42 protein-coding genes and 2 pseudogenes (1 of these 44 only partly in view) are annotated in these 45,434 nt (G+C 69.3%); 25 read left to right on the forward strand and 19 right to left on the reverse strand.

The features are described from left to right. Window positions 1-305: the beginning of a PLP-dependent aminotransferase family protein gene (locus AB0B82_RS12125; RefSeq protein WP_360165647.1), read on the reverse strand. It extends 1,006 nt beyond the left edge of the window; the window shows 305 of its 1,311 coding nt (coding positions 1-305); it begins with the start codon at window positions 303-305; the stop codon falls past the left edge of the window. A 191-nt stretch (window positions 306-496) separates the two neighbouring features. On the opposite strand from AB0B82_RS12125, the gene AB0B82_RS12130 reads away from it, so the two are divergent. From AB0B82_RS12130 to AB0B82_RS12145, 4 genes are read left to right on the forward strand one after another with little or no spacing between them, the layout of a single operon-like run. Then, window positions 497-754: a hypothetical protein gene (locus AB0B82_RS12130; RefSeq protein ID WP_360165650.1), complete on the forward strand. Its 258-nt coding sequence runs from the start codon at window positions 497-499 to the stop codon at window positions 752-754. A 44-nt stretch (window positions 755-798) separates the two neighbouring features. Next, the gene (locus AB0B82_RS12135; protein WP_360165653.1) at window positions 799-1,449 is read left to right on the forward strand and encodes a GNAT family N-acetyltransferase; all 651 of its coding nucleotides are present in this window, start codon (window positions 799-801) and stop codon (window positions 1,447-1,449) included. Between the two features lie 2 nt (window positions 1,450-1,451). Then, window positions 1,452-1,844, forward strand: a complete 393-nt coding sequence (locus tag AB0B82_RS12140; RefSeq protein ID WP_360165655.1) for a DUF2784 domain-containing protein — start codon at window positions 1,452-1,454, stop codon at window positions 1,842-1,844. Window positions 1,845-1,873: 29 nt separating this feature from the next. Further along, window positions 1,874-2,512, forward strand: a complete 639-nt coding sequence (locus tag AB0B82_RS12145) for a permease prefix domain 1-containing protein (RefSeq protein ID WP_360165658.1) — start codon at window positions 1,874-1,876, stop codon at window positions 2,510-2,512. Here the strand turns inward: AB0B82_RS12145 and AB0B82_RS12150 are convergent. After that, window positions 2,492-2,818, reverse strand: a complete 327-nt coding sequence (locus tag AB0B82_RS12150) for a helix-turn-helix transcriptional regulator (protein ID WP_360165660.1) — start codon at window positions 2,816-2,818, stop codon at window positions 2,492-2,494. The genes AB0B82_RS12145 and AB0B82_RS12150 overlap by 21 nt on opposite strands. Window positions 2,819-2,891: 73 nt before the next feature. On the opposite strand from AB0B82_RS12150, the gene AB0B82_RS12155 reads away from it, so the two are divergent. Further along, window positions 2,892-5,021 (forward strand): MMPL family transporter, encoded by a 2,130-nt coding sequence (locus tag AB0B82_RS12155; protein ID WP_360165663.1) that lies wholly within the window; start codon window positions 2,892-2,894, stop codon window positions 5,019-5,021. Here the strand turns inward: AB0B82_RS12155 and AB0B82_RS12160 are convergent. From AB0B82_RS12160 to AB0B82_RS12200, 9 genes are all read right to left on the reverse strand, one after another. Then, on the reverse strand, window positions 5,012-5,983 hold the full coding sequence (locus tag AB0B82_RS12160; protein WP_360165666.1) for a DUF6528 family protein: 972 nt from the start codon (window positions 5,981-5,983) through the stop codon (window positions 5,012-5,014). The two genes, AB0B82_RS12155 and AB0B82_RS12160, sit on opposite strands and share 10 nt — an antisense overlap. Before the next feature lie 48 nt (window positions 5,984-6,031). Next, entirely contained in the window at window positions 6,032-7,156 is a 1,125-nt protein-coding gene (locus tag AB0B82_RS12165) for an N-acetylmuramoyl-L-alanine amidase (RefSeq protein WP_360165669.1), read from the reverse strand. Between the two features lie 43 nt (window positions 7,157-7,199). Next, the gene (gene trxA / locus AB0B82_RS12170; RefSeq protein ID WP_360165672.1) at window positions 7,200-7,529 is read right to left on the reverse strand and encodes a thioredoxin; all 330 of its coding nucleotides are present in this window, start codon (window positions 7,527-7,529) and stop codon (window positions 7,200-7,202) included. Between the two features lie 64 nt (window positions 7,530-7,593). Next, window positions 7,594-8,583 (reverse strand): thioredoxin-disulfide reductase, encoded by a 990-nt coding sequence (gene trxB, locus AB0B82_RS12175; RefSeq protein ID WP_360165675.1) that lies wholly within the window; start codon window positions 8,581-8,583, stop codon window positions 7,594-7,596. 160 nt (window positions 8,584-8,743) lie between these two features. Further along, window positions 8,744-9,505, reverse strand: coding sequence for a hypothetical protein (locus AB0B82_RS12180; protein WP_360165678.1), 762 nt, complete (start codon window positions 9,503-9,505; stop codon window positions 8,744-8,746). Window positions 9,506-9,619: 114 nt separating this feature from the next. Continuing rightward, window positions 9,620-10,354: an RNA polymerase sigma factor SigM gene (gene sigM, locus AB0B82_RS12185; RefSeq protein WP_360165681.1), complete on the reverse strand. Its 735-nt coding sequence runs from the start codon at window positions 10,352-10,354 to the stop codon at window positions 9,620-9,622. Beyond that, window positions 10,351-12,003, reverse strand: a complete 1,653-nt coding sequence (locus AB0B82_RS12190) for a protein kinase family protein (protein ID WP_360165684.1) — start codon at window positions 12,001-12,003, stop codon at window positions 10,351-10,353. The genes sigM and AB0B82_RS12190 overlap by 4 nt, the downstream gene beginning before the upstream one ends. A gap of 103 nt (window positions 12,004-12,106) precedes the next feature. After that, window positions 12,107-13,753 carry a murein biosynthesis integral membrane protein MurJ gene (gene murJ / locus AB0B82_RS12195; RefSeq protein ID WP_360165687.1) on the reverse strand — a complete coding sequence of 549 codons (1,647 nt, stop codon included), beginning with the start codon at window positions 13,751-13,753 and terminating at the stop codon, window positions 12,107-12,109. Next, window positions 13,746-16,001, reverse strand: coding sequence for a hypothetical protein (locus AB0B82_RS12200; RefSeq protein WP_360165689.1), 2,256 nt, complete (start codon window positions 15,999-16,001; stop codon window positions 13,746-13,748). Before AB0B82_RS12200 ends, murJ begins: the two co-directional genes overlap by 8 nt. A 129-nt stretch (window positions 16,002-16,130) precedes the next feature. Here AB0B82_RS12200 and AB0B82_RS12205 point away from each other — a divergent pair, with 129 nt between their 5' ends. Then, on the forward strand, window positions 16,131-17,552 hold the full coding sequence (locus tag AB0B82_RS12205; protein ID WP_360165775.1) for a CCA tRNA nucleotidyltransferase: 1,422 nt from the start codon (window positions 16,131-16,133) through the stop codon (window positions 17,550-17,552). A 407-nt stretch (window positions 17,553-17,959) separates the two neighbouring features. Here AB0B82_RS12205 and AB0B82_RS12210 read toward each other — a convergent pair whose 3' ends face one another. Then, window positions 17,960-18,733 (reverse strand): aminotransferase class IV, encoded by a 774-nt coding sequence (locus AB0B82_RS12210; protein ID WP_360165692.1) that lies wholly within the window; start codon window positions 18,731-18,733, stop codon window positions 17,960-17,962. A gap of 641 nt (window positions 18,734-19,374) precedes the next feature. On the opposite strand from AB0B82_RS12210, the gene AB0B82_RS12215 reads away from it, so the two are divergent. Continuing rightward, window positions 19,375-19,986, forward strand: coding sequence for a hypothetical protein (locus tag AB0B82_RS12215; protein ID WP_360165695.1), 612 nt, complete (start codon window positions 19,375-19,377; stop codon window positions 19,984-19,986). 57 nt (window positions 19,987-20,043) lie between these two features. Here AB0B82_RS12215 and AB0B82_RS12220 read toward each other — a convergent pair whose 3' ends face one another. Next, window positions 20,044-20,493, reverse strand: coding sequence for a GNAT family N-acetyltransferase (locus tag AB0B82_RS12220; RefSeq protein ID WP_360165698.1), 450 nt, complete (start codon window positions 20,491-20,493; stop codon window positions 20,044-20,046). A 33-nt stretch (window positions 20,494-20,526) separates the two neighbouring features. On the opposite strand from AB0B82_RS12220, the gene AB0B82_RS12225 reads away from it, so the two are divergent. Next, the gene (locus AB0B82_RS12225) at window positions 20,527-21,852 is read left to right on the forward strand and encodes an amidase (protein WP_360165701.1); all 1,326 of its coding nucleotides are present in this window, start codon (window positions 20,527-20,529) and stop codon (window positions 21,850-21,852) included. Between the two features lie 93 nt (window positions 21,853-21,945). On the opposite strand, the pseudogene AB0B82_RS12230 reads toward AB0B82_RS12225, so the two are convergent. Beyond that, window positions 21,946-23,805 (reverse strand): annotated as a pseudogene (locus AB0B82_RS12230) (glycoside hydrolase family 30 beta sandwich domain-containing protein); the annotation flags it as partial. Between the two features lie 112 nt (window positions 23,806-23,917). Between AB0B82_RS12230 and AB0B82_RS12235 the strand changes: the two are divergent. Continuing rightward, window positions 23,918-24,931, forward strand: a complete 1,014-nt coding sequence (locus AB0B82_RS12235; RefSeq protein ID WP_360165704.1) for a LacI family DNA-binding transcriptional regulator — start codon at window positions 23,918-23,920, stop codon at window positions 24,929-24,931. 44 nt (window positions 24,932-24,975) lie between these two features. Continuing rightward, window positions 24,976-26,430, forward strand: coding sequence for a M81 family metallopeptidase (locus AB0B82_RS12240; RefSeq protein WP_360165707.1), 1,455 nt, complete (start codon window positions 24,976-24,978; stop codon window positions 26,428-26,430). Here AB0B82_RS12240 and AB0B82_RS12245 read toward each other — a convergent pair. Together AB0B82_RS12245 and AB0B82_RS12250 are read right to left on the reverse strand one after the other, a co-directional pair. Further along, window positions 26,422-26,613: a hypothetical protein gene (locus tag AB0B82_RS12245; RefSeq protein WP_360165710.1), complete on the reverse strand. Its 192-nt coding sequence runs from the start codon at window positions 26,611-26,613 to the stop codon at window positions 26,422-26,424. The genes AB0B82_RS12240 and AB0B82_RS12245 overlap by 9 nt on opposite strands. Window positions 26,614-26,662: 49 nt before the next feature. Continuing rightward, entirely contained in the window at window positions 26,663-27,250 is a 588-nt protein-coding gene (locus AB0B82_RS12250) for a TetR/AcrR family transcriptional regulator (RefSeq protein WP_360165713.1), read from the reverse strand. A 56-nt stretch (window positions 27,251-27,306) separates the two neighbouring features. Here AB0B82_RS12250 and AB0B82_RS12255 point away from each other — a divergent pair, with 56 nt between their 5' ends. The 11 genes and pseudogenes from AB0B82_RS12255 to serA all read left to right on the forward strand — a co-directional run bounded on the left by AB0B82_RS12255 (window position 27,307) and on the right by serA (window position 40,112). Beyond that, entirely contained in the window at window positions 27,307-28,548 is a 1,242-nt protein-coding gene (locus AB0B82_RS12255; protein ID WP_360165716.1) for an acyl-CoA dehydrogenase family protein, read from the forward strand. Beyond that, the gene (locus tag AB0B82_RS12260) at window positions 28,545-29,348 is read left to right on the forward strand and encodes an SDR family oxidoreductase (protein ID WP_360165719.1); all 804 of its coding nucleotides are present in this window, start codon (window positions 28,545-28,547) and stop codon (window positions 29,346-29,348) included. Before AB0B82_RS12255 ends, AB0B82_RS12260 begins: the two co-directional genes overlap by 4 nt. 55 nt (window positions 29,349-29,403) lie before the next feature. After that, window positions 29,404-30,462: a phosphotransferase family protein gene (locus tag AB0B82_RS12265; protein ID WP_360165722.1), complete on the forward strand. Its 1,059-nt coding sequence runs from the start codon at window positions 29,404-29,406 to the stop codon at window positions 30,460-30,462. Continuing rightward, window positions 30,463-31,116, forward strand: a complete 654-nt coding sequence (locus tag AB0B82_RS12270) for a histidine phosphatase family protein (protein WP_360165725.1) — start codon at window positions 30,463-30,465, stop codon at window positions 31,114-31,116. An 11-nt stretch (window positions 31,117-31,127) separates the two neighbouring features. Further along, window positions 31,128-31,871: an SDR family oxidoreductase gene (locus tag AB0B82_RS12275; protein WP_360165728.1), complete on the forward strand. Its 744-nt coding sequence runs from the start codon at window positions 31,128-31,130 to the stop codon at window positions 31,869-31,871. Further along, window positions 31,871-32,818 carry an LLM class F420-dependent oxidoreductase gene (locus AB0B82_RS12280; RefSeq protein ID WP_360165731.1) on the forward strand — a complete coding sequence of 316 codons (948 nt, stop codon included), beginning with the start codon at window positions 31,871-31,873 and terminating at the stop codon, window positions 32,816-32,818. Before AB0B82_RS12275 ends, AB0B82_RS12280 begins: the two co-directional genes overlap by 1 nt. A 751-nt stretch (window positions 32,819-33,569) precedes the next feature. Next, the gene (locus AB0B82_RS12285; protein WP_360165734.1) at window positions 33,570-35,321 is read left to right on the forward strand and encodes an acetolactate synthase large subunit; all 1,752 of its coding nucleotides are present in this window, start codon (window positions 33,570-33,572) and stop codon (window positions 35,319-35,321) included. 1 nt (window position 35,322) lies between these two features. Then, window positions 35,323-35,826 (forward strand): annotated as a pseudogene (ilvN, locus tag AB0B82_RS12290) (acetolactate synthase small subunit); the annotation flags it as partial. 156 nt (window positions 35,827-35,982) lie between these two features. Continuing rightward, window positions 35,983-37,002 (forward strand): ketol-acid reductoisomerase, encoded by a 1,020-nt coding sequence (gene ilvC / locus AB0B82_RS12295; RefSeq protein WP_360165777.1) that lies wholly within the window; start codon window positions 35,983-35,985, stop codon window positions 37,000-37,002. Between the two features lie 121 nt (window positions 37,003-37,123). Continuing rightward, window positions 37,124-38,329, forward strand: a complete 1,206-nt coding sequence (locus tag AB0B82_RS12300) for a serine protease (RefSeq protein WP_360165737.1) — start codon at window positions 37,124-37,126, stop codon at window positions 38,327-38,329. Window positions 38,330-38,513: 184 nt separating this feature from the next. Beyond that, on the forward strand, window positions 38,514-40,112 hold the full coding sequence (gene serA, locus AB0B82_RS12305; RefSeq protein WP_360165740.1) for a phosphoglycerate dehydrogenase: 1,599 nt from the start codon (window positions 38,514-38,516) through the stop codon (window positions 40,110-40,112). 108 nt (window positions 40,113-40,220) lie between these two features. On the opposite strand, the gene AB0B82_RS12310 is transcribed toward serA, so the two are convergent. Continuing rightward, window positions 40,221-40,787 (reverse strand): class I SAM-dependent methyltransferase, encoded by a 567-nt coding sequence (locus AB0B82_RS12310; protein ID WP_360165743.1) that lies wholly within the window; start codon window positions 40,785-40,787, stop codon window positions 40,221-40,223. 146 nt (window positions 40,788-40,933) lie between these two features. On the opposite strand from AB0B82_RS12310, the gene AB0B82_RS12315 reads away from it, so the two are divergent. The 3 genes from AB0B82_RS12315 (at window position 40,934) to AB0B82_RS12325 (ending at window position 43,387) form a co-directional block, all read left to right on the forward strand. Further along, window positions 40,934-41,089, forward strand: coding sequence for a hypothetical protein (locus tag AB0B82_RS12315; RefSeq protein ID WP_360165746.1), 156 nt, complete (start codon window positions 40,934-40,936; stop codon window positions 41,087-41,089). Then, window positions 41,086-42,135: a 3-isopropylmalate dehydrogenase gene (locus AB0B82_RS12320; RefSeq protein ID WP_360165749.1), complete on the forward strand. Its 1,050-nt coding sequence runs from the start codon at window positions 41,086-41,088 to the stop codon at window positions 42,133-42,135. The genes AB0B82_RS12315 and AB0B82_RS12320 overlap by 4 nt, the downstream gene beginning before the upstream one ends. A 160-nt stretch (window positions 42,136-42,295) precedes the next feature. Further along, complete coding sequence (locus AB0B82_RS12325; protein ID WP_360165751.1) at window positions 42,296-43,387, forward strand: branched-chain amino acid aminotransferase; 1,092 nt, start codon at window positions 42,296-42,298, stop codon at window positions 43,385-43,387. A gap of 46 nt (window positions 43,388-43,433) precedes the next feature. Here AB0B82_RS12325 and AB0B82_RS12330 read toward each other — a convergent pair whose 3' ends face one another. Both AB0B82_RS12330 and AB0B82_RS12335 read right to left on the reverse strand, forming a co-directional pair. Further along, window positions 43,434-43,910 carry a hypothetical protein gene (locus tag AB0B82_RS12330; protein ID WP_360165754.1) on the reverse strand — a complete coding sequence of 159 codons (477 nt, stop codon included), beginning with the start codon at window positions 43,908-43,910 and terminating at the stop codon, window positions 43,434-43,436. A 41-nt stretch (window positions 43,911-43,951) separates the two neighbouring features. Further along, window positions 43,952-44,419, reverse strand: a complete 468-nt coding sequence (locus AB0B82_RS12335; RefSeq protein WP_360165757.1) for a hypothetical protein — start codon at window positions 44,417-44,419, stop codon at window positions 43,952-43,954. Between the two features lie 152 nt (window positions 44,420-44,571). Between AB0B82_RS12335 and AB0B82_RS12340 the strand changes: the two genes are divergently transcribed. Beyond that, the gene (locus AB0B82_RS12340) at window positions 44,572-44,970 is read left to right on the forward strand and encodes a hypothetical protein (RefSeq protein ID WP_360165760.1); all 399 of its coding nucleotides are present in this window, start codon (window positions 44,572-44,574) and stop codon (window positions 44,968-44,970) included. The last annotated feature ends 464 nt before the right edge of the window (window positions 44,971-45,434 follow it).

The raw sequence follows: 45,434 nt of genomic DNA on the forward strand, positions 1-45,434 counted from the left end.
ATGCCCTCGAGCCGCATGATGTCGCAGATCTGCTCGCGGAGCGTCGGATCGCCTTGGCCGGAGCCGTACTGCATCGCGGTCGGGCCGTTGTCGGTCACCAGGTCGCGCACCGCGCTGCCGACCACGTCGAGCGGCAGGCCGCCGATGTTCGGCATCCCGCCGGCGAGCGAGACCACCTCCGGCCGGCTGGCGACCGAGAACAGGGCCCGGATCTCGGAGGCGGTCATGCCCTTGGTCCGGGCTGCGTACGCCTCGACGTAGTTGTCGAGACGGGTCTGCCGGACATCGGGCACGTCAGCACTCACGAGGGCCACTCCAACGGTGATCGAGGGGGAAGTCACCAGGTTACGTCGACAGACCCCGGTCGGGACTGGGGATCGGCGTGACCTCTCACTACCATGCCTTATAGGGGCAGGTTCGACCATGCCGGAATCTGGCTTTGAGACAGCGGCCGGTGCGGTGCGGCCTGAGTGGTGGAACGGAAGGCGGATTCAGGATGAGCGTGGGCAGGACAGCCGGCTGGACGCTCGCCGGCCTGGCACTGGGTGTGCTGGCCGGGTTCGCCGGCGAGCTCTTCCGGCGACAGCCGGCACCGAAGATCCAGCAGCGGTACGTCGCTCCCGAGGCGACCAGCACCCCGGACGCCAGAACCCCGGCGCCACCCCCAGCACCGGCAGGAGACCCAGCAGCAGACCCGGCAGCAGACCCGGCAGCAGACCCGGCAGCACCGGCAGCCGAGCCGGCGAACCGCTGACGGATCGTGAATCTGACGGCACGAAGCGCTGAACGGATGGCTTGATGGCCCGACGGCTGGAACCGCTGACGCTCGCCAACCTGGACGAGTTGCCGGTGCCCTGCCGTGACTGCGTGTTCTGGGAGCTTGATCCCGTGGCGGCGCGGCAGGCCTCGCGGACCGGTGACACCGGGCTGGAGAAGGAAGCCTGGCTTTCGCAGGTGCTGCTCGACTGGGGCACCGCCGGCATCGTGCTGTACGTCGACGACGAGCCGGCCGGGTTCGCGATCTACGCCCCCGCGACGTACCTGCCCCGGATCCAGGCGTTCCCGACCGCACCGGTCAGCCCGGACGCGGTCGTCCTCGCGACCGGGCGGATCCTGCCGCGTTACCTGGGGCTCGGGCTCGGAAAGATCCTGGTGCAGGCGGTCGCAAAGGACGTGCTGAAGCGCGGCTTCCGCGCTGTCGAGGCGTTCGGCGACTCGCGCTGGGACGGTCCGGGGTGTGTCTGGCCGACCGAGTTCCTGCGCGCGGTGGGCTTCGGGGTGGTGCGTGAGCACCCGCGCAATCCCCGGCTCCGGCTGGATCTACGCTCGGCGATCACCTGGCGCAGCGAGATGGAGGCCGCCGTCGAGCGGCTGATGGGCGCGATCCGCCCGGAGCCCGTACCGCCGACGCCGGCGACGGTTCGGGACGCGTTACGAACGGGGCCGTAGCGATGGGGTGGCGTTTCCTGGCCGAGGCGATGTTCGTCCTGCACGCCGCCTTCCTGCTGTTCTTCGTGATCGGCGCGTTCCTCGCCTGGAAGTGGTTCGCACTGATCTGGGTGCATCTCGCCATCGTCGTGTGGAACCTCGCGATCGTGGTGATCGACTACGACTGCCCGTTCACCGGCGTGGAGAAGTACTTCCTGCGCCGCGCCGGCGAGGTGCCGTACGAAGGTGGATACATCAACCACTACCTGGACGGCACCATCTGGCCCGAGGGCGGGACACCCGTGGCGGAGAAGGTCGGCTTCGCGCTCGTCCTGATCGGCTACGCCGGGTTCTTCGTCGTCCGGAGGCGGCGCCGGGCCAAGCTCAGGGGTGAGTCAGTGACTCCCCGGACGTGAGCCGGACCCGCACTTCGCATACTGGTGGTGTGCCCATCGACGAGTACCTGGCTGCCCTGAGCAAGGAACTTCGAGGGCCTCGGCGCCGCAAGGCGGATCTGCTGGCCGAGGCGCGTGACCACCTGACCGACGCCGCGGAAGCGTTCGAGGCGGACGGCCTGGACCGGCACGCCGCCGAACAGCACGCCGTGGCCGATTTCGGCGCGGTTGAGGACGTGGCGCCGGGCTACCGCGCGGATCTCGCGGTCAGTCAGAGCCGCCGGACGGCGATCTTGCTCTTCGCCGCGCTGATCATCCAGCCGATCGTGTGGCGGCAGGGCGCGTGGAGCTGGAACAGCGGACCGGACGACCCGAGCGCGTTGAACGACGGCCTCCAGTTGCTGGTGCGGTACGTCGGCACGCTGGCGATCGCGGGCGCGGTGCTTGCTGTCGTCGCGGCCGGCGTCGGGATGCGGTACCCGGTGGTGCGCGAGCACGTGACGCGCGTGACGACGATCTTCGCGTTGACGAACGCATCGGTGATCGGCGCGATCAGCCTCGTGATGGGGCTGACCAGTCCGTACCCGAACGTGCTGCTCGCCGTCACCGTGGTGAGCGGTTTCGTCCTGCTGCCGCTGGTGCTGGTCGCCCAGCAGGCGACCCGCGGGCTACGCCTCGCCCGGGCGTAGCACCCCTTCGACCACCGTCCGGAAGGTCAGCCACTCCTGCTTGCCGGCGGCAAGCACCTTCGCGCCGGCACTGGTCAGCTGGTAGGTACGGCGCTTGCGGCCGCCGACCGTACTCCACTCGCTGGCGAGATAGCCGGCCCGCTCCAGCCGCCGCAGCGCCGGATACAGCGTGCCGGTCGGCAGGTCGAGCTCGCCTCCGCTGCGCTCCAGCAACGCCTCCATGATCGCGTAGCCGTGCAGCGGCTCAGGCTCGACGACGGCCAGGATCATCGGGTCCAGGTGTCCACGCAGCGCATCCGCCTTCACGTAGCCAGTCTACTCATGGAGCTGTTAATGTCGAGAGGCGACATGTAGCCGATCTACTTATTGAGGAACTGCGATGAGTGTGGACACACCGATCCGCCCGGCGACCCGGGCCGGTCTGCTGCACCGGGTTTCGGGGTGGGCGATGCGCCACGCCGGCCTGGCGCTGCTGCTGTGGGTACTGGTCCTGGCCGCGGTCACCGCCGCGGCCACCGCGATCGGTGCCGACTACAAGAACGACAACTCGCTCCCGGGCACCGACTCCCAGCGGGTGACGGACATCCTCCAGGCGCATCAGCCGCAGGGCGACACGGCGTCGCTCCAGGTGGTGGTCCGCGCCGACGGCGGTCTGCAGGCACAGAAGTCCCAGGTCGCCTCGATGCTCGCGGCGGTCCGTGAGCTTCCGCATGTGGCCTCGGTCGCCGACCCGTACGCGTCGCCGGGCGCAATGTCGACAGATCGACGAACGGCGTACGCGACGGTCGGCCTCGATGTCGGGGCGGCGGACATGCCGGTGGAGGACGTGCGGACGATCATCGACCGCGCGCGGGAGTTCGCGGGTCCAGGGCTTCAGGTCGAGGTCGGCGGCGATCTCGCGCGGAGCGCAGCGGAGAGTTCCGGTGGTGCTTCCGAGGGTGCCGGCATCCTGGCCGCACTGGTGATCCTGGTCTTCCTGTTCGGATCGTTGCTCGCGGCAACACTTCCGCTGCTGACCGCCGTGTTCGCGGTCGGCAGTACGGTCGCACTGCTGATGCTCGCCTCGCATCTGTTCACGATCGCCGACTACACGTCGGCGGTGATGATGCTGGTCGGACTCGGCGTCGGCATCGACTACGCGTTGCTGATCTTCTCCCGCTACCGCCACGAGTTGTTGCAGGGTACGGCGGATCCCCACGTGGTCGCTCTGGACACCGCGGGTCGGTCCGTCATCTTCGCCGGGTGCACGGTGGTGATCGCGCTGCTCGGCCTGCTGGCCTTGGGCCTCGGCTCGCTGCAGGGCGTCGCGCTCGGCGTCACGCTGACCGTCCTGATGACGATGCTCGCCGCGATCACCTTGCTGCCGGCGCTGCTGACCTTGTTCGGCAAGCGGATCGAGCGGAGTGTCCGCAAGCACGCCGCGAAGCAGCGGCGTACGTCAGGCGACGGTTGGCGCCGGCTGGCGAGTGCGGTGCAGCGACGGCCGTGGCTGCCGCTGATCCTCGGCGTCGTGGCGTTGCTCGCGTTGTCGCTGCCTGCGCTCGACATGCGGCTCGGCTTCGCGGACGCCGGCACGGACAATCCGGAGAAGACGAGCCGCAAGGCGTACGACCTGCTCGCGGAAGGGTTCGGCCCTGGGTTCAACGGACCGCTGGTTGTGGTGTCGGAGGGCAATCAGGCCGCGGCGCAGGCGCTCGGTCAGACACTGGCCGGCGATCCCGGGATCGCCGCGGTGACGCCGCCGCAGCTGACCCCGGACGGCAAGGTCGCGACCGTACTCGCGTTCCCGAAGTCGGCGCCGCAGGACGCGGAGACCAGCGATCTCGTCAAGCGGCTGCGGACCGACACGTTGCCGGCGCTGGAGTCGCAGACCGGTGCGACCTACCTGATCGGTGGATCGACGGCGGCCGCGGACGACTTCGCCTCGGCGGTGAGCAAGCGGCTCCCGATCTTCGTCCTCGTGGTCGTCGGACTGTCCGCGTTGCTGCTGATGGCGGTGTTCCGGTCGGTGTTGATCCCGTTGAAGGCCGCCGTCCTCAACCTGCTCAGCATCGGCGCCTCGCTCGGCGCGATCACGCTGGTGTTCCAGGAAGGCTGGTTCGGTGCGCAGCCCGGGCCGATCGAGGCGTTCGTCCCGGTGATGATCTTCGCGATCGTGTTCGGGCTCTCGATGGACTACGAGGTGTTCCTGGTGTCCCGGATCCACGAGGAGTGGCGCCGTACCGGCGACGCGCGGGCCGCGGTTCGCGAAGGCCTGGCGACGACGGGCAGTGTGATCACCGCGGCGGCAGCGATCATGATCGTGGTGTTCGGTGCGTTCCTGCTCAGCCCGGACCGGATGCTGAAGCAGTTCGGTCTCGGCCTGGCCACCGCCGTACTGCTCGACGCGGTGCTGATCCGCTGCGTCATCGTGCCCGCGGTGATGCGGCTGCTCGGCAACCGGGCGTGGTGGCTGCCGCGCGGGCTGGAGCGTGTCCTTCCGAGGATCAAGCTCGAGGATCACTCGTAACGCGAGCTCCAGATGCGGGCCTTGTAGATCTCCGCTCCTGACAAGGCCCGCGTCCCCTCGGGTACGGCGAAGTTCACCGTGTCGGTGCACCACGTGGTGCGGCACCCCGCCTTCGGCGTCGTCCACACCTGGCGACCGGTCGGCGTACTGCCCATGCTCTTGATGGCCGCCAGGTCGAGCGTGGTGACGACCTCGTGCGTAGACTTGCTGACCTGGTAGACCTTCGAGCCGGTCGAGACCCACAGCCGGTCCGGGTTGTCCAGCGCCGGACTCAGGTCGTGGCCACTGCCGGTCGGCAACGTGATCACCGGACCTTCGGTGATCACCGGCTCGGCCGGCGTGCCACCGATCTTCAGCCCGGCCAGCGTGTTGTTGCCGAGCACCCACAGCAGTTGACGCGCGGGATCCCACTGCACACCGTGCGCGTCATGCAGCGGGTAGGTGACGTACGACGCCGTACCCTGTGAGGCCGTGTAGATGCGGATGAAACCGCCGGTGCTCGCCGCGACCGCGACGTTCCCGTCCGGGAGCAGCTCGATGCTGTGCGGGTTGTTGGGTGCGCCAACGTCGGCACCCCAGATGCGCCGTCCGGACGGGTAGCTGACCACGGCCGCCAGACCGCGTGAGTCCGTGACCAGGACAACGTGCTTCCCGTTCTGCTGACGCAGTTTCGCGTCGGTCGGCAATCCCCAGGCATTCGTCAGATCGCCGAATCCGTTGCTGCTCGTGGGGGCCCAGGCCCACTTCTGGGCGGCTGGAGAATTCCAGTCGGCGACGACCGGGTCCATCACCCTGATCCGGGCCGCGGGCCGGTTGTCGTAATCCTGATCGGTCAGCGCGATCAGCCGACCACCGTCCGGCGGACCGGCGGCCTGCGCGACCGACGATGGCAGCAGCAGAGCTGCCAGGACACCAAAAACGACTCCGGGAACACCGAGCCAGCGGATCATAGCCACCCCCATGTTGGAATGTCACCACCTAGGGTAGGCGAGTGGTTACTAGCTGACCACTCAGACGGTGAGTTGCCCGAAGGCGAGCATGCCGGTGGCGGCGTCCTGCTCCGGCGGCAGGTACACACGCTGGATGGCGACCACGATCGCCTCCGCGATCACGTCGCGGAAGTCCGGGTCGGCGAGCCGGGCGGCGTCGTGCGGATTCGTCACGTAGCCGATCTCGAGTCGCACCGCGGGCATCTTGGTGCGGCGCAGCAGATCCCAGGTCTTGGCGTGGGTACGGCAGTTCAGCAGGTCGGTGCGGGCGACGATCTCACGTTGCACCAACCCCGCAAACTGCTCGCCGACGCTCGAGGAGGCGCCGTGCAGGTCGTTGCCGTAGTAGTACGTCGCGACTCCCTGCGCCTCGGGGTTCATCGAGCCGTCGGTGTGCAACGAGACGCAGAGGTTCGCGTCGGTCTCGTTGGCGAACGCGGCGCGGGCCAGCTCGTCCGGGCCCTGGTCGCGGCCCCGGGACAGATATGCACGGACGCCCGTGGCGCCCAGGCGGCCCTCGATCCGGGCGGCGAGGTCGTAGGCGATGTCGGACTCGCGCAGGCCGTTGCCCTCCCAGCCGTAGTCGAAGCCGCCGTGGCCGGGGTCGATGACCACGGTCTTGCCGGACAGCCGCGGGCCGGCGGCGCGGACGGCTTCCCGGGCGCGCAGTGCGTCGGGACGGCCGCCGGTCGCCATCGGGCGGATCCGCTCCAGCGCTTTGAACGTCGACGGGCCGCAGGTGCCGTCGGCCGGCAGACCCATGTTGCGCTGGAACTCGGTGACGGCGCGCTGCGTGTCCGCACCGAAGATCCCGTCGATCCGGGCGACCGCGAACCCGAGCTCCTGCAGTTTCGCCTGCAGGCTCAGCACGTCGTCGCCGCTCATCGGGTTCGCCGGGACGTACGTCAGCAACCGGTCGCCCAGCCGCCAGCGCGCGTCCTCCAGCGCCCGGTACGTCTGCGGGCCGACGATGCCGTCGATCATCAGCCCACGTTGCTGCTGGAAGCCCCGAACGGCGTGCGCGGTCGCTTCGTCGTAGACGTCATGACCGCCGCTCAGCAGCCCGAGCCGCTGTAGCTTTCCGACGATCTCGGCGACAGCTTCACCGCTGTCGCCGATCCGGTACACGCCGTGGGGGGCTTCCATCAACTGGCTCCTCTAACCGTGGCGGACGGGGGTTGTCCTGCGTTCAGCCAGTGAAGTCGGCCAGCTCCTTGAGCAGCGCCGCCTTCGGCTTGGCGCCGACGATGGACTTGGCCAGCTCACCGTTCACGTAGACGTTGATGGTAGGGATACCTGTAACGCGGTAGTTGCTCGGGGTGACCGGGTTCTCGTCCACGTTCATCTTCAGGAACGTGATCTTGTCCCCGTGGTCCTGGTTCAGCTCCTCCAGGATGGGGGACACCTGGCGGCACGGGCCACACCACTCGGCCCAGAAATCGACCAGGACCGGCTTGTCGCTCTTCAGCACCGTCTGCTCGAACTCGGCGTCGGTGACAGGCTGCATCTTCTCGCCCACGGGCGTATCTCCTTCAGCTGGTGAGGTCAGGTTCGGGGGCAGGTTCAGGTGTCTGGGGACAGGGTCAGACGGTGACGGGCTGGCCGGCCTGGGCGGCAGCGGCGGTCGCCGCGTCCTCCAGCGTGGCCAGGAAGCGCTCGGCGTCCAGGGCCGCCGCACAGCCGGTGCCGGCCGCGGTGATCGCCTGCCGGTAGGTGTGGTCGACCAGGTCACCGGCCGCGAAGACGCCCGGCAGATTGGTCTCGGTGCTGTTCGGCTTGACCAGCACGTACCCCTCGGCGTCCAGGTCAACCTGACCCTTGACCAGCTCCGATCGCGGGTCGTGACCGATCGCGATGAACAGGCCGGTGACCGGCAGCTCGCGGGTCGCGCCGGTGACGGTGTCGCGCAGCGTCAGGTGGGTGAGCTTGTCCTCGCCGTGGATCGTGGCGACCTCGGAGTTCCAGTGGAACTCGATCTTCTCGTTCGCGAACGCGCGGGCGGCCATGATCTTCGAGGCGCGCAGCTCGTCGCGGCGGTGCACCAGGTGCACCTTCTTCGCGAACTTGGTCAGGAACGTCGCCTCCTCGACGGCGGAATCGCCACCGCCGACGACCGCGATCTCCTGCTCACGGAAGAAGAAGCCGTCACAGGTCGCACACCAGGACACGCCGTGGCCGGACAGCCGGTCCTCGTCGGGCAGACCGAGCTTGCGGTAGCCGGACCCCATCGCCAGGATCACGGCCTTCGCGCGGTGCTCGGTGCCCGCGGAGTCGGTGACGACCTTGATCTCGCCGGTCAGATCCACCTTCACCACGTCGTCCGCGACCAGCTCGGCGCCGAAGCGCTCGGCCTGGGTGCGCATCTCGTCCATCAGCGCCGGGCCCATGATGCCCTGCGAGAAGCCGGGGTAGTTCTCCACCTCGGTGGTGTTCATCAGCGCGCCACCGGCGGTGACCGAGCCTTCGAACACCAGCGGCTCCAGCGCTGCGCGTGCGGCGTAGACGGCGGCGGTGTAACCGGCCGGTCCGGAGCCGACGATGATGACGTTGCGAATCGTGCTGGAGTCGCTCATTCAGGCGTTCCTCGTTCGTCGAGACAGTGACGTCGTACTCAACGGATCCTAGAGGCCGCTCATTCCCGAGCGTCGGCGGTGGGTGCGGCCCGGTCCGTGCCGTGTCCTTTACGGTACCCATCGCCGGGCACGCCAAGGCCCCGACGAGCCGGACGCGGACTTAGCGGTTGCGCAGCGTGACGGTGGTCTCGTAGAACGTGCTGGCCACGCCACCGGGCGCGCTACAGCCGTTCACCGCGAACACGTGGATCTCGCTCGGCGTACCGCCCTGCAGCCCGATGATCGTGGCCCGCCGGCCGTCGACCTTGGCGGGCTGGACCAGCCGGACCTTCGAGTTCGCCTGGCCGGCCGCGAACGACCGGGCGCACGCCTGCTCGTCGGCCGAACCGTGCAGGATGCCGTTCGGCGCGTGGTCCAGCCAGCGCTTCGTGGCCGAACCGAGGTTCTGGCTGGTGACCGTGACGACATCGGCCGGCGGTGTGTTGGCGTCCGTCGCGGCGGTGTTGTCGTTCGCCTGGTCCTTGGTGGCGACGACCACACCGACGCCGAGCGCGGCGACCAGCACCACACCGGCCGCGGCCGGGAGCAGCCTCGGCAGGTGCCGTCGCGGCTCCTCGCGGATCTGGGCCAGCGAGTGCACACCGACCGTCGAGGCACGCAGTACCGACTCGGACACGATCACCGCGTCCAGGTGCTCGGCGACAGCCGTCGGCATCGGGATGTCGGCCCGGCCCTCTTCGGCGAGGTCCTCGGACAACTGCAGCAGCGCGTCGTACGTCTGCTGGCACTCGGGGCATGCCTTCACATGCTCACGAGCGCGATGGGCCTCGGTCGCGGGCAGCAGATTCTCGATCAGGTCGGCGATCGTGTCGGTGTCCAGGTGCTCGAGGTGCTCACTGGTCGGCAGACCGGGATCGGTCATCGAAGGCTCGCCTCCCCACAGGAGGTACGCGGCGTGGTCATAAACAAGCTCCGGTCGAAGGCGTCAACGTCCGGTCGCCAGAGGCAGGCGACTTCGCTTCGACGGGGGAGTCGCTCATTCGGTTCCCACCGTTTCCGGGGCCGTCTTGTCGTCGGCACTGTCCGCCGGTACGCCGGACTGCCGGGACGTCTGCCAGTGCCGCAGCAGCGGCAGCAACTTGGCGCGCCCGCGCGCACACCGTGACTTCACCGTACCCGGGGCGCAGTCCAAGATCGCGGCCGCTTCCTCGATCGAGTACCCCTCCATGTCGACCAGGACCAAGGCCGCGCGCTGGTCGGAGTTGATCTGCTTCAGCGCGTTCAGTACGTCCAGCCGGCGCTCGCGCACCTCGGCCGGATCGTCCTCGGACGGGCCGGCCAGCTCGGCGGCGCGGTCCTCGTCCTCGGGCAGCGGATCGGCGGCGCGCACCTGACGGCGCCGGATCCGGTCCAGACAGGCGTTCACGACGATGCGGTGCAGCCACGTGGTGACCTTCGCGTCGCCGCGGAACGAGTCCGCCCGGCGGAAGGCGGAGATGAAGGCCTCCTGCAGCGCGTCAGCGGCCTCCTCCGGCTCACCGAGCGTGCGGATCGCGACCGCCCACATCCGGTCCCGGTGCCGCTTGACCAGGTACCCGAAGGTGTCCGGATTCCCGGCGACGTGCAGGCGGAGCAGTTCGTGGTCGTCGAGCTGGTCGTAGCTCGTCGTACCGCCCGCCCGGGCAGCCGCGTCCGCCGCCGGAGCGTCCGCGCCGATGCGCGGGACCTCCGGGCGCGGCGGCGGGTTGCCCGAGTCCACGTGAGCGGTCATTTCTGGATCGAGACCTCCGAGATCGTGCCCCGGTACTTGCCTCCGTCTTCCTTCGGCAGCTTCGTCAGCCAGACGAGCACGTACTGCGTCTCGGTCCCGGCCGTGGGGGTCAAGGTCACCGTACCCTCCGGCTGGTCCTCCTGTTCGGCGACGACCTTCCAGCCGCTCACCTGGCCCGGCGCGGACCCGTCGCTCTTCGGCACCAGGATCTGCAGGCTGGTGCCGTCGCCCTGCAGCGTCACCGACACCTTGGACACCGGGGTCGGCGCGCCGAGGTCGTAGTAGATGCCGACGCCCGGCTTCTGGCCGCCCAGGTTCGCCCGGCTGTACGACATCGTCGTCCAGGTCGTGCCGGCCTTGCCGTCGAACGTGTTCTTGACGTCCTCCGGGTGCTCGTTGCCGTTGCCGTCCGGCTCCGGGTCGAAGTCCTTCGCGCGGACGATCTTGGCCACGCCACCACTCGACGGCTTGGTGCTGGTCTGCGGCGGGGCGCTGCTCTGCGTGCCACCGTCCGCGCCGGCGTCCTGGTCGTTGGTCATCGCGCCCTTGAGCAGGAACTGCGCCATCGCGACCACCGACAGCAGCGCAAGGACCGCGAGCAGGATCAGGATCCGGCCGCCCCAGCCGCCCTTCGGCTTCGGCTCGTCGTGCCGGCGCCGGCCGTTCCCGTTCGAGGGCGGGGGCTGGCGGCGGACCGGGCGGGTCTCGGCCCCCGGGTTGTACGCCGGTGCCGTGGCGTACCCGTTCGACGCCTCGTACGTCGGCCGCGGCGTCGGGTCGATGGCGGGCGGCGGAGGTTGCGGGACGACCTGGGTGGCGTCGTCGATGCTGCCGTTCTGCTGGGCGATCTGAACGGTCTCGTCCATCTGGTTCGGCGGCTCGTGCGAGCTGCCGACCACTCCGGACAGCGCCGCGGACAGACCGGCCGCGCTGGTGATCGGCGGCGCGTGGTGCCGCGGCGGGTCACCGAGCAGCCGGTCGCTGATGTCGTCGAGCGACCGCGGTACGCCGGCGCGCACCTGACGCGGACTCAACAGCCGGCCGTGCTCGACCGGCGCGGGCTGCAGACCCCAGGCGGGCGCCGGACCGGGCCACCGGCCGGTCAGCGAGGCGTAGAGCAGTTGACCGAGCGAGCGGACGTCCTCCTCCGGCGAGCCGGCGCCGGAGGAGCGCAGCGCGGCCTCGGTGGACACGCCGACGACCTTGATCGCGCCCGCATCGGTGACCACGACGGTCGCCGGGCTGATCGCCCCGTGCGCGTAGCCGGTGCGGTGCAGGTTCTCGAGGGCTTCGGAGACTTCACGGGCCAGCCAGCCGGCCTGCTGGCCGGTGAGCGGCCCGCTCGCGAGCATCCGCTCCAGCGTCCGGCCGCCCGCCCACTCGCGCACGCAGTACGTCACGCCGTCGTGGATGTCACAGTCGAGCACCCGCAGGAAGCGCGGGTCGTTCGCCGCGGCAGCGCGCCGGGCGGCGTCGAAGAGCAGATTGGTCCGCGGGTCGCCGACCGGCAGGACGTCCACGACGACCGCACGGCTGAGCACTTCGTCCACGGCGCGCCAGATCCTCGCACCGTCGATCTCCGCGAGCAGTTCGGCGATCCGGTAGCGCCCGGCCAGGAGGGCACCTGGGCTCACGGTCTGGTTCGACACGGTGTTCTTCGCCCTCCTCGGTGCCCTGGCGGCCTGATCGCAGGCCCCATGTTAGTGCCCCGCTGACCGCGCAGGTGGTGCACTAATGCACAAGCGGACCGGATCAGCGGCGGATCGGCAACTTCGATGTGACCATGGACACCACGTCGTTGACTTCGTGAATACGGAGTACCCGGGCCACACCGGCGTACACCGGGAGCATCACGATGGCCGCGGCGACCAGTTCGAGGACCGCGCCGAGCGGGCCCGGCCAGTCGATCGCCAGACTCAGCACCCAGAGCATCGCGCGTCCGGCGGCGGCGCCGAGCACCGCGGCGATCACCATCGCGAGCAACGGCAGCCCGATCCCCGCACCCGGTACTCGCGGCACCCGGCGGCGCAGCACCGGGCGGGAGATCAGTACGGCGACCAGGTACGCGAGGGAGTACGCGGCGCCGAGCACCACACCGCTGAACCGCAGATGTGCCTGATCGAGCAGTACCCGGACGCCGATCACCGCGGCCGCGATGTTGGTCGCCGCGATCACGCACTGCAGGAAGAACGGTGTCCGCGTGTCCTCGAAGGCGTAGAACGTCCGCAGCTGGAAGTACTGCACGGTGAACGGCACCAGCCCGAGCGCGAGCGTCATCAACGTGTACGCCATCAGCTGCAGGTTGTTCCGGCCCGAGCCGTACCCGGCGATGATCGTCACGATCGGATACGCGAACGCGATCATCGCGGCCGCCGCCGGGACCACGATCGCGAGCGTCTGCCGGATCGACCGGGCGGAGATCTGTGCCACCTCGGCGGTGTCGCCGTCGGCCGCCAGCGCGGACATCTGCGGCAGCGCCGCCGTCGCGAGCGAGACCGTGACGATGCCGTGCGGTACCAGGATGATCAGCATCGCGGTGCTGTACGCGAACAGACCGGCCTTCGCGCCGGGATCCTCCGAGGCGCTACCGGCGATGGCGAGCTGGGTGACGACGACCAGCGTCACCTGGTTCACCGCGACGAAAAGCACTGTCCAGATGCCGAGCCGGGCCGTGTGGCCCAGGCCGGTCCCACGGAGTCCGAACTTCGGGCGGTACCGGTGCCCGCTCGCGCGCAGGTACGGCAGCAGCACCAGCAACTGGACGGCGATCCCGAGCGTGTGCCCGAGGCCGAGCAGCAGTTCCTCGCCGTGGCTGAACGTCGGGGGGTTGTCGCCGACCCGGTAGACCAGCAGGAAGATCACGATCGACGCGCAGGCGACGATGTTGTTCGCGATCGGCGCCCACATCATCGGGCCGAACCGGCGCCGCGCGTTCAGCACCTGGCCGACCAGGACGAACGCGCCGTAGAAGAAGATCTGCGGCAGACACAGCCGGACGAACATCACCATGTTCGCCTTCTCGGTCACCCGCGACGGATCGTGCAGCTCCTTCGGCAGGTACAGCTCGGCGATCGCCGGTGCGAGCAGCACGCAGCCGACGGTGACCACGGCAAGGACGACGAAGCCGAACGTGAGCAGCCGGTTGGTGAAGTCCTGGCCGCCGTCGTCGTGGTTCTTGATCGCGCGCACCAGCTGCGGCACCAGTACGGTGTTGAACACGCCGCCGGCCAGCAGGATGTAGAGGCTGTTCGGGATGGTGTTCGCGGCGGTGAAGATGTCGCCGCGCAGCGCGGTACCGATGGCGGCCGCGAGCAGGGCGATCCGGATGAATCCGAGCAGGCGGGACAGCACCGTCCCGGCTGCCATCACCGCCGCGGAGCGCAGGGTGCGGTCAGCCATCCTTCGAACCGACTCCTTCTTTCAGGGACGGACCCGATGCTTCGGGTACGCCGTTCGCCTCGCGGCGGTCGTGGGCGGGATCAGGGGTGTCGGTCTCCGCGGCACCCTCGGGGTCCGCAGCCGTCCCGGACTCAGCTGCTTCCTCAGCGGCCGCATTGCTTGCGCCGGCCGTCGCGGCGGCGGTGTTGCGGCGCTCGGTGCGGACGCGGCGGTAGATGCGGACGAACGACGTACCGAACAACAAGGCGCAGGCGGCGCCGACCAGGATCCAGCCGACACTTCCGAACTGACTGGCCTGGATCAGCAGCTCCTGGGACTGGCCGACCGGCGTGCCCGCGGCCGTCGTCACCTGGGCCGTCGCGCGGATCAGGCCGTTCTGCTCGGCGCTCGCGGTGATCCGCGGCGTCCACTTCTGCCCGGGCGAGAGGAGGACGGTCTGCGGCGTCCTGATCTTCAGGTCGGACCGGTTGACCGGCGTGACCACGATGCCGACCCGCACCGACCAGTCCGTCTCGTTGGTGATCGTCAGCGGGAACGTGCCGTTGCTCCCGGCCAGGTTGACCTTGATCTCCCGGCGCAGCCCGCGGTCCACGCTCGAGTTGACCAGGTGCACCTTGCCGAGCTGCTGGTTGGCGGAGCCGAGTTCGATCGCGGTGAACTGCCGGGCTTCCTCCGGGAAGTCGGCCCAGGCCGACGAGGTTGACCGCAGCAGCGCCTGCCGCATCACCTCGGGCAGGTCGTTTGCGTCGTCGAGCAGTTCCTGCAGCGTGCTGGTCGCGTGCTCCAGCTCCCGTACGGCGTCGAGCTGGTCGGCGCCGAGGACACCGTTCAGCTTCGGCGCGGCCGGTGCCTGGACGGGCAGCGGCCGCGGGTTGGCGGCGACCACCGAGGCGACGTCGGTGGGCTTGATCCACGGCAGCGAGAGGCTGCCCGCGAGCGCGGCGGTCGCGCGGCCGTCCGCGTCCCAGTCGCGCGGCGGCGCAGCCACCACGGAAGCAGTGCCCTTGCCGGCGGCCGCGATCAGTGCGGTGACGGCGGCGAACCGTTGCCGGACCTGGAGCGGGCTGTCGGCGGTCTCGAGGTCCGGGCCGCCGGTGGTCAGCGAGGGATTCGCGATGACCGCGCGAACCTTGCGATCCGGGCTGCCCGGCGTGAGTACGTCGTACACCGGGGTGCTCGTCAGCACCGGGCGGGTCGCGGCGGACCACGACGAGCCGCTGACCAGGTTCAGGTCCTCCGGGGTCGCGCCGGCGAAGCCTCCCGAGGCGGTGCCCAGGTAGCGGCTGGCGGCCGCCCCGCCGTCGAGCCACAGCCCGTTGGTGAACCCGGGAGCGAGCTCGCCGCCGACCTGTTCGGTCCGCGTCCGCGCCTGCTCGACCAGTTTCTTCAGCGGGCCACCGGCGTCCAGGAGGCCGGCCACGTCCGGGTCGGCGTACGGCAGCAGGACGACCTGGTTGCCGCGGGCGCGGCCGGCGTCGAACTCTCGCAACCACGCGGTGGCGACGGCCTGTCCGGTGCCGGGCGTGGTCTGCCCGTTCGTACCGGCGACCACATAGCCCTTCGAGAGTTGCCGGATCTCCTCCAGCATCGCGGGGTCGGCCAGCCAGGTGACCTGGTGCTTCTCGCCGAGCGCGAGCAGCCGGCCGAGTGATCCCGTCGGGGCCAGGGCCTGGGCGAGCGAATCGTCGGCGAAGTTCTTGCCGCCGAGCTGAGTCGGGCGGTGCCGCAGCGGGATGGCGAGGGCGGTGTTGACCTGGCGGGTGAACGGCTGCTTGCCGATCACCGGCATCAGCGTGCGCGCGCGACCGGCCATGACTCGGTCGCCGTCCTGCGGCCGGCCGCGGAACGCGACACCGACGACGTACACCCCGGTGTCGTCGCCGATCCGCCACTCCTTCCACGGCACGGTCAGCGTGAACGCGACCGTCTGCTTCGGCGCCAGCGGCTCGTCGAAGGGCTGGAAGGTCTGCTCGTCGTTGGTCAGGTTGCTGCAGCTGTCCCGATCGTTCATCGGGATGTTCTGCTCGGCGGAGATCGCGTCCAGCGCCTCCGTACTCGCCAGCCGGGTCCGGTCGATACAGGCCAGCGCCTGCGGAGCGTCGAACGTGACCGCACTCGTGTTCGTCACGCGACCCTTGATCACGACCTGCTGGCCGGGCTTCGGCGCGACCGGCCCGAACGAGTCGATCGTGACCTGAACGGCAGGCTCGTCCGCCGGTGCGGCTGGTGACGGAGCGCTCGTGGTCACTGCCGAAGCAGCAACCACAAGGGCGGCTCCCGCCACCGCAGAGAGCCTCAGTCGCCGTCTGAACACGCCGTCACCGTAACCTAGTTCCCCGTGTCACCCTTTGCCGACCAGTCAGCCTCAGCCGGATCGTTGTCCGCGGTGCAGCAGCGCGCCGTCCAGGCCTTGCTGCGACTCGCTCCGGTCGTCGACGAACTGGGGTCCCGGTTCAGCGCCGCCGGCCACGAGATCGCGCTGGTCGGCGGTCCGGTCCGGGACATTCTCCTCGGCCGGGGGAGCAAGGACCTGGACTTCACCACGTCAGCCCACCCCGACGTGATCGAGCGGCTGGTGTCCGGCTGGGCGGACCACGTGTGGGACATCGGCAAGGCCTTCGGGACGATCGGTTGTCGCAAGGACGACTGGGTGCTGGAAATCACGACGTACAGGTCGGAGACCTACGATCCCACCTCGCGCAAGCCGGAGGTCGCGTACGGCGACTCGCTCGAGGGCGATCTGGCCCGCCGGGACTTCGCGATGAACGCGATGGCGGTCCGGCTGCCGTCGCGGCAGTTCGTCGACCCGTACGGCGGTCTCGAGGACATCGCGCACCAGCGGATCCGGACCCCCGGGACGCCGGAGGACTCGTTCTCCGACGACCCGCTGCGGATGATGCGCGCGGCCCGGTTCGCCGCGCAGCTGAACTTCCGGCCGGACCCGGCGGTGGTGACCGCGATGACCGCGATGGCCGACCGGATCACGATCGTGTCCGCGGAGCGGGTCCGCGACGAACTGGAGAAGCTGATCTGCTCCGACCACCCGCGAATCGGCCTCGACCTGCTGGTGTCGACCGGCCTGGCCGACCACGTTCTGCCCGAGCTGCCCGCCCTGCGCGCAATGAAGGACGAGCACCGTCGGCACAAGGATGTGTACGAACATTCACTCACCGTTCTCGAGCAGGCGATCGACCTCGAACCGCGTCTGTCTGTTCCGACGCCCGATTTCGTGGTCCGGTTCGCGTCGCTGATCCACGACATCGGAAAACCGAAAACCCTGCGCTTCGAGGGTGACCGGAAGGTGACGTTCCATCACCACGACGTGGTCGGCGCAAAGCTCGCCCGGAAGCGGATGAAGGCGCTGCGGTTCAGCAACGAGCAGATCGACCAGGTCAGCAAGCTGATCGAGCTGCACCTGCGCTTCCACGGGTACGGCGAGGGCGAGTGGACGGACTCCGCCGTACGCCGCTACGTCCGCGACGCCGGCGACCAGCTCGAACGTCTGCACATCCTCACCCGCGCCGACTGCACCACCCGCAACCGCCGCAAGGCCGAGGCACTGCGGGCGGCGTACGACGACCTCGAGGACCGCATCGCGCGCCTCCAGGCGCAGGAGGAACTCGACGCCCTCCGCCCCGACCTCGACGGCAACCAGATCATGGAGATCCTCGACATCCCACCGGGCCGCGAGGTCGGCGAGGCCTACAAGTTCCTCATGGACCTCCGCCTCGACCAAGGCCCCCTGGGCGAAGACCGAGCCCGCGAGGAACTCCTCACCTGGTGGTCGAACCGCAGCTGACCCTACCGAGGCATGCCCCACCCGACACGCCGCCCGGGCCCTTGCACACCCGCCGGGGACCGGGGACACCCGGCTGGGATTGTGGACACCCGGCTGGGATTGTGGACACCCGCCGGGGACTGTGCACCCCATCCCGGGACCTTGGACAAGTAATAACCAGTCCACACCCACCACAACCTGTTCAAGCCCCCGTCTTCAGACCCGCACGCCGACCGGCGCGGCCGACCTCATACGAGCGGATATCCGCGCCAGTTGGGGGTTCTCTGCTGGTATAGCGACGAAGAACCCCCAATTCGCGGGGTTATCCGCTCGTATGCCGTGCCGCGGATCAGCCGGCGGTGATCTCGTCAGCGGTGATCTGGTCAGCGGTCGGCGGTGCTCTGGTCGGCGGTGCTGTCGGCCGCCGGTCAGATGGGCTGGGGCGGGGTGGCGGCGTGGGCCTTGGTGAGGGCCTGGACTGAGGTGGGGTGGGGGCTGTACGTCGTGGTGCCGCTGGGCGTGGTGACGGCGGCCACTGGGAGCGCCGGGTCGATGGAGTTGGTGAGGTAGGCGGCGTCGTAGCTGTCGAGTTCAGTCAGCCGGACGGGGGCGGTGGTGTAGTCGGCGAGGCCGCGTTGGAGGAGTTGCCGGCGGATCCCGGCGAGGACAGGTGCGGCGGGGAAGACGATCTCGGTGCCGCGGGCAAAGCAGATGTTCCAGATGGAGGCTTCGGAGATCTCGCCGGCCGCGGCGTGGAAGACGGCGTCGTCATAGCCAGACCGTTGGGCCTGCCGCGCGTAGTAGACGAGGTCGAAGCTGCCGGTGTGCTTCAGGTGCGGGACGGTGCGCTGATGCTCGACCGCGAGCAGGCGGACCGGCCGGCTGCCTGGCTCGACAGGCGGACCGACGCGGGTCAGCAGGTGGATTCCGTCGGTGGCGAACACGTTGACGCGAATCGACACGTCACCCGTCTCGGCCTGATCGAGCGCCGTGCGGAGCTCCCCACGGACCCGGTCCGCGGGCAATGCCGCACCGAACACCTCCCGCGTACTGCAGTCCAACCGCTCGAAATGCAGGTCCAACCCGTCGACCATCCCGCCCCGCACCTGCATCGACGTGAAATGCCCGTACGCGGTTGCCCGCAGCAACATCGCGTCGACCGCCGGTACACGCTCACCGTCCAGCAACACGAACTCATCCACAGCACCCGAGAGTAAGCGCTCCACCCCGCAACCCCCACACCACACTCACCCGCGCACCCCAGGCCCGCGCACCCCAGGCCCGCGCACCCCACGTACGCACCCCACAACACCTTCATCACCGACAACAACTTCCGGCGCACGCACCCCACGCACCGGGTCCCCACCCACACCCGCGCGGCCTTGTCGAGTGACGCTCAGCCGGGGCGTCAGACCGTGGGGTCTGGGGTCGCGTGGGGCCCGGGGTGCGTGACCGCGCCTGACGCACAACGTCCGCTCGTAGGTCGTCGCGTGCCCGAAGTGAGCTGCCGATTCCCGGGGTTGCGACACCTTTCGGAGGGTTCGGACAGGAAATAACCGGTCCCCACGCACCGGAACCTGTTCACACCCCCGACAGGTGGCCACAGGACGGCGGGGTCCGGTCAGCCGTCGGTCGGCCGAAATCGCGAGCGGTTCCGGCCGCCGCGCTCAGACGTTGCGCTCGGACGTTGCGCTCGGACGTTGCGCTCAGACGTTGCGCTCGGACATTGCGCTCAGACGTTGCGGTCGGCCGCCGCGGTCGGAGTTGCGGTCGGACGTTGCGGTCGTGGGTCGGCGTGCGTCGTCCGGCGAGCGGACGTCGCCTTCGGGTTTAGTCTCGCGGTGTGGACGTGTGGAGCATCATCGGGTGGGGCGGATCTGCGCTGGTCGTGTTGTCGTTGCTGCAGACGCGGATCCTGCGGTTGCGGGTCCTGAACCTGGTCGGCTGCGTGATCCTGGTCGCGTTCAACGCTGTGATCGGGGTCTGGCCGATGGTCGGGATGAACGCCGTACTCGCGGTCATCAACGTGGTGCATCTGTGGCGACTGCTCCGGCATCGGCACGACGAGAAGGAATACCAAGTGCTTCAGGTGGACCAGTCGGACGAGTACCTCGAGTACATCCTGCAGCGGCACCAGGACGAGATCACTCGGTTCAACCCCGGGTTCACGGCGGGCACCAGCCAGTACGCGTTCCTGGTGCAGCACGGTGATCGCACTGTCGGCGTGGTCCTCGCCCACGACGCCGGCGACGGGCAGGCGCAGATCGACCTCGACTACGCGGTTCCGAAGTACCGCGACTTCACACCGGGCGAGTTCGTTTACCGGCGCAGCGACGTCTTCACCGATCGCGGGTTCCGCCAGGTGCTCGCGTCACCGCGGATGCGCGACTCCACGCCGTACCTGAAGAATCTCGGGTTTCGCCGCGAGGGCGACGATCTGGTGCTGCACCTCTGAGTGTCCTGAGTCGCACTTGACCGCCGAAGTCTCTCGCCGCACTTCCGGCTCAGGACACTAAAGGTCCTTGGCGTAGCACAGCGAGACGGCCTCGTTCTCGAACGGCGGGTACGGCGGCGTCGGGTGGAAACCGTGGTGCGTGTAGAGCGCGATCGCCTCGACCTGCTTGGTACCGGTCTCCAGGCGGAGGCGAGTCAATCCACGCTCGCGGGCCTGCGTTTCGACCGCCTCGAGCAGGATGCGCGACAGGCCCCAGCCGCGCGCGGAGGGTACGACGTACATCCGCTTGATCTCACCGAGACCGGGTCCGACAGGTTGCAGTCCGACGCAGCCGACCGCCGTACTGTCCAGCGTCAGGACGGTGAACGCGATGTCGGGATGCAGCGCGACGAGCGGCTGGTCTGCGCCGTACATCGCCGCCAGTTCGGTCTGTTGCGCGGTGGTCAGGGCCAGTACGTCGGCGTCGGTCGGCGGCGCCGGCCGCAGCTCCACTCCTTCGATCACCATCCGATCCCCCTTCAGACACCCCTGCGGTCACCCATGTCGTGGACGCTAGCAACACGGCATGACGGTGCTGTTTCAGATTCCTCTCCGTGGTCTGATGTGCGAGTGAGAACGTTGGAACAGATCGCCACCGGGGTACGACGTGGCGCGTTGGACCCGGTGCAACTGGTCGAGGAAGCGTTGGAGCAGGCCGCGGCCACGGCGGACCTGAATGCGATCGTGTACCTCGACGCCGACGGCGCGCGGGCAGCAGCCGCCGCGCACGACCGGACCGGGGCGCTGGCCGGCGTCCCGGTGCTGGTGAAGGAGATCGTCGAGGTCGAGGGCCTGCCGTACCGCTGTGGGTCCGCATCGCTCGACGAGCCCGGTCAACAGGATGCCGACGTCGTACGCCGATTGCGCGCGGCCGGGGCGATCATCATCGGGCTGAGTCACACGCACGAATTCGCGTACGGCTGCACCGGTACGTCGAACCGCGTCGGACCGTGCCGCAACCCGCACGACCCGTCGCGGATGACCGGCGGATCCAGTTCGGGGTCGGCGGCCGCGGTGGCGGCCGGCGTGGTGCCGTTGGCGATCGGTACCGACACCGCGGGCTCGGTGCGGATCCCGGCCGCGCTGTGCGGGATCGTCGGGTTCAAACCGTCGTACGGCACGCTGCCGACCGACCGTGTTTTCCCGCTGTCGCAGAGCCTCGACCATGTCGGCGTCCTCACGCGCACCGCGGCCGACGCGGCGTACGCACTCAACGCCCTCGCCGGCACCACAGCTGCACAAGCCGTCGCACCGTCGGCAGCGGCACCGCGTCTCGGCGTCGTCACGAACCCGGAGTACCTCAACCTCACGCCCGAGGTCAGCAGTGCTTGGTCAGCTGCGATGAAGCGCTTCAACCCCGTGGAGGTACAGCTCCCGGACTGGTCGCACAGCTTCACCACCGCGGCCCACCTGCAGGGCCCCGAAGCGGTGGCCAACCACCGAGGCCGTGCCCACGATCGCTACCAACCCGACGTCCAGCAGCGTCTGCGGGAAGCAGCCCAGGTGCAGCCGGCCGACTACGAACGGGCCAAGGAAGAGGCCACCCGCATCACTGCCGAACTGGATGCGGTCTTCCAGCACGTCGACGCCGTACTCACGCCGACCGTCCTCACCACGGCGCCGCCGATCGACGCGGCGGACACGGCGGGCGGCGGGCTGGAGGTTCGCCGGCAACTGCTGACCGCCACCCGCCTCGCGAATCTCACCCGGCACGCGGCCGTCAGCCTGCCGATCCCGGCTGACGGCCTTCCGGTCGGACTTCAGGTCATTGCTGCAAGCAACGAGCGGGCCGCCGCGGTCGCGTGCTGGATCGAGGCCCAGCGATAGCCCTCGCAGGCGCTCAGCGGTAGCCCGCAGGCACTCAACGGTCGCCCCAACAGGCGCTCGGCGGTAGATCCGCAGGTCCGCCAGGCTCCACCAGTTGCCGGCGCTGCCGGTCTGCGTCACCCGCACGTACCGCGCCCGCGTCGGCCGCACCTCGACGGTCGTCAGCTGGCCACGCGACGAGCCCTGGGCAACGGTCTTCCATCCGGCGCCATCGTTGCTAACAGCAACCGAGTATCCACGCGCGCCATCACCAAGGTTCGCACCGCTGTCCAACGCCACCTGCCGGACGACCTGCGATCGACCGAGGTCGACGGAAACCCACTGGCCCGGAGCCTGTGCTTCCTTGCTCTGCCACACGGTCGACCCGTCCGCGTCGATCAGCAGACCCGCATCGGCACCGGTGACACTCGCCGAAGCGCTCTGCGGCGTCAGCTCCTGCGGCGTATCAGTCGCCGTACGACCCCAGGTGAAGGTCGCGATCGACCCACCCGGCAGCTCGTACTCGAAGGACTTGCCGCCGAGCGCGACCGCAAACGTCCGCGGTTCGTCGTTCTCGTTGTGCACCAGCAGGGCGGTACTCCGGTCCGGGTTGCGGAAGGCAACGGACATCAGCTGCCCGTTCCATCCGGTCGTGCCGTACGACGTACTCCCGATCCGTACCGCGCCCGGCTGCACGAATTTCGACAGGTGGCCGATCGTGAAGTACTCCGCGTCGCGCGACACCGAACCGTCCGGCTGCAGCGTCACCAGACCGGTGCAGGTGTCGCAGCCACCGAGGTGCGGTCCGCCGGTCGAGTCGAGGGCGATGTTCCAGTTGACGATCGACTTCGCCCAGTTGCGGGTCGTACCGGTCATCAGCGTGCGCGCGTGCCAGGTGAGCGTGCCGCGGAAGATCTGCGGCGGGGTGTCGTCCGGCCCGTGCGAACCGGAGCACTCGGTGAACCAGATCCCCTTCGCCGGGAATGCCTTGTGCAGGGCGGTCTGCTGCGACGGCTCACCGGAGTAGCAGTGGTACGCCGTTCCCGCGATCCACCGGGACGCCGACGATCGCAGCAGTTGGTACGGGTAGTCGGTCTCCGGGTCCGCACCGGGCGGCGTGGACTCGATGTCGCCGGGATGTGTCGTCCAGTTGTGGTCGTAGCCGAGGATCTTCGTGCGTGGGCTGGCCTTCTGCAGCAGCGGCCCGAGGGCGTTGATCACGGCGACCGCCTGACGCACTGGCAGGTCGGTGCCCGGGTACGCGCTCGGCTTGCGGTTCTGCGGCTCGTTCTGGATCGAGAGGTAGTCGATCGGTACGCCGGCCCGCGTGTACGCCTGCACGAACTTCACCAGATAGCGCGCGTAGGCGTCGTACACCTTCGGGTCGTCCTTGAGTCGGCCGCCGACGAGCGAGTCACCGGTCTTCATCCACGCCGGTGGGCTCCACGGCGTCGCCATCACCTTGAGCGCCGGGTTGAGTTGCTTGGCGCGGCGCAGCAGCGGGAGCACCTGCTGCTCGTCGTGCGCGATGCTGAAGTTCCGCAACGGAAAGTCGGTTTGCCCGGCTGGTACGTCGTCGTAGGTGTAGTGCGAGGTCGCAGCCGTGAAGTCGGACGATCCGACCGGCTGGCGCAGAAAGCTGACGCCGATGCCCTGCTGCGGGTGGAACAGCGAGCGCATCGTCTGCTCGCGCTCACTCGGGTCGAGGCGGTAGAGCACGGCGGCGGACGAGTCGGTGATCGAGGCGCCGAAACCGTCGACCGTTTGGTACGTCGTGCGCGGGTCGACGGTGATCGTGGTGCGGTCGCTCGCGCCGTCGCGGAACGAGACCGGCGAGCGCTGGTGCAGCAGCTCAGCCCGGTCGGGGGTGGTGACCCAGACCTGGACCTGGGTGGTTGGGCGATGGGCCTGGGCGGACCCGGTGAGGGACGTCGCGGCGAGAGCCAGGGCGACGCCGAGGGCAGGTGTTCTCATCGCACTCCTCGGGATGAAACAAACAGCCTCAGGGAACGCTCGCTACCAAGGGCTGTCAAGGTCTGGGAGCGTGCGGCTAGAGTGCTGAGCGTGAAACAAGGGGATGTAACAAGTGCCGCGAACTAGAGCGACCGTGCGCGACGTCGCCGCCGCGACCGGGGTGTCGATCGCGACAGTGTCCCGAGTGCTCAACCAGTCGGGCCGGGTCGCAGCGGAGACCCGGCAGCTCGTCGAGCAGGCGATCGAGGACCTGGGCCTGCGCGCGCCCGCACCCCGCGGCGGTACGGCGAAACCGGTCGACGGCGCTGTCTACGTGCGCTGCCCGTACGTGCTCACCGACTACTTCGGGCTGATCGTGTCGTCGATCGCCGAGGCGCTGGAGCGGCACGGCCGCCACGTCGTCCTCAACGCCGGCGAGGCCGCGCAGCACGACCGCATACTCGGTCAGCTGCCCGCGCAGAGCTCGCTCGGCGGCGCGATCCTGATCCTTCCGCCGGAGCCGAGTGACGAGCTCGTGCGGTTGAGTTCGCGGCGCTTCCCGTTCGTCGTCGTTGATCCGCGGACGACGCTGCCGCGCGACATCCCGTCCGTCTCCGCGGCGCATCATTCCGGCGCGCGGCAGCTCACGTCGTACCTGACCGGACTCGGCCACACGCGGATCGGGGTGATCGCCGGTCCGCGCGAATGGCTGGCCGCGGACGCGCGGTTGAGCGGTCACTCGGCGGCGCTCGCGGACGTCGGAATCCTGCCCGACCCGTCGCTCGTCCGTCACGAACAACCAACCACGCAGCACGGTTACCGTGCCGCCGGCGAACTGCTCGACCTCGCCGATCGCCCGACCGCCTTCGTAGCGTTCAACGACAAGGCCGCGATCGGCGCGCTGCAAGCCGCTGCCGAGCGCGGGCTGGACGTTCCGCGGGACATCTCAATCGCGGGCTTCGACGACCTCGACCTGGCCCGAGCGACCAGTCCGCAGCTCACGACCGTGCGGCAGCCGCTACAGGAGATGGGGAGGATGGCCGTCAGCCTGCTGGTCCGGTTGCTCGACCGCCACGCCCTCGAAGCGCTGCACGTGGAACTGGCGACGGAGCTCATCGTACGGGGGAGCACCGGTCCGAAGTTGTGAGATAGCCGATGCGCGAAACGGCTCGGTTGTGGCAGGTTTTAGACATGAACCTTCGGATCGGCATCGCCGGGATCGCCATCGAGTCCAGCACGTTCTCACCCCACCGGGCCGGCCTGGACGACTTCGACGTACGACGAGGGGACCGCATCCTGGAGCGGTACGACTTCCTCGGCAAGGACTGGGCGCAGGGCATCGACTGGGTGCCGCTGCTGCACGCGCGGTCGCTGCCCGGCGGCGCGGTGCTGCCGGAGGTGTACGACGAACTGTCGGCCGAGATCATCACCCGCGTCGAAGGTGCGGGCGAGCTGGACGGGTTCTTCTTCGACATCCACGGCGCGATGAGTGTGGTCGGGCGGCAGGACGCCGAGGCCGACCTGGCCACCCGGATCCGTGCGGTGCTCGGCCCGGACGTGCTCGTCTCGGCGTCGATGGACCTGCACGGCAACGTGTCCCGCGAGCTCGGTACCGCGGTCGATCTGATCACCTGCTACCGGATGGCGCCGCACGAGGACGCGATGGAGAGCCGCGAGCGCGCGCTCCGGAACCTCGTCGAGCGGGTGCGGTCCGGCCAGGGCAAGCCGGCCAAGGCGTGGGTCCAGGTGCCGGTGCTGCTGCCCGGTGAGAAGACGTCGACGCGGCTCGAGCCGGCCAAGTCGATCTACCGGCGCGTGGGCGAGATCGCCGACGAACCCGGCGTACTCGACGCTGCCGTCTGGGTCGGGTACGCGTGGGCCGACGAGCCGCGGTGCCGGGCCGCCGTGGTGGTCACCGGTGACGACACCGACCTGATCACCGCGCGGGCGGAGGAGTTGGCGCAGGCGTACTGGGACGCGCGGGACGGGTTCGAGTTCGTCGCTCCGACCGGCACGCTGGCCGAATGCGTCGAGGCGGGGCTCGCGTCGAGCGCGCGTCCGTTCCTGATCAGCGACTCCGGTGACAACCCGACCGCGGGCGGCGCCGGGGACACGTCCTGGACGCTCGGGCAACTGCTCGCCGTCGAGGAACTGACCGCGGGCAAGGCGACCGCAATCCACGCCAGCATCCACGACGCCGAGGCGGTCGCCGCCTGTGTCGCAGCGGGCGTCGGCAACCAGGTCGAGGTACACGCCGGCGGCAAGGTCGACTCCGGTCCGGCCGGTCCGGTCGCGCTCTCCGGCACCGTGTTCTCGATCGCCGAGGATCCGGTCGGCGGCACGACCGCGGTCGTGCAGGTCGGCGGACTGCACTCGATCCTGACGAGTCGCCGCAAGCCGTACCACCACCTCGCCGACTTCACGTTGCTCGGCCTCGACCCGGCGGCCACCGATCTGGTCATCGTCAAGATCGGCTACCTGGAACCCGAGCTCTACACCCTCGCCGCCGACTGGCTCCTCGCCCTCACCCCCGGCGGCGTGGACCAGGACCTCCTCCGCCTCGGCCACCACGGAGTCCTCCGCCCCCTCTATCCCTTCGACCCCGACATGCCCGACCCGGAGCTCAAGCCCGAGCTCCTACCCTGATTCCGCGCTCCCGCCACCCGGCAACTGCAGGCGATGCAGCTCGGCGACAGGCATCGGCGAGTTGATGTCGACGAGCTCACGCACGAATGCAGCCTGGTCCTTCGCAGGCAGAAACCACACCCAGGGAAGGGCCGGAGTCAGCGCGTCGAGCGCGTGGTTCGGGCGCATTGCCGGGTCGCCCACACGCAGATGTTAGGTCAGGCGGACGCAAACGCCCGGGAGGCCGGGCGGCTCAGAGCTTGCGGAGGAGGTCTAGGGCGTCCAGGGCGTGGGTGACCAGGTGGTCGAGGGGATAGGGGCGGTGTTTGTCGGGGAGGGCGGACCACTCGATGGCCAGATCCTCGGTGTAGGAGAGCCAGGCGTGCACGCGGAGGTAGTCCGGGGAGGTGGGTTCGTCGGCGAGCTCGGGGTTGCCGAGGTAGGTGAGAACGCGGGCGGTCAGGCCGGCGCGGGTCTTGTCGTAGACCTCGACGGCGTAATCGTCCCCGCCGGCGGCGCCGCGGACGAACGAGATGTACGCCGTCCGGCGGCGCGCGATGAACGCCACGAACTGGGTGACCATCTCGCGCAGTTGCGCCTCGGGAGGTAGTGAGTCGGCCGGCTTGGTGACCCGGAGCAGCCGGCGACCGGCCGCGGAGATGACGGCGACGTAGTAGTCGCGCTTGCTCGGGAAGTAGTGGAACAGCAGCCCGCGGGAGATCCCGGCCTCGGCGGCGATCGCGTCGATCGACAACTCATGGATCGGTTTGTCCCGGAGCATCATCAAGCCGATCTTGACCAATTGCTTCTTGCGGTCGTCCGCTGACAGCCGGTGATCCATGGTATTGAGCATTGCTTAGCCTCCCGCTACGGTCAAGGCGAGGGAGAGGAGTCTTGATGGGGTTCGAACCTTCGGCCCGGGCTCGCGAGCTGATCACCCGCGTGGAAGCCTTCCTGCGCGACGAGATCGAGCCGGTCGAGGCAGAGCTGCACACGGCGATCCGCTCCGCCGACGACCCATGGCAGCCGCAGCCGCTGATCGCGGAACTGCAGACCAAGGCGCGTGCCGCCGGTCTGTGGAACCTCTTCCTGCCGCCCGCCGAGCCCGGCAGCGAGCAGTACGGCGAGGGCCTGAGCAACCTGGACTACGCTCCGATCGCGGAGCTGACCGGTCGCTCGTTCATTGCGCCGTACGTCTTCAACTGCAACGCACCCGACACCGGGAACATGGAGGTGCTGCTCCGCTACGGCACCGACGAGCAGCGGAAGCAGTGGCTGGAACCGTTGCTGGACGGCACGATCCGGTCCGCGTTCTGCATGACCGAGCCGGACGTCGCGTCCTCGGACGCGACCAACATGCAGGCCACCGCGATTCTGGACGGCGACGAGGTGGTGCTGAACGGGCGCAAGTGGTGGAGCACCGGCGTCGGCCATCCGGACTGCGAGCTGCTGATCTTCATGGGGCTCACCGACCCGGACGCGCACCGGTACGAACGGCACACGATGGTCCTCGTCCCGCGGGACACCCCGGGCGTGAAGGTCGAGCGGCTGCTGCCGGCGATGAACAGGTACGACGAGCCGCACGGGCACGGCGAGGTGTCGTTCGCCGAGGTCCGCGTACCGGCCGCGAACATCCTGGCCGGACCGGGCAAGGCGTTCGGGATCGCGCAGGGCCGCCTCGGACCGGGCCGCGTGCACCACTGCATGCGACTGGTCGGGCTGGCCGAGAAGGCGCTCGAGCTCGCACTGCGCCGCGGCACCAGCCGGACCGCGTTCGGCAAGCCGCTCGTCAATCTCGGCGGCAACCGCGAGCGGATCGCCGACGCAAGGATCGCGATCAACCAGGCGCGGTTACTCGTGCTGCAGACGGCGTACCTGCTGGACACTCAAGGGCTCGCCGGTGCGCTGAGCGAGGTGAGCCAGATCAAGGTCGCGGTCCCACGGATGGCGCAGGATGTTGTCGACATGGCGATTCAGCTGCACGGCGGCGGTGGATTGTCCGAGGACTTCCCGCTCGCGGCGGCGTGGACGAGCGCTCGCGTGTTGCGCCTGGCCGACGGCCCGGACGAGGTGCATCGTGGGGTGATCGCGAGGATCGAGCTCGCGTCGTATCTCTCGGCAGCCCAGGAGGCGAAGTGAGGGTCCTCGTCACCGGGGCCGCGAGTGGTCTCGGCGCGGCGCTGGTCGCCCGGTACGTCGCTGCGGGGCATCAGGTGCTCGCCACCGACGTGTCCACAGATTTGTCCACCGGCGCCCCCGGCGGTACGGCGTACCTCAAGCTCGACGTACGTAGTCCGGAGGACTGGGACGCGGCGGTGGCGTGGTGCGAGGAGCACTGGGGTGGTTTGGACCTCCTGGTGAACAACGCGGGGATCGCGACCGGCGGACGGATCGACGTCGAGACGCTGGACGAATGGGATCGGGTCGTCGACATCAACCTGATGGGTGTCGTGCGGGGCTGTCGCGCGTTCGTGCCGCTGTTCAAACGGCAGCGCTCCGGGCAGATCGTCAACACCGCGTCGGCGGCCGGTCTGGTGCATCCCCCGATGATGAGCTCGTACAACACGGTCAAGGCCGGTGTCGTCGCGCTGTCCGAGACGCTCTCGCACGAGCTGCACCCGTACGGCGTGAGCGTGTCGGTGGTTTGTCCGTCGTTCTTCCGGACCAATCTCGCGGACTCGATCCGCGGCGCGGACAGTGCGATGGGTGCGACCGCGCGGCAGCTGATCGAGAAGTCGCCGCGGTCCGCGGACGACATCGCGGCGGTGGTGATCGACGGCGTCCGGAAGCGCCGGTTCCTGATCGTTCCGGACCGGCCGGCGCGGCTCGCCTGGCTGAGTAAACGGTTCGCCCGCCCGCTGTACGACCGGCAGATGCGCCGGATCGCTGCGCGCGCCCACCAACGCGCGGGCGAGGCACGGACGCCGGACGCCGGATGACAGCACGCACGATGGCCGTACGCACGATGACCGGACGCGCGATGGTCGGCGAGCGATGACCGAGGTCCCGCAGGGTGCTCGGCGGGTCCGGGACGAGGACGCGTTCGACGTTGCCGCCGTCGACGCCTGGCTGCGGCAGCAGACCGACGTACCGGCGGGGCTGCCGGAGGTGAAGCAGTTCTCCGGCGGTGCCTCGAATCTCACCTATTTACTGCGGTATCCGGGCCACGACCTGATCCTGCGCCGGCCGCCCGCGGGCACCAAGGCGAAGAGTGCGCATGACATGGGCCGCGAGTTCCGGATCCAGCAGAGCCTGAAGCCGGTCTTCCGGTACGTCCCGGAGATGGTTGCTCACTGCAACGACAAGGACGTGATCGGGTCCGAGTTCTACGTGATGGAGCGGGTCGTCGGGACCATCCCCGGGCATCACCACCTGGGCGTGGACCTGACCGCCGAGCAGACCCGGCAGCTCGGCTTCACGTTGATCGACGCGCTCACCGAGTTGCACGCCGTCGATCCGGTCGCCGCCGGGCTCGGCGATCTCGGCCGCGGCGCGGGTTACGTCGAACGTCAGGTCAACGGCTGGTCCGAGCGGTACCGCAAGGCCAAGACCTGGAACGTGCCGAGCTACGAGCGGGTGATGGCGTGGCTGGCCGCACATCAACCGGCAGATGTCGGTACGTGCGTTGTCCACAACGACTTCCGGCTCGACAACGTCGTCCTCGCGCCCGACGATCCGCTGCGCGTGGTCGGCGTACTGGACTGGGAGCTGGCGACGCTCGGCGATCCGTTGATGGATCTCGGCAGCGCGCTGGCGTACTGGGTGCAGGCCGACGACGACTGGGCGTTCCGTCGGTTCCGGCTGCAACCGTCCGACCTACCGGGTATGCCGACGCGCGCCGAGATCGTCGACTACTACGCGAAGCAGTCGGGGCGGGCTGTGGACAACTGGGCGTTCTACGAGGTTTTCGGGTTGTTCCGGCTGGCCGTGATCGCGCAGCAGATCTACTACCGCTACCACCACAAGCAGACCCGCAACCCGCGGTTCAAGAACTTCTGGTTGCCGGTCAATCTGCTCGAGCGGCGCTGCCGCAGGATCATCCGGCAGGCGTGAGTGCCCACCCTCTATCTGATCCGGCATGCGCAGGCGTCCTTCGGCGCGCGCGACTACGACCGGTTGTCGGCGCTGGGCGAGCGGCAGGCCACGCGGCTCAAGGAAACGTTCGCCGAGGTGAAGCCGGCGTTGGTGGTGTCCGGATCGATGCGGCGGCACCAGCAGACCGCCGCGCTCGCGGGCTTCCCGCCCGAGGTGGATCGTGGCTTCGACGAGTTCGATCACCAGGAGGTGATCGTCAGGTACAAACCGGCGTACCGGCGGCACGCGGTGATGGTGGCCGATCTGACGCGGACCGGTCATCCGAAGCGCGCCTTCCAGGAGATGTTCACCGCGGCGACCCAGCGCTGGATCGACGGCGGCGACGGCTACACCGAGACGTTCCACGCGTTCTGCGAGCGGTCCGAGGAGGCGGTACGGCGTACCGCCGATCGACTCGGCAAGGGTGAGGCGGCGCTCGTCTTCACCTCCGGCGGGCCGATCGCGGCCGTGGTCAGCCGGCTGCTTACGGGTGGCGACGACCTGTGGGCGAAGCTGAACCCGGTGACGATCAATACCGCGATCACCAAGGTCGTGTCCGGGCGCAGCGGGCTGACTGTGGTGAGCTACAACGAGCATGTCCACCTCGGTGCGGACCTGCTCACCTACAGATAGGGACACTTCCGATGCGACGGAACATCCTGATCACCGGCGCCAGCTCCGGCCTCGGTGCGGAGATGGCACGGCAATTCGCGGCGAAGGGGCACGATCTCGCGCTGACGGCCCGGCGAACCGACCGGCTGGAGGCGTTGCGGACCGAACTGATCGAGCGCTATCCACAGCTCCGGGTGGTTGTCCACAGGCTGGATGTGACGGATCACGAGCAGGTGTTCACGGTGTTCCGGGCGATCGACGCCGAGCTTCCGCTCGATCGGATCGTGGTGAACGCCGGTCTCGGCAAGGGCGCACCGCTCGGCACCGGACGCTTCGACGCGAACCGCGAGACCGCGCTGACGAACTTCGTCGGCGCGCTCGCGCAGGCCGAGGCCGCGCTCGAACTCTTCCGGGCCCGCAACGCCGGACATCTCGTGTTCATCTCCTCGATCTCCGGGCTGCGCGGCCTGCCGAAGACCGTGACGACGTACGCCGCGACAAAGGCCGGGCTGGCGTCACTCGCCGAAGGGGTGCGGATGGAACTGCTCCGGACGCCGATCAAGGTCAGCACGATCTACCCCGGCTACATCCGTTCGGAAATGAACGAGCGGGTCGCGAACACGCCGTTCATGGTCGACACCGAGACCGGTGTCCGGGCGATGGTGGCCGCGATCGAGGCCGAGAAGGCGAAGGCGTACGTACCGTCGTGGCCGTGGGTGCCGTTGGGTCAGGTGATGCGGTTCGCGCCGCTCGCCGTCCTGAGGCGGCTGATCTGATGCGCTGGGGTCTGACCGTCCCGCTGACCGGCGTACCGCTGCGGGAGCATCGGGCGCTGATCGCGGAGCTGTCCGCGCTCGGGTACACCGATCTGTGGTCGGCGGAGGTGGCCGGCGCCGACGCATTCACTCCGCTCGTGCTCGCGTCCGAGTGGGATGCGTCGTTGCGGCTGGGGACAGCCGTCGTACCCGTGCACACGCGCGGGCCCGCGGCGCTGGCGATGAGCGCGGCGACGCTGGCCGATCTCGCACCGGGACGGTTCGTGCTCGGGATCGGGGCCTCGTCGGAAACCATCGTGACCGGGTGGAACGGGATTCCGTACGATCCGCCGCTGGCGCGGACGCGGGATGTGCTGCGGTTCCTGCGGCAGGCGTTCGCGGGCGAGCGTGTCGACGGCGAGTTCGCCAGCTTCACGATCCGGCGGTTCCGATTGGAGAAGGCGCCCGACGTACCGCCCGCGATCATGCTCGCCGCGTTGCGCCCGCAGATGCTCCGGCTGGCCGCGCGCGAGGCCGACGGCGCGATCACGAACTGGCTGTCCGCGGACGACGTCCGCCGGGTGCGCGCCGAACTCGGCCCGGACAAGGAACTCGCCGCACGGATCTTCGTCTGCGTCACCGAGGACGCCGAGATGGCGCGCAACATCGGCCGTTTCCTGATCGCGACGTACCTGACCGTGCCCGGGTACGCCGCCTTCCACGACTGGCTCGGCCGCGGCGACATCATGAAGCCGATGCGCGACGCCTGGGCCGCGGGCGACCGCAACGCCGCGATGGCCGCGATCCCGGTCGAGCTGGTCGACGACCTGGTCGTCCACGGCACACCCGAGGAGTGCCGCACCCGCATCAATCGCTATGTCGACAACGGCCTGGACACCCCGATCATCGCCACCCTCCCCACCGGCACCAACCTCCTCGACACCGCCCGGTCCCTCGCCCGTACCTGAGGACGTAACTCTGCGAGGAGAGTTGCTCAGCGATGTCAGGCCGGCTGGTGCGCCCGATCCGTGCGTGGGTCCGTGCCCGGGTGACCGAGGGTGCGTGCCCGGTGGCCGAGTCGGCGCCCGCGCTGGACGGCCGCGCTTGTCCCCGCGCGGTGGGTTCACCCACGGTGTTGTGGGTTCCTGACCCGTGTGAACGGTGCGGAACCCACAACACGGTGGGTGAACCCACCGCGCGGCGGAAACCCGGAAACCCGGAAGCCCAACGACCACACCGCACCACCACGCCACTGGGCTCGGGAGCGTGGCTGGGGGATGAGGCTGTTGCGATGAGTGGCCGTGGTGATGAGGCCGTGGTGAGTTCGACGGGTGTAGCCGTGGAACTGTGGAGGGTTTTCGTCGTATGGCGGGGCAGAATCCTCCACTGTCGTGCGGAAAATCCTCCTAGCAGCGCTGTTGGCGCGCGCTACAACGTAAGACGGGCGTCTCAGATGATGGGATGCGAGCGGGGCGAACTTGACCCGGTCGCCAGTTGTCGGCGAATAATGCCTACATGCGATCGATTCTCCTCGTACTTGTGCGGCGCGCCGACTGACGCGACCCCGAGTCGAGCGCGCCCCTTCAGCCAACCCGGCGGAAGGGGTTTTTTGTTGCCAATGCGACTATCTGCGACCCAGTAGTGCGGCGGAAACGGCCACAGGCGAGGATGGATCGGTCGCGAAAAGCGAACATCGTGACTGACTGAGGGAAGGCACTCATGAGTGAGCAGCTGACCGGGGCACAGGCTCTGATCCGCGCACTGGAACATGCCGGAGTGGACACCGTCTTCGGCATCCCGGGTGGCGCGATCCTCCCGGCGTACGACCCGATGCTCGACTCGACCCAGATCCGCCACATCCTGGTACGTCACGAGCAGGGCGCCGGCCACGCCGCCCAGGGGTACGCGGCGGCGTCGGGCAAGGTCGGTGTCTGTATGGCCACCTCCGGCCCGGGCGCCACGAACCTGGTGACTCCGATCGCGGACGCCTACATGGACTCGGTGCCGATGGTCGCGATCACCGGCCAGGTCGCCAGCGCCGCGATCGGGACCGACGCCTTCCAGGAGGCCGACATCCGCGGCATCACGATGCCGATCACCAAGCACAACTTCCTGGTCAACGACCCGAACGAGATCGCCACCACGATCGCCGAGGCCTTCCACATCGCGTCGACCGGCCGGCCCGGTCCGGTGCTGGTCGACGTGACCAAGGACGCGATGCAGACCAAGGGCGTCGACTTCCAGTGGCCGACCGAGCTGTCGCTGCCCGGGTACCGGCCGGTGACCCGCCCGCACCCGAAGCAGGTGCGTGAGGCGGCCCGTCTGATCGCCGCGGCCGAGAAGCCGGTGCTGTACGTCGGCGGCGGCGTGATCCGCGCCCAGGCCAGCGCCGAACTGAAGGAACTCGCCGAGCTGCTCGGCATCCCGGTCGTCACCACGCTGATGGCCCGCGGCGCGCTGCCGGACACCCACGAGCTGCACTTCGGGATGCCCGGCATGCACGGCTCGGTGTCCGCGGTCGGTGCGCTGCAGCGGTCCGACCTGCTGATCGCGCTCGGTGCCCGCTTCGACGACCGGGTGACCGGCCGGCTCGATTCGTTCGCGCCTGAGGCGAAGGTTATCCACGCCGACATCGACCCGGCCGAGATCGGCAAGAACCGCGCCGCGGACGTCCCGATCGTGGGCGACTGCAAGGAGGTCATCACCGACCTCATCGCGGCCCTTCGGACCGAGATCACCAACTCCGGGCGCACCCCGTCGTACGACACCTGGCGCAACCAGCTGGAGGCGGTTCGTTCGCGGTACCCGCTGGGCTACGACGAGCCGGAGGACGGCTCGCTGTCGCCGCAGTACGTGATCGAGCGGATCGGCAAGATCGCCGGCCCGGACACCGTGTACACCGCGGGGGTCGGGCAGCACCAGATGTGGTCGGCGCACTTCCTGCCGTTCGAGAAGCCGGGCCACTGGCTGAACTCCGGCGGCCTCGGCACCATGGGGTACGCCGTCCCCGCCGCGATGGGCGCCAAGGTCGCGCGCCCGGACCGGACGGTGTGGGCGATCGACGGCGACGGCTGTTTCCAGATGACCAACCAGGAGCTCGTCACCTGTGCGCTGGAAGGTATCCCGATCAAGGTTGCCGTGATCAACAACCAGTCGCTGGGCATGGTCCGGCAGTGGCAGACGCTGTTCTACGACCAGCGGTACTCCAACACCGACCTGCACTCGGCCCGGATCCCGGACTTCGCCAAGCTGGCCGAGGCGATGGGCGGTGTCGGGCTGCGCTGCGCGGACAAGGACTCCGTCGACGCCACCATCGAAAAGGCGATGGCGGTCACCGACGCGCCGGTCGTCGTGGACTTCGTCGTGCACCGCGACGCGATGGTGTGGCCGATGGTCGCCGCCGGCGTCAGCAACGACGAGATCCAGATCGCCCGTGACATGGCCCCGTCCTGGGACAGCGAGGAGCTCTGACATGTCGAAACACACTTTGAGCATCCTGGTCGAGAACAAGCACGGCGTGCTGGCCCGGGTGGCCGCGCTGATCTCCCGCCGGGGCTTCAACATCGACTCGCTCGCGGTCGGTCCGACCGAGCACCCCGAGGTGTCCCGGATGACGATCGCGGTGAGCGTCGACGACCAGCCGCTGGAGCAGATCACCAAGCAACTCAACAAGCTCGTGAACGTGATCAAGATCGTCGAGCTCGAGCCGAGCCAGACCGTGCAGCGCGAGCTGCTGCTGGTCAAGGTCAAGGCGGACACCCTGACCCGCGGACAGGTCCTGGAGACCGTCCAGCTGTTCCGTGCCAAGGTGGTGGACGTGGCACCGGACGCGATCACGATCGAGGCGACCGGTAACCCCGAGAAGCTCGAGGCCATGCTCCGGGTGCTGGAACCCTTCGGCGTCCGCGAGCTGGTGCAGTCCGGCATGGTGGCGATCGGCCGCGGCGGTCGCTCCATCTCCGACCGCACGCTGCGTCCGGTCCCGGTACCGCCGCCGCACGTGCAGTCCGGACCGCCGAACGTCCAGGCGCGACCCGCCGAGCGTCCGCACCCGGTACCGGCGCCGCCGCCGGGCCGTTCCGCCGCCGTACCGAATCACAACTAAGGAGAAGTGCCCGAAGTGGCTGCTGAAATGTTCTACGACGACAACGCCGACCTGTCGGTGATCCAGGGCCGGCACGTGGCCGTGCTCGGCTACGGCTCCCAGGGCCACGCCCACGCGCTGTCCCTGCGCGACTCCGGCGTCGACGTCCGCGTCGGCCTGCCCGAGGGTTCGAAGAGCCGCGCCAAGGCCGAGGCCCAGGGCCTGCGGGTCGTCACGCCGGCCGAGGCCTGCGAGGAGGCCGACGTGATCGTCGTCCTCGCGCCGGACCCGGCCCAGCGCAAGCTCTACACCGAGGCCATCGAGCCGAACCTGGTCGACGGCGACGCGCTGGTCTTCGGGCACGGCTTCAACATCCGGTTCGGCTACATCAAGCCGCCGGCCGGTGTCGACGTGTTCATGGTCGCCCCGAAGGGCCCGGGGCACCTGGTCCGTCGCGAGTACTCCGAGGGACGCGGCGTACCGGTCCTGGTCGCGGTCGAGCAGGACGCCACCGGCAAGGCCTGGGACCTCGCGCTGTCCTACGCGAAGGGCATCGGCGGCCTGCGCGCCGGCGGTATCAAGACCACCTTCACCGAGGAGACCGAGACCGACCTGTTCGGTGAGCAGGCCGTCCTCTGCGGTGGTGTGTCGGCGCTGATCCAGAACGGGTTCGAGGTGCTGACCGAGGCCGGCTACCAGCCCGAGGTCGCGTACTTCGAGTGCCTGCACGAGCTGAAGCTGATCGTCGACCTGATCTACGAAGGCGGTATCGCCAAGCAGCGCTGGTCGGTCTCCGACACCGCCGAGTACGGCGACTACGTGTCCGGCCCGCGGATCATCGACGCGTCGGTGAAGGCCCGGATGAAGGAGGTCCTCGGCGAGATCCAGGACGGTACCTTCGCGAACCGGTTCATCACCGACCAGGACGCCGGCGCGCCGGAGTTCAAGGCGTTCCGCGAGCAGAGCGAGCAGCACCCGATCGAGGCGGTCGGCAAGGAGCTGCGCGGCCTGATGGCGTGGGTCAAGTCGCACGACGAGGACTACGTCGAGGGCACCGCGGCCCGCTGATCCGCGGAAACCCCGAGTACGGCTGGGGCCCGGACCATCCAGGTGGGTGGTCCGGGCCCTTCGTTTGACACAATATGTGACGGATCTGGTCTTGCAGGGTGATCTCTGGGGGAGGTGAGCGGTGGAGGACGGCAGGAAGCCGCTGCCCCGGCCGCCGCGGCGGATCCCGGCGAACGCCGGTTCGCTGACCCAGATGGAGCCGCCGGTCCGGCCCGTGCATCCGGCTGCGCCGCACCCGGCTGCGCCGCAGCCGCGGCGGCCGTGGATCTTCGGCCGGATCCTGGCCGGGCTCCTGGTCCTACTGGTGATCGTCGCGGGCGGTGCCGCAGCGGGGTGGTACTTCCGGGAGCAGACGCTGCGGATCGACGCCGCCGAGGTCCAGAAGACGGTCGGCCCGGCCGTCGTCCGGGTGCTCGCGACGACCTGTTCGGGGACCGGCGAGGCGTCCGGTGTGCTGATCGAGAACGGGCGCGTGCTGACCGCGGCGTCGGCGGTCGAGCGGCCGCAGTCGATCGTGGTCGTGGCGCCGGACGGCCGGATGCGCCGCGCGAACCTGCTCGGGACGAGTGCGGACGGGGTCGCGGTGCTGCAGTCCATCGGGTTCAACGAGACGCCCGTCCAGCTGCCGTCGACGGATCCCGATCCGAAGGCCGAGCGCGCCCTGATCGGCTACACGGCCGCGGGGAAGCAGGTCGTCAATGCGATCGGCTCCGCGGAGGACCCCGAAGCGCTGAGCCAGTTCATGAACGCGGCCAAGCTGGGCGGCCCGGTCCTGGACAAGACCGGCGCGCTGGTCGGCCTGGTCACGGGCGACACCGTCCAGGCCGCGACCGTCGTACCGCTCGCCAATCTCCGTGGCTACTCGGCTCAGGCGCCGACTGGCATCACCGTCGCCGCCGCAGCGGAATGCGCCGAGCCCAAGGGGCCGCAGCCCGCGGTCGCGCCGCAGTTGCAGGTTGCCCGTACGCCGCTCGCGCTCGAGGCGCAGGCGCTGCTCGGGAAGTACCTGACGCTGGAGAACAAGCACGACTTCGGGGCCTTGCAGGAGCTGTACTCGAAGAAGCTTGCCAAGACGATGACCGTGGCCCGGGACCGCCAGGGCCACCGGACGTCGTACTTCTTCAACGCGAAACTCACCGACCTCGCCCCCGACGGATCGTACGCGCGGATGTCGTCGAACGTGCTGTTCTCGCCTACCGCCCAAGGCGCGAACGGCGGCAGCTGCAACCGCCTGGACGCCCGCTACGACCTGATCCGCGAAGCCGGCAAGCTCGTCATCGACGGCGCCACCTACGTCCGCCAGCCGGTCGCCTGCGACACAGACTGACAAGCCCGGCCGCGAGCGCTCCGGCTGTGAGCTCCGTCTGGCAGCTCCGGCTGACACGCCGAGTGACCGGGATCTGGGTCCCGGGAGCACGGCGTGCGACGGACGGGGTACCATCGAGTCAGCGGGCACAGCGCGGTGCTCTGTTGTCGATGAGCCCCCAACCGCTTCTGCAGGAGATTCCTCCATGACTGACGTAACCCGGCCGGTCGTCCTGATCGCCGAAGAGCTGAGCCCGGCCACCGTCGAGGCGCTCGGACCCGACTTCGAGATCCGGCACGCCAACGGCGCCGACCGCGCCGAGCTGCTCCCGGCGATCGCCGACGTCGACGCGATCCTGATCCGCAGCGCCACCAAGGTCGACGCGGAGGCGCTGGCCGCCGCGAAGAAGCTCAAGGTCGTCGCCCGCGCCGGCGTCGGTCTGGACAACGTGGACGTGAAGGCCGCCACCCAGGCCGGGGTGATGGTCGTGAACGCGCCGACCTCCAACATCGTCAGCGCCGCGGAGCTCGCGGTCGCGCTGCTGCTCGCCACCGCGCGCCGCGTCCCGGCCGCGAACGAGTCGCTGAAGAAGGGCGAGTGGAAGCGGAGCAAGTTCTCCGGCGTCGAGCTGTTCGAGAAGACCGTCGGCATCGTCGGCCTGGGCAAGATCGGCGTCCTGGTCGCCCAGCGGCTGGCCGCCTTCGGCATGAACGTGATCGCCTACGACCCGTACGTGCAGGCCGGCCGGGCCGCGCAGATGGGCGTCCGGCTCGCGACCCTGGACGAGCTGCTCGCGACCAGCGACTTCATCTCGGTGCACCTGCCGAAGACCCCGGAGACCATCGGCCTGATCGGCGACGAGCAGCTGCACAAGGTCAAGCCCGAGGTCATCATCGTGAACGCGGCCCGCGGCGGCATCGTCGACGAGCAGGCGCTGTACAGCGCGCTCAAGGAGGGTCGCGTGGCGGGCGCCGGCCTGGACGTGTTCGCGACCGAGCCGTGCACCGACTCGCCGCTGTTCGAGTTCGAGAACGTGGTCGTCACGCCGCACCTCGGCGCGTCCACCGACGAGGCGCAGGAGAAGGCCGGGATCGCGGTCGCGAAGTCGGTCCGGCTGGCGCTGTCGGGTGAGCTGGTCCCGGATGCGGTCAACGTCCAGGGCGGCGTGATCGCCGAGGACGTCCGCCCGGGCATCGGGCTGACCGAGAAGCTGGGCCGGATCTTCACCGCGCTGGCCGGCGGCGTCGCGCAGCAGCTCGACGTCGAGGTCCGCGGCGAGATCACGCAGTACGACGTGAAGGTGCTCGAGCTCGCCGCGCTCAAGGGCGTGTTCGCCGATGTCGTCGAGGACAACGTCTCGTACGTGAACGCGCCGCTGCTGGCGGCCGAGCGGGGCCTCGAGGTCCGGCTGGTGACCGACCACGACAGCCCCGAGCACCGCAACCTGATCACGCTCCGCGGCACGCTCGCCGACGGCACCCAGGTGTCGGTGTCGGGCACGCTGGTCGGCGTCCGGCAGTCGGAGCGGCTGGTCGAGATCGACGGGTTCGACGTCGAGATCGAGCTCGCCGCGCACCTGGCGTTCCTCACCTACGAGGACCGTCCGGGCATCGTCGGCCAGGTCGGCCGGATCCTCGGTGACGCCGACGTGAACATCGCCGGCATGCAGGTCAGCCGGGATCGCAAGGGCGGCAAGGCGCTGGTCGCGCTGTCGGTCGACTCGAAGATCGAGCCGGGGGTGCTGGACGACATCAGCGCCGCGGTGCAGGCCGACACGGCCCGCACGGTGGACCTCGAGGTCTGACTCAGCCGAACGACTGATTTACTGGAGGCGGTCAGCCGCCCGCAGGCGCATGGCGGCTGACAAGGGCCCGGGCTCCATAGCCCGGGCCCGCCTTCGTTTCCGGACGCCTTATCGGCGGGTGGCCAGCAGTACGGCGGCGTCCGGGGCGACCATCACCTCGACCGTGGTGAAGCGCTGGTCCATCAGCCACTCCTGGCGCAGCGTGTCGACGCGCCCCTCGTACATCGGCGGCCAGACCGGGGACGGGGTGAAGTCGTCGAGGACGACGTAACCGCCGGGCTCGACGACGTCCGCGATCACGTCGCGGGCGGACAGCTTCGCCTCGCGGGCGTCCACGAACAGCAGCGCGAACGGGCCGCGCTCGATCAGCGCCGTCCAGTCGGCGGAGACGACCTCGATCCGCTCGTCGGCGGCGAACAGTTCGGCCACCGCCTGCGCCAGTTGCGGGTCGCTCTCCGCGGTGACGATCGACGTGTCCTCCCGGGCGCCGCTGCGCAACCACGCCGAGCCGACGCCGCAGCCGGTCCCGAGTTCACCGAGCAGACCGGTCTTCGAGGCCGCGAGCGTGGCGAGCAGCCGGCCGGTCTCGTTCCGCGTGGAGCTGACGAATCCGCGCCGGCCGGACAGGCTGAGGGCCGCCGAGACGAGCGGCGGCAGTTCTGGAGGAGCACTCACCGGGTGAGAGTCGCACAGGTGCGGTCCAGGCACCCCACCGGGATCTCAGATCGTGGGACACCCTGCCCGCATAGTGGAGGAATAGTCGGATGTGCGAGTAAATTCGTCGTCGTCCTGCCGCCCACGACATTCTTGGGAGGAGCAGCATGTACGAGATGTATCCGGCCAACTGGCCCGCGATCGACGCGCGCGAGCGCAAGGCGACCCGGCGTCGCCGCGCGCCTCGCCCGGCGAGCGACGAGGTCAAGGCCGTCCAAGAGGCCATGAACCGCCGCGACAACGGGGGAGAACCCAAGAAGTGAGCGAGAACAAGAACTTCACGCTGGCCGTCGTTCCGGGGGACGGGATCGGACCCGAGGTCACCGCCGAGGCGCTCAAGGTCCTCGACGCGGTAGCGGCGCAGCACGGCGTGACGTTCGAGCGGACCGAGTACGACCTGGGCGCCAAGCGCTGGCACGCCACCGGGGAGACCCTGCCGGACGCCGAGCTCGAGGAGATTCGCAAGCACGACGCGATCCTGCTCGGCGCGGTCGGCGACCCGAGTGTGCCGTCCGGCGTCCTCGAGCGCGGTCTGCTGCTCAAGCTCCGGTTCACCCTGGACCACTACGTGAACCTGCGGCCGTCGAAGATCTACCCCTCGGTCGGCTCCCCGCTGGCGAACCCGGGCGCGGTCGACTTCGTCGTCGTCCGGGAGGGCACCGAGGGCCCGTACGTCGGCAACGGCGGCGCGCTGCGCGTCGGTACGCCGGCCGAGATCGCCACCGAGGTGTCGGTGAACACCGCGTACGGCGTCGAGCGGGTCGTCCGTGACGCCTTCGCCCGCGCGCAGGCCCGGCCGCGCAAGAAGCTCACGCTCGTGCACAAGAACAACGTGCTCGTGCACGCCGGTCACCTGTGGAAGCGGACCGTCGACCGCGTCGCCGAGGAGTTCCCGGAGATTTCGGTGGACTACCTGCACGTCGACGCCGCGACGATCTTCCTGGTCACCGACCCGGCCCGGTTCGACGTGATCGTCACCGACAACCTGTTCGGCGACATCATCACCGACCTGGCGGCCGCGATCAGCGGCGGGATCGGGCTGGCCGCGAGCGGCAACATCAACCCGGACCGGACCGCGCCGAGCATGTTCGAGCCGGTGCACGGCTCCGCGCCGGACATCGCCGGTCAGCAGAAGGCCGACCCGACGGCGGCGATTCTGTCCGCGGCGCTGCTGCTCGACCACCTCGGCCTGACCGAGGCGGCCCGCGCGATCGAGGCGGCCGTCGAGGCCGACATCGAGGAGCGCACCGGCGCTGCCCGCAGCACCGCCGAGATCGGCGACGCGATCGCCAAGCGCGCGGCGGGCTGACCGATGACCACCTGTGAGGCTCCCGCTGTGTCCGGGGGCCTTGCTCGCCCGACCAGTGTGTCGAGAGGTACGGTGCGGTCATGCGTGAGCGTAGCGAACGCACAATGAACACTGCCGCCCACGGCGCTCAGGCCGGGGCCGAGCGAAGCGAGGTGTCGGCATGAGCGCCGATCTGGAATTCACCGTTGAGCCAACCACCCAAGCGGCCAGCGACGACCAGCGCGCCCAGATCCTGGCGAACCCAGGATTCGGGCAGTACTTCACCGACCACATGGCCATCGCCACCTGGACGGCCGGGAAGGGCTGGCACGACGCCCGCATCACCGCGTTCGGACCACTGGAGCTGTCGCCCGCGACCGCCGTGTTCCACTACGCGCAGACGATCTTCGAGGGGATGAAGGCCTACCGGCACCCCGACGACTCGATCCACCTGTTCCGCCCCGAGGCCAACGCGGCCCGGTTCCAGCGCTCCGCGCGGCGGCTCGCGCTGCCGGAGCTGCCGACCGAGGCCTTCCTCGACTCGCTGCACAAGCTGGTCGAGCTCGACAAGGACTGGGTGCCGGGCGGTGGCGAGACCTCGCTGTACCTGCGGCCGTTCATGTTCGGCTCGGACCCGTTCCTCGGCGTCCGCCCGTCGGCCCAGGTGACGTACTGCGTGATCGCCTCGCCGGCCGGGTCGTACTTCGCGAACGGCGTGCAGCCGGTGCGGATCTGGCTGAGCGAGGAGTACACCCGCGCGGCCCCCGGCGGTACCGGCGCGGCGAAGACCGGCGGCAACTACGCCTCCTCGCTGCTCGCCCAGGCCGAGGCGATCGAGAACGGCTGCGACCAGGTCGCGTTCCTGGACGCGGTCGAGAAGAAATGGGTCGAGGAACTCGGCGGGATGAACCTGTACTTCGTTCTCGACGACAACTCGGTCGTCACGCCGGAGCTGTCCGGCACGATCCTCGAAGGCGTCACCCGGGACTCGATCCTGAAGCTGGTCACCGATCTCGGGTACCACGTCGCCGAGCGCAAGATCTCGATCGACGAGTGGCGCGAGGGCGCGGCGTCCGGCAAGGTCCGCGAGGTGTTCGCCTGCGGCACGGCCGCGGTGGTCACCCCGGTCGCCTCGCTGAAGTGGAAGGACGGCGAGATCCAGATCGGCGACGGCAACGGCGGCCCGGTCACCGCGGCCGTCCGCACCGCGCTGCTCGACGTGCAGTACGGCCGCACCCCTGACACCCACAACTGGATGACTCGCATCGTCTGACGCAGCCTTTTCGCAGCGGCCCGGCGGATAATTCGCCGGGCCGCTGTTATTTGCCGCGGGTGATGAACCAGCCGATGGTGTTGACCACGGCCAGGACCAGCCAGAGTCCGATCGCCAGCACCGGCGCTCCGGTCCACCAGACCTCGTCGTAGCTCTCCGACTCCGGCTTCAGCAGCACGATCACGATCGAGACCGCGAGTCCGGCGTACGCACATACGAAGGCGGCGAGCTTCGTCGGTGTCGCGAGGGCGACCAGCGCGAGGACGAGGTACGCAATGAACAGCAGGTTCGCCGCACTGCCGAGGATGTCCGCGTGCCGGACCATCCCGAAGCCCGTGAAGAGCTGCAAGTTGCTGCGCCCGTACTCCCGGACCAGCCAGGTCGGCACCAGCGTGATCAGCAATGCGAGCGCGGTGGTGTAGCCGAGCAACTGGAACCGCAACTGGTTGACCGGGTCCCGGTGGGAGCGCGGTGGCAGCGGTGCCTTGAGTACGTCGAGGTTTGCGTCGTCCGGCTCACTCACGATCGGTCCTAGGTTCTCCGGGGCTGTTTCAAACGATCTTTTCAGGATGCGGTGTCAGCCTTGCGGGCCGCCCCGGCCCGGGCGGCTCGCAGGGCGATGATCGAGACGACGGTCCCGATGCACCAGAGGCCGAGGGCAACGATCGGGGCGCCGGTCCAGTCGGTGTGGACCCGGAAGGTGCCGCTCGGCCGATGCGCGAGGACGATGACGGTCGCGACGAAGCCGGTCGCACCCATCAGAACCGGCGCGCCCTTCTCGGGTCGGGTCAGCAGAAATCCGAGCGCCAGCACGATGTACATCAGGAACAGAAAGGTGCCCAGTTCGCGCAGCGGCGTCTTGCCCTCCGGGCTGAGCCCCAGCAGGCCGATTCCGCTGAAGAGGCTGAGATCGTCGCGGAACTCCCGGGTGAGCCAGGTCGGCGCCAGCGTGGCCAGCAGGGCGATGCCGACGGCAAAGTTCATCAGCCGGTAGTGCTGCGGGCCGAGCTCGCCGGCCGGAGCGTGGCTCACGGGGTGTTCCCTTCTCGAGGCATCGGGTTGACGGGCGGATGCACAGGCGAATTCCCACGCGCCTTGCCGGGCGGATTCACAGCATCTTTTCAGGTCTGCGGGTCGGACATCCGGTCGGTCTTTGTCGCAGGCGTTCGATAGGGTCTGGCGGCATGGGTGCGTTTCCGGGTGAGGTCGAGGAGTACTACGCGGAGCTCGCGGAGCGACGGGAGTGGCCGGCGGAGACCGTCGCCGCGATCCGGTCGACCGTCGAGCTGATCCGGGACCTGGACCGCGGGACGGCGTCGCGGACCTACGGCGCGGCGGTCGACGACTACGGCACCGACTGGCTCTACGAGGCGGTCTGGCATGAGCGCGAGTGGGTGGTCGTCCGCCAGCTCGGCGTCGGCGAGGACGGCGACGTCAAGCGGTACTGGTGGCAGCGCATCGAGGACGACGACGGCATGCTCACCGACCAGCCGCTCGACCGCGAGAGCTGGGGGCTGCGCCCGCTGACCCGCGAGGACTTCTACACCGCGTGGGACGACCCCGGCTGGTCGCTCACCGCCTGAAGCACCCCACCGACGTCAACGGCCGACGTCAACGGCCGACGTCAACGGCCGACGTCAAACGGTCGACGTCGAACGGTCGGCGTCGAACGGCCGGCATCAACGGTCGACGTCGAGGGCCGGCCGCCCGCGGGCCTGGTGGCGCGCACGGCCAATAGCCGGGGATAACCCCTCGTGTTGGGGGGAGTCGTCGTTATACCAACGAACAACCCCGGCGGCAGGGATATCCGCGCCAGTTGGGGTTCTCTGCTCGTGTACCGACGGAGAACCCCCAACACGCGGGCTTATCCGCCTCTTGTGACCGATCCGTGGGGGCCCGGGTGACCGAGTCGCCGCCCACGCTGTACCGCGCTGTGCCGCGCTGTGCCGCGCTGTGCCGCGCTGGACGCCGCGCGCGTTCCCGCACGGTGGGTTCACCCACGGTGTTGTGGGTTCCTGACCCGTGTGAAGGGTACGGAACCCACAAC

The sequence above is a fragment of the Kribbella sp. NPDC048915 genome, assembly GCF_040649595.1.
Lineage (GTDB): Bacteria > Actinomycetota > Actinomycetes > Propionibacteriales > Kribbellaceae > Kribbella.

What these genes read in the sequence shown, in the direction of transcription:
- AB0B82_RS12240 (WP_360165707.1), top strand. Translation starts at nt 24,976, where the DNA reads ATGAACCTTCGGATCGGCATCGCCGGGATCGCCATCGAGTCCAGCACG.
- AB0B82_RS12155 (WP_360165663.1), top strand. Translation starts at nt 2,892, where the DNA reads ATGAGTGTGGACACACCGATCCGCCCGGCGACCCGGGCCGGTCTGCTG.
- AB0B82_RS12250 (WP_360165713.1), bottom strand. Translation starts at nt 27,250, where the DNA reads ATGGATCACCGGCTGTCAGCGGACGACCGCAAGAAGCAATTGGTCAAG.
- AB0B82_RS12220 (WP_360165698.1), bottom strand. Translation starts at nt 20,493, where the DNA reads ATGGTGATCGAAGGAGTGGAGCTGCGGCCGGCGCCGCCGACCGACGCC.
- AB0B82_RS12340 (WP_360165760.1), top strand. Translation starts at nt 44,572, where the DNA reads ATGGGTGCGTTTCCGGGTGAGGTCGAGGAGTACTACGCGGAGCTCGCG.
- serA (WP_360165740.1), top strand. Translation starts at nt 38,514, where the DNA reads ATGACTGACGTAACCCGGCCGGTCGTCCTGATCGCCGAAGAGCTGAGC.
- AB0B82_RS12225 (WP_360165701.1), top strand. Translation starts at nt 20,527, where the DNA reads ATGTCGTGGACGCTAGCAACACGGCATGACGGTGCTGTTTCAGATTCC.
- AB0B82_RS12325 (WP_360165751.1), top strand. Translation starts at nt 42,296, where the DNA reads ATGAGCGCCGATCTGGAATTCACCGTTGAGCCAACCACCCAAGCGGCC.
- AB0B82_RS12265 (WP_360165722.1), top strand. Translation starts at nt 29,404, where the DNA reads ATGACCGAGGTCCCGCAGGGTGCTCGGCGGGTCCGGGACGAGGACGCG.
- AB0B82_RS12180 (WP_360165678.1), bottom strand. Translation starts at nt 9,505, where the DNA reads ATGACCGATCCCGGTCTGCCGACCAGTGAGCACCTCGAGCACCTGGAC.
- ilvC (WP_360165777.1), top strand. Translation starts at nt 35,983, where the DNA reads ATGTTCTACGACGACAACGCCGACCTGTCGGTGATCCAGGGCCGGCAC.
- murJ (WP_360165687.1), bottom strand. Translation starts at nt 13,753, where the DNA reads ATGGCTGACCGCACCCTGCGCTCCGCGGCGGTGATGGCAGCCGGGACG.
- AB0B82_RS12285 (WP_360165734.1), top strand. Translation starts at nt 33,570, where the DNA reads ATGAGTGAGCAGCTGACCGGGGCACAGGCTCTGATCCGCGCACTGGAA.
- AB0B82_RS12315 (WP_360165746.1), top strand. Translation starts at nt 40,934, where the DNA reads ATGTACGAGATGTATCCGGCCAACTGGCCCGCGATCGACGCGCGCGAG.
- AB0B82_RS12140 (WP_360165655.1), top strand. Translation starts at nt 1,452, where the DNA reads ATGGGGTGGCGTTTCCTGGCCGAGGCGATGTTCGTCCTGCACGCCGCC.
- AB0B82_RS12135 (WP_360165653.1), top strand. Translation starts at nt 799, where the DNA reads ATGGCCCGACGGCTGGAACCGCTGACGCTCGCCAACCTGGACGAGTTG.
- AB0B82_RS12160 (WP_360165666.1), bottom strand. Translation starts at nt 5,983, where the DNA reads ATGGGGGTGGCTATGATCCGCTGGCTCGGTGTTCCCGGAGTCGTTTTT.
- sigM (WP_360165681.1), bottom strand. Translation starts at nt 10,354, where the DNA reads ATGACCGCTCACGTGGACTCGGGCAACCCGCCGCCGCGCCCGGAGGTC.
- AB0B82_RS12165 (WP_360165669.1), bottom strand. Translation starts at nt 7,156, where the DNA reads ATGGAAGCCCCCCACGGCGTGTACCGGATCGGCGACAGCGGTGAAGCT.
- trxB (WP_360165675.1), bottom strand. Translation starts at nt 8,583, where the DNA reads ATGAGCGACTCCAGCACGATTCGCAACGTCATCATCGTCGGCTCCGGA.
- AB0B82_RS12280 (WP_360165731.1), top strand. Translation starts at nt 31,871, where the DNA reads ATGCGCTGGGGTCTGACCGTCCCGCTGACCGGCGTACCGCTGCGGGAG.
- AB0B82_RS12130 (WP_360165650.1), top strand. Translation starts at nt 497, where the DNA reads ATGAGCGTGGGCAGGACAGCCGGCTGGACGCTCGCCGGCCTGGCACTG.
- AB0B82_RS12255 (WP_360165716.1), top strand. Translation starts at nt 27,307, where the DNA reads ATGGGGTTCGAACCTTCGGCCCGGGCTCGCGAGCTGATCACCCGCGTG.
- AB0B82_RS12275 (WP_360165728.1), top strand. Translation starts at nt 31,128, where the DNA reads ATGCGACGGAACATCCTGATCACCGGCGCCAGCTCCGGCCTCGGTGCG.